Source organism: Paenibacillus sp. F024 (assembly GCF_057814255.1).
In genome coordinates this window covers 1-57,545 of record NZ_JBVASZ010000017.1, presented here as the reverse complement: position 1 = coordinate 57,545, position 57,545 = coordinate 1, and the positions used below count along the sequence as shown (strand labels likewise).

The window sequence follows — 57,545 nt, the reverse complement described above, 5'->3', positions numbered from 1 at the left end:
TACAACCTGCCGCTGTAATGCATACACAGGTCTAGAACCATATAAATCTTCTTCTCATATGATGTTTCTATAAAACATTAGGAGGTGGGAGAGATGGATAAATTTCTGACCTATGCAGGCGGGTTGATAGGCGGTTATGCGCTTATTGAAGCTCCAGTCGAAGGTATTACAGTATTATCCGGTTTAAATACCATCCTTGATGTCGTCGGTACTTTAGCCATGATCGTTTTTGCAGGCACATTGATCGTTCGCGGCGTTTGCTCGCTTATAGGTGAATAACAAAGGAGATTTACGAAGTGAAAATTCCGTCAATCCGATCCTTTGACATGGGTTCATGTCAAGGGATCTTTTTGTTGGATTTAAAATGGAAGGAATAACGGATGGGGCCGTTCGTTTGTTTATTCAGTTTCAATGGCTTGATCCGAAGCAAACGTCCAAGCTTCACCCGGAAGAAGTTTTAACGAAAGAGCGGCTGGCGGTGCTGCTGACCAAAATGGCAAAATACAATAAGCTTGCGGCCCAATGACAAGAAAGACCGAATTTGAGCTTTGAAGATTCCGAGCTCATCCCGGCAGTTCAAACCTTTATTATGGAAGGTTTGGACTGCTTTTGTTTTTGTTGCATATCTGTTAGGATCGTGTGATAATAAATGTTTGGCATATGGAACACTAGTGCTGGGATTTTATCGAATCATTACTATTATGGAGGCAAAAATCATAGTGGAGCGCTACCCTTTTGCTTATGATCATTCCCAATCCTTCATCCAGCAGGCTGGGGAATGGATTTCTGATGTGTTTTACGATATCCTGCCCGAATCCGGCTTTGAAGTGCGCGATGAACAGATTTATATGGCATTCCAATTGGAACGGGCATTTGCCGAGAAGCAAACCATTTTCGCAGAAGCGGGAGTGGGGACGGGAAAAACACTGGTTTACTTATTATATGCGATTTGTTATGCCCGTTATATGCGAAAGCCGGCTGTGATTGCCTGTGCGGACGAATCATTAATAGAACAGCTGGTCAAGCCGGAAGGGGATATTGCCAAGCTGGCGCAGCACCTGGACTTGGCTGTTGACGCCAGATTGGGAAAGTCCCCGGACCAGTATCTTTGTCTGGTCAAGCTGGATAAAGCGAGATTCAGGGATGAGGATGCGGAACATTTCGAGCAAATCTATGAAGAGCTGCCCGGGTTTGTCCATTCTCATGAAACGCTGCAATCATTTTATGCTTACGGCGATCGGAAGCAATATCCGGATCTGAATGACGATCAATGGAACAAGATCAATTGGGACGCTTTTCAGGATTGCTTCGTATGCGACAAAAGGCACCGGTGCGGGCAGACGCTCTCCCGCGAGCATTACCGCCGGTCCGCCGATCTGATCATTTGCTCGCACGATTTTTACATGGAGCATGTGTGGACGTATGAGGGCAGGAAGCGGGAAGGGCAGCTGCCGCTGCTGCCGGACCACTGTGCGGTCGTATTTGATGAAGGGCATTTACTGGAATCCGCCGCGCAGAAGGCGCTAACCTATAAATTAAAGCATGCCGTGTTTGAAGAGCTGATCACCCGGCTGCTGCAAGGGGAAATTCGGGAATCTTTGGCTGTGCTTATTGATGAGGCGATTGCGCAAAGCGAGACGATGTTTGATTTGTTCGGGCGCAAAAGCAAGGAAATTCCCGGTTCGGACCGGAAGGAGCTGCTGCTCGACGATCAGCTGCTTCAAGAGATTCACCGGTTCCGGGCGCTGCTTACGGCAATAGAAGAAGAGCTCGTGTTTGAAAGCGGTCTTCATACATTAAATGAATATCAGCTCCGCATTGTCGAGGAGCATCTGGAAATGATGCAGAAAGCATTGAGTCTGTTTCAGCGCCCGGAGTCCTTCGTATGCTGGCTGACGGAAAGCGAGAGCGGGCTGACACTGGTGATTATGCCAAGAACGGTCATGGAAGTGCTTCGAGAGCAAGTGTTTAGTACCAAAATGCCGATCGTATTTTCATCGGCTACCTTATCCGTCGACGGCTCCTTCCGATATGTGACGGATAGTCTCGGAATTGAGCAGTATTTATCCTTTTCCGTGGCTTCTCCTTACGATTACGAACACCAAATGGAAGTGATCGCGCCCTCATGGGCCGCCGGCGGGACCTTTGCAGAGAAGATGGAGGCTGCTGTCTCGCTGCTTAAACGGACGGAAGGCAGAGCTTTGCTTCTGTTCCCGACGAAAGGGGAATTGCAGCGGTTTAAACAGGAGATCACGCTGTATCCGGATTTCATCGGCACAATGCGCTTCTTGTTTGAAGGCGATCAGGAAATCAGCCATCTTATCGCTTCCTTCCAGCATGATGAACAGAGTGTTCTTTGTGCCGTCAGCTTGTGGGAAGGGCTTGATGTGCCGGGACCTTCGTTGTCTAATGTCATAATATGGTCACTGCCTTTTCCGCCTCAGGATCCGGTCTTTATGGCCAAACGACGCGCGTCGGCTTCTCCTTTTGAAGAGGTGGATTTGCCTTATATGCTTTTGCGACTACGGCAAGGGATGGGGCGTTTGATTCGTTCCCGTGAGGATCGGGGAATTGTGGCCATTCTAAGCCCGGAACTACAGGAGCAGCCCATGCTGCGAACCCATGTGGAAGCTGTGCTTCCCTCTGGAGTGAAGCTCAAGGAATCGCTTGCTTAGACGGCGTTGGTAAACTTTGTGTCATGAAATACACACGGTATCCGTGTTACAATGGTTTCCGTTCCTTCTTGGGAACGCGACATCATAAAAGGCCGAAGCTTATTCTAAGCACGGGGGAACCCATGAACTTGGGGTGAAGCCACAGCAGTGGCCGGGTGATTGCTCTTTGACCCGAATCCGACAGCTAACCTCGCAGGCCGCACAAAGGAGAGGAATGCAGTGAAAGGTTTCAAAAAATTGGTTTTGACAGGCGTTTTGGCACTTGGCCCGATCATCGGCGCAGGCGTGGTTTCCGCTGCTCCGTCGTATACGGTATCCGGTAAAGATACGATGTGGACGATCTCGCAAAAATACGGAGTCAGTCTGAAGTCGCTTATTGCCGCGAATCCTCAAGTGGCTAACCCAAATATAATATGGCCCGGAATGGCACTGAATATACCTGGTAAGGCAGCAGGTACAGGATCGGGCAACGGTTCGCAGCAGGGGACAGGCAGCACGACACAGTCTTCTTACGCCAGCCAAGTGGTAAGCCTGGTGAACCAAGAACGTGCCAAAGCCGGTTTGCAGCCGCTTGCCAGTGACAGCGCATTGACCAAGGTAGCTTTGGACAAAGCGAAGGATATGTATGAGAAAGGTTATTTTGACCACACTTCTCCGACCTACGGGTCTCCATTCGATATGATGCAATCCTACGGTATTCGGTTTTCTTATGCAGGCGAGAATATAGCCAAGGGACAAAGAACTCCACAAGAAGTCATGAACGCATGGATGAACAGCCAAGGACACCGTCAAAACATTCTGAGCCCCAACTTCAACAAAATTGGAGTGGCTTATGTCAATGGCGTGTGGGTACAGGAGTTTATTAAAAACTAATAGAAATATGAACGAAAGACCGTCACATTGGACGGTCTTTTTTGGCGTTCCTTCAGAATCTGAAAACTTAAATTTTTATTGCTGGCATCTATAGGATGTGATAGATTTTAGTGGACATGGAAATGAATGGTGGGGGGAAGGGGATAATGAAGCAGGTCAAGCATTTAAAGAGAAGGGTACTGAAGGTATCCGCCGCATTTCTGCTGATTGGAGCACTGTTCGTTTCCGGTACGTCTCCGGCAGGGGCGCAGGGTCAAGATTCGATTCCGGCTGTCGTACAGCAAACGACATCCTCAGTCGTAGCGATCATCGGCAAACCGAGCGAGAGCAAAAGGGCATGGGAGCAAAGCCGTTATAACCTGGCTCATGGAACCGGAGTCATTGTACGCAGCGAAGGATACATATTAACGAATGCGCATGTCGTAAAGGATATGAGCAATATCATCGTGGTTACCTCCGACGGCAAATCATACCCGGGGAAAACAACGCATTACGATGAGGAAAGCGATCTGGCTTTGGTCAAAATCGTTGCTTCCGGATTAACCGCCGCAAAGTTTGCCGACCCGAAAAATATCCGGGTCGGCGAATCGGTCATGGCGATCGGTACACCGTTGTCCTTTGCCCTCAGGAACTCCGTTACCTCCGGCATCGTCAGCGGAATGGAACGTTCGGTCCAATCCAAATACCAGCTGATCCAGACCGATGCGGCGATCAATCCGGGCAACAGCGGCGGAGCACTGGTAAATATGAAGGGCGAGGTTATCGGAATCAATACGTTAAAGTATGTGGAGTTCGGCGTGGATAGCTTGGGTTTTGCAATTCCGGTAGATACGGTTCAGTATGTTCTCGATCATTTTTTCAAGTACGGGAAAGTGAAGCGGCCTTATCTTGGGCTTGAACTGGGCGAAAGCTGGGAGGCGGTCGTCGGTCTGCCGTCATCGGCCGGTCTTGAAGTGACCTACGTCGATCCCGATTCACCCGCGGCGCAAGCAGGGGTGAAGCAGGGGGATGTGCTTCAATCCATCAATTCCGTCAAAACCAGCAATTTAGTGGAATATAATGAAGCGTTAAAGAAATATTTGCCTGATCAAAGCATTGTTTTGACCCTTCTATCGGGCAGCCAAACAAAGAATATCGAAGTGAAACTAGAGGAAGATCTTTCCGCAGTGACCAAGCTGGTGCAGGATGCCGGGGGCGCTTCGATTGATGCGGACCAAGGAAAAACCTGGATCGGCGACAGTCACTTTGGCTGGTCTTTGAAATATCCGGCCGGCTTAATCAAGTTTAGTCAATCCGATAACGGAAACAACGTTGTCTTTGGGGATGCCAAAGGGGAATTTGCGATCAACATTTCCATTGATGAAAAGCAAAGCAAGGATCTGTCTCCGCAGGGGCTGCTTCGCAAGCTGACCCAGCATACAGGAGATACGATATTGGAGAAACGGTATATGAATGAAAAACCTCACGCCTACGCCAAGCTCATATCCAAAGGGGATTACGGCGAATATTATGAAGCCAGAGCCTACCAGAAAGAAGACAAAATCTTCTACCTGACTTTGGTCGTAGAAAAGGAGGATAATTACCTAAACGGCATGAAACGAAACAGCTATACCGATCTTCTCGATACCTTTGTGCTTTCATTCGATGCTGCGGATACTACGCTGAAGGATATCTCGGCATATCAGGGTCAAAATACGATAACTACGGAATATGGCCTGGCCTTTGACGTCCCTTCGGATTGGAGCAAGCATGGATGGGGAAGTGGACTGCACTTCTCGAGTGAGGACGGCAAAAAAAACCTGTCGGTGAATATCACTTCCGCGGCATCGGGCGATACGCTTGAGCAATGGTCAGCACGTCAGGAGCGCCGGTTTGTTGAAAGCTACTCGGAGGGATATCGCGAGGTTCGGGGAGCGAAGGAAACGACAGCAGGGGGAACAGCTGCGATAGAAAACGTGTATGCCTATACAATGGGAGATAAATGGGAGCAGGCCCATGTCGTTTATATCATCAAAGATAAATATAAATACGAGCTGCAGGCTTCATATCCGAAAAACGAAAGCGCCGAGATGGAAGAGCTGCTGACGGAATTGCTCGAATCCGTTCAATTTTCCAAGGACACTATAAACCGCTCTCTTGGGGTGATTGAGGATATGAACGATCTGCTTGATCCGAACAAGGCCGCAACATTTGTAAGCGAAAAGTACAAATATTCTATTCAAATCCCGGAGCTATGGTTCAACGGCTATGAAAGCGAGCAGGATCATGGCTTTAACTCGTTTAGTTTCGAGGGAGGCAGTCTGACGATCGACGCCGACGATCAATCCGATTTCGCTGAAGCCGCAGCCAGGATAGAGCAGGATCACAAGAAAAATGCCGGAATCGATGCGAACTATAAATATACGGTTTCCGAGGAGACGCTTTTTGGTACGGCCGTCAAAAAATTCAGCACTCATTATAAAAGCCGGAATGTCCCGTATGTCTTAAACGAATACGTATTTGAGAAAAACGGAATCATCTATACCGTAACGATTCGCATTAATGATGCCGTCAAGACCGAGGCGCAGTGGAAACGGTTGACGGATGCGTTGAACTCCATGCAATTTTCATAAGAATGAAAACAATCCTGTGAAAAAGAGCCGATTCGGCTAGCGGGGCTGCCGCAGCGATTCGATATTATGTAGATTTACAAAGCGGATAAATAACAAAAATAGGACTTACGGCAAACCTTTGAATCCAGAGGAACTTTCCTCTGGGTTTTATTATGCAGACCAGCTTCAAACGGCCGAGCTCAGGGTAAAAGGTAAAGGGGTTCGGAACCGATTCGTTTTGAACGTCTGACATAAGTCAAGCTTGTCTGTGCATATACAATATACGGAAAGACGATTGCCATATAAGCATTTCTAAACGGTATAGATGCCATTCGAAGCTTGATAACAAATGTCCGGGAGTGTTATGATTATTTTATTTGAGACATTGAGATATAAGGATGTTGATGGAGTTGACTAAAGTAAACATAAATGGGCTTGACATCCATTATTCCGTTGTCGGCACAGGACATGAGGTGGTGATGCTGCATGGCTGGGGCACCAACCTGCAAACCTTTCATGCGATTCAGCAGCATTTATCGCCGCATTTTAAAGTGTATGCCATTGATTTCCCTGGGTTTGGCGAAAGCGACACGCCACCTGAACCGTGGGGGGTTACCGAATATACGAATCTGCTGGCTTCCTTCATTGAGTCGCTGGGGATTACAAATCCGATTCTGATCGGTCATTCCTTCGGCGGTAGGGTCTCAATTAAATATGCCGCTTCGAATCCTGTGAAGAAGATGATTTTGACCGGAAGCGCGGGAATCAAGCCAAAACGCAGCCTGAATTATTATGTGAAGGTATATTCGTTCAAAACGGCCAAAAATTTGCTCAAGCTTCCGGGCTTAAACCGATTTTCGGAGCGTATATTGAACCGGATGCGGGCCAAGTTCGGCTCCAGCGATTACAAGAATGCATCAGGAGTGATGCAGCAAACGCTGACGAAAGTCGTCAACGAGGATCTGCGGCACCATCTTCCTCATATTAAAGCATCAACCTTATTAATCTGGGGCGAGAACGATACGGCTACCCCTGTCTCGGATGGTAAATTGATGGAACAAATGATACCGGATGCCGGTCTGGTTGTGCTGAAGAACTCCGGCCATTTTTGTTATTTGGAAAAGGGCCGGGAGTTTATCGTCATCGTAGACCATTTTTTGGCAAAGGATAAGGGAGGCAGTCATGTTTGAGCTAGTTCTTGTGTTAGCTTCGCTGTTTTGGCTGGGGCATGCTGTCCTGCGCCTTCTCAACGGCGTACATATGCTTCAATTGAATTCTTACCGCAATGAGCGGTTTATGGGATGGTTTAAAGGTCATGTGAAGGACCGGCTATCCTTAAGAGAGTGGATCCCGTTATTGGCTTTTGCCGCGCTGCTGTTTCAAGCGCCGATGCTTGGTCTAATCCTTTGGACGCTCTTTTATGCGATTTTGGTATGGCTGCGGCCCAAGAAGCAGGAGAAAAAGAAGCTCGTCTACACGGCTAGGGTGAAGCGGCTGCTCGTGACGATCGGCGTTCTGGTTGTGGCAGCCTTGGCGGTTTCCCTGACGCTTGCAGCCGCTGGCGACCGCTTCGGACCGTTCATTTTATTGTTCGCCGTTGCGCTGCTGTCCGACATGGTGGTTCTGGCGGCCAATACGATCAACCTGCCTATCGAGAACCGGATCAACCGCTACTATTTGAATGACGCCGAACGGATTGTCCGGCAGATGAAGCAGCTGACAGTGATCGGGATTACCGGCTCGTACGGGAAAACAAGCGTGAAGCATTTTCTGAATACCCTGCTCAGCCAAGTGCACGAGGTGCTGGTGACGCCGGAAAGCTACAATACGCCGATGGGCGTAACCAAGACGGTACGGTCGATGCTGCGTCCTACCCACCGGTTCCTTATTACCGAGATGGGGGCGAAGCAAACCGGAGATATCCGTGAGCTGTGCGAGCTGGTCAGCCCCAAGATCGGCATTTTGACTGCCGTTGGGCCTCAGCATCTGGAAACATTCAAGACACTGGAGAACGTCCAGCGGACCAAATTCGAGCTTGGCGAAAGCCTGCCGCCGGACGGCATCTTGTTTTTGAATATGGACGACGAGAATATCGCTTCGTATCGCGGAAACATCGTGGCGAGAACGGTAAGTATCGGAATACACCGGCAGGATGTCGATTATCGTGCCCAGAATATTCAATATAGCAGCAAAGGCGCAGCATTTGACCTCATAAGGAAGGACGGCTCGACTCTCTCCTTCGAGACGAGTCTGCTTGGCGAGCATAATATTTATAACCTCCTTCTGAGCATTGCCGTTAGTTTGGAACTCGGCGTTCCCCCGGAAAAGCTGGCGCTGCTCGTAAAGCGCATTAAGCCGGTAAAACACAGGCTGGAGCTTAAGAAATTATCCGATAAAATCACGATACTCGACGACAGCTTCAATTCGAACCCGGTCGGCTCAAAGGCGGCTCTGGATGTACTGGCCCAAATGCCGGGCAAACGAATTCTGATTACGCCGGGGATGATCGAGCTCGGTGAGCAGGAATATGAGCTGAACCGCAGGTTCGGTATTCATGCGGCGGGAGCCTGCGATTATATTGTGCTGGTCGGACAGAAGCAAACGAAGCCGATTCAGGACGGCTTACGCGAAGCGGGCTACCCGGAAGATCGGCTGTATATCGCCAAGGATCTTCAGGATGCGCTCCGGCAAATGCATCTTGCAGCGGAAGAGGGCAGCATCGTGCTGCTCGAGAATGATCTGCCCGATAATTATAATGAATGATGGGGGACTCACCATGAAAATAAAAGTAGGAGTTTTGTTCGGAGGCATGTCGGTAGAGCATGAGGTGTCCATTATTTCCGCTCTGCAGGCGCTTCATGCATTGGACCAGGATAAGTATGAGCCCGTACCGATCTACATCGATAAGCAAGGAAGCTGGTATACCGGCGAAGGATTAACCGATATTGAGAATTACAAGCAGCTTCCGGAGCTGTTGAAAAGAAGCGAGCAGGTCATTTTGCATACGAACCAGGAAGGAAAGCACCTTCTTCTCAATGCCGCCTCCGGACTGTTCCGCAAAAAAATCATCGAAGAAATCCATGTCGCCTTTCCGGTGACGCACGGGACCTATGGAGAGGACGGTTCCTTGCAGGGCTGGCTAGATTTGAACAAAATCCCTTACGTAGGCTGCGATGTGCTCTCCTCCGCAGTGGGTATGGACAAAATCGTGATGAAAACGATTGTCCGCGGAGCCGGTCTGCCGGTCATCGATTTCGTGTGGTTTTACAGCAAGCGTTGGTTTGACGCCCAGCAGGAATGCGTGGAGCTGGTAGAGCAAAAGCTGGGATATCCCGTGATCGTCAAACCGGCCAACCTCGGGTCCAGTGTGGGCATACAGAAAGCCGACGGCAGAGAAGAGCTGATCGAAGCGATCGAGTCCGCGGCGTCCTATTCGCCAAGAATTATAGTGGAGAAAATGGTCACCAACCTAAAGGAAGTGAACTGTTCGGTCATCGGAGATTATGAGCATGTGGAGGCCTCCGAGTGTGAAGAAGTGCTGAAATCGGACGAAATCCTGAGCTATCAGGATAAATATATGAATCAGGCCTCCAAAGGCATGAGCGGAACGAGCCGGATCATCCCGGCGAACATCGGGGAGGAGACCACGCGGCAGGTGCAGGAGCTGGCCAAGCAAACCTTCCTGGAGCTTGGGTGCGGCGGGGTGTCGCGGATTGACTTTTTGATCGATCAAAACACGGACAACGTATATATTAATGAAATCAACACCATTCCGGGCTCGCTTTCCTTCTACCTATGGCAGCCTAAAGGCAAGGATTTCAAGCAGCTGACCGACGATCTGATCCAGCTTGCGCTCAAGCGGAGTCGGGAACGTGCGCAGCTCACCTTCTCTTACGATACCAACCTGCTGGCGCTGCAGGGCAAAGGCGGCGGCAAGCTGGGTACTAAAAAATAACGCGTTAAGGAGGTTGCATTCATGAGGGACCTTTCTCCGATACCTGTAAGCCTGGGGATCAACGGGTGGCAAAGTATACCGATTGAGGAAAATCATGAACAGCTTGTCTCCTTGCAAGCATTGTCAGAACGAATCATTCTTCGGCCATTCTATTACGAGATGAAGATTCCCACTGCACTCAACGGGGCTTATGCACGGCAGGGTGTGGCTGAGCGACTGGTCAAGCTGACGAGTACAACAAAGTCAAGCTGGGCTTCCGTATGCCGCAGCTGGTTTGGAAAAAGCAGTTCAGCGTGATTTTATCGGAGCCTACCTACGGAGTGGACATTCTATACTCCAATCAGCTGAAGAATGTGAAGGTGACTGCCATTCCTTTCTTCGATCACGATGAAGTGATTACGAATTTGCCCAACGATATGATCCGGATTGAATTGAATGAGTGGGTGCTTCCTACCAGTGGTGCCGTATTTGTGTGGGAAGAGAAGGAGTAGAGGATAAAAGCCGATGAGCGGTGAACGCTGATCGGCTTTTTGGGTTGGAGTAAACGGCGGAGGAGAGGATTTTACACCGGGCATGAGCCTCTAATCAATAAAGTTACGCACTAAGGCAGCAAAGGAACAAACGCTTTAACGATTTCCTGATGCCCCTGGTTCTCCCCGTATGCTTCTTCTCTTTCAAGATTAAACTTTTCCATAATCGGAAGGTCGCTGCAGGAGAATAAGTATGCGTCCTCGGAAGAGGTAACTGCATGCTCATGCCAAGCCCAATTCGGTACGACGAAGAAATCGCCTTTGGACCAATGGAACTGTTCGCCGTTGATTACGGTATAGCCGGATCCTTTAAATACCTGATAGATGGTTGAGTGGGTATGGCGATGGGCCTTGGACCGGAACCCCCCGGGAAGCATTTGCATCCAAGCGGCTATCGTCGGGTTTGCCGTTAAACCATTGGATGGATTGATAAATTCAATGGCATACCCGTCATAGTGGTCAGGCTCGAACTTGCTCAGTCCGTTTAATGCGGCAAAGGTTTGCGGCCATTTGAACGATCCCAAAGGCGCGATTTTGGAGCTGCGATCGGAAATCGGGCGGACCATTCCGCCTGCATACCGTGAGGCGCTGTAGTTATCCGGAACGGACGGTTGTTCGATTTTCTCCGGATAAGGCTCGAAAAAGGTGCCGCCGAGGGCATAGATCGTCGGGATATCCAGACAATCCATCCAGATCATCGGCTTGTCGCCAGGATGGGAGTGTCCGTGCCATAACGTTTGAGGTGTGGTCAGGAAGTCTCCTTCCTCCATGAAAATCCGTTCGCCCTGTACGATGGAATAAGCGCCTTCGCCTTCGATGATGAATCGGAGCGCGCTTTGCGTATGCCGATGCGAAGGAGCCGTCTCCCCGGGGAGAATAAGCTGAACAGCCGCATAAAGCGTTTGTGTCGTGGAAGCCCATCCCCATGGCCGGCGGTTGGTCAGTCCGGGATTTTGCAAATAAATCGCCCGCCGTTCGCCGCCGCGGTCCGGCGTAAAAATATCTTTGGCTTCCATCAATTTCTTGTGGAGCGTTTCCCATTTCCACAGGTAGGCTTCCGCATGAGGCGCAGGCTGCTTATGCATTAAATCGGGAATCGCATTCCATAGCGGCCCAAGGTGATATTTCTCAATTTCTTTGTTAAAGTTTTGTACGGTCTCGCTTTGAAAAAACTCATTTTTTTCTGCCATACTTTGACCCTCACTTTCGATGTGTGTCTTCGTATTGCCGCAGATTTCGTTGGATTTGATGTACATGCTTCTGTAAGTGTTCGACCAGCAGGTGATCTACGATGAAGGACATCGGCTTCGTTCCGAATCTCGGGTTCCGGCTTGGGGCTTCGACAGCCAGATCTTCAGCTGTCAGCGGACCGAGCACATCCCTTACCTTTTGCTTTGAAGCGGCAATGCCCTCCAATACTCCGTCCCTTGTACATTGATCGGCTTGAGCGACGGCGTTGAGTCTTCCTTCATGCTGCAAGCCTCGTCCCCATTCGATTCCGGGGGATGCCATGACTTGCGTCAGCTCATTCAGCCAATAAGGAGTCGCTTCTTCCACGTGACAGAGAACCTCCATGATCGACCAAGCGTCTTCGGAAGGCTTAAAGCGCAGGACTTCTTCGTCAAGGTCATTAGATATTTCAACGATTTGATCGATGGATTGGGTGATCGAATGAATTTGATCCTCCATTTTACTCATGGATTATCCCTCCTGTACCTTTTTTACACGGTTTTCGAGAGCTCCGATGCGATCGATTTCCACGCGCACCACATCACCGTCTTGGAGGAAGACTTGAGGCTCGCGCGCAACGCCTACACCCCCCGGAGTACCGGTAAGGATGATATCGCCGGGTTCAAGCGTCATGAGGTTTGACAAAAACTCCACCAAATAGGGGACGGTAAATACCAGGTTAGCGGTGTTCGAACGCTGGCGCTCTTCTCCATTGACGGTTAATACCACCTCAAGTCCCGCGGGATCGCCCAATTCATCGGCTGTGATCAGCCATGGACCCAGCGGCAGACTCCCTTCGACGGTTTTACCCTGCAGCCATTGAAGCGTTCTTCTTTGAATATCCCGATAGGTGACATCGTTGGCCACGGTATAGCCGGCGACATAATCTAAAGCTTCCGCTTGGGAGACATTTCTCGCACGTTTGCCGATCACAAAGGCAAATTCAGCTTCATAATCCAACTGTTCGGAGACCGGAAAGAACGGAATATCGTCTTGAGGACCGATAATGGTGTTGCTGAATTTGGCAAAGACAACAGGGAACGGGGGAAGCTCGCGGCCCATTTCTAAAATATGCTCGCGATAGTTGTGACCAACACAAATAATTTTTCCTGCATTCAAAACAGGAGCCTCGATTTTTACATCCGTGTATTCATGTATGACTTTTTGTTCGAAAGGACGAGGGGATGCGAGAACAAATCGAACCGCTTTTTTCGCCAAGGAAAGGCTTTCATTTCCTCCTTGAAGAAATTCAACCATATTGGATGGAATAAATGCCTCGGCAATTTGCTTGGATCGAATCGTACCGTTGGCTTGAAGCATGAGTTCATATGCGGTATTTAAATCAATGACCTTGCCGTCTTCCATACATCCGAGTCGGCTTTCTCCATGAAAACGATAATGGACTAAACGCATGATCCACCTCTTTCTCATTCACTAATTGTGAATGATATTTATTAATTGCGTACAAAGAAAATATATCAAATGTGCTTCCTTGTTGTAAAGTTAATTTCATCGCAAAAAAAATGTGTAGGCATTGAAAAAGAAAGCATTTACAAAAAAAATCTTTTTATGTATATTAACAGTGTTGGAATGAATAATATTAAACAGGATTTACTAATAGTGAACAAGCGGGAGGTGAAATGATGCAATTAGGTTATTTTAAAAAGCGGTACAAAGAAAGCGCTTACCTTCTTTTGGGAGATTCATTTCTGTCCCTTCGGTGATGAAGCAGCCTCGTATCCGTCACTGTGCGGATCATTATGTACTGCTTCATTTGGATAAGGGCATAGAAGCATCCGTTAGGCATTGAAGTTCATCTAGCTAACAAGGGGGAGAATCCATTGCGTTCCATTGATATCAATCGGATGATTGATGAATCAAAATTTAACCGCTTTCATGCTCTTGTTTTGTTTTGGTGCGGCTTTATTATTGTTTTTGACGGGTATGACCTCGTCGTATACGGTTCCGTTGTCCCAGTACTTATGAGGGAATGGCAGTTAACACCGATTCAAGCAGGCACACTGGGAAGCTATGCTTTGTTTGGAATGCTATTGGGGGCTTTATTTTTTGGTCCTTTGGCAGATAAGATCGGACGTAAAAATGTGATCATGTTCTGCATTGCGCTATTTAGCATATTTACAGGAATTATCGGATGGGCTAAGACGCCTGCAGAATTTGGGATCTATCGATTTATTGCCGGTTTAGGTCTGGGCGGGGTTATGCCCAATACGGTTGCACTCATGACGGAATATTCACCCAAAAAGCTGAAAAGCACCCTCGTTTCGATTATGTTTAGCGGGTATTCCGTCGGAGGGATGCTTTCTGCAGGTCTCGGTATATTGTTAATTTCCCGCTTCGGCTGGGAGTCCGTGTTCTTTGTCGGAGCTCTCCCATTATTGGCCCTGCCGTTGATGTATAAGACGCTGCCCGATTCGCCCAGCTTTTTAATAGCCAAAAATCAGACGGAAAAGCTTGGACAAATCCTATCGAAAATTAATCCGGAGTTTACCCCGCAGAAGGACGATAAGTATGAAATCGTCATCCCGAAAAAAACGGGAATGCCCGTTATCACGTTGTTTGAGAATCGTCGCAGCTTAAGCACGATCATGTTCTGGATATCCTTCTTCATGTGCCTGCTGATGATCTATGGATTGAATACTTGGCTGCCAAAGCTCATGGATAAAGCGGATTATCCTTTGGGTTCAAGTCTCATGTTTTTATTCATACTCAATTTCGGAGCCATTTTTGGCGCGATCTTCGGAGGGTGGGCAGCCGACCGTTGGGGTTCCAAAAAAGTATTGATGGTGTTCTATTTGATGGCAGCGATCTCACTGACATTGCTTGGCTTTAAAGCAAATATGTTTGTGCTGTTTGTTCTTGTGGCCATTGCCGGTGCGGCTACGATCGGGACACAAATTATTGCCAATGCTTATGTTTCCCAATATTATCCGGTCCATATGAGATCCACCGGTATCGGTTGGGCATTAGGCATAGGCCGATTAGGAGCCATTGTCGGTCCGATGTTGGGGGGCGTCTTATTATCGATGGATTTGCCGTTAATGCAAAATTTCATGGCCTTTGCGGCTCCCGGACTCATTGCGGCGCTTGCCATTTGGTTTGTTCAAGAAAAATATGCCGACATATATAGACCGGCAGAGCTTGAAGTGCATGCCAGTCCACAAACGAAGAATATGGATGCTATGGCGAAATAATAAGAGATAATAGCCGAAAATCAACGAATAGTTGTATTTTTCGGCTATTTTTAATCTGGATAATCAAATTATGAAGAAATTTAAGAATATCAGTATTTACAAATGATTGATCTGTTGGTAATATAAAATCGTAAACAATAAATAAATTAAATTCACTAATGGTGAACAACGGGAGGTACAAATCATGAAATTAGGTTATTTTACTCTGACTGACAACCCGATGGAGTATGGCAGCACAAGGAAAGATGCGAACCAGATGATTAAAGATTTGGCCGAGCAATGCGTATATGCGGAGGAATTGGGATTTAATTCGGTTTGGGTTCCGGAGCACCACTTTAGTGTGCTGGGCGTTCTGCCTTCGCCATCCATGTTCTTGGCCAACATCGCGGCCAGAACAAAAAAAATCAGCTTGGCCCCTGCTACGGTGCTTTTGCCGGCGAGTCACCCGATCCGTATGGCAGAAGAATATGCTTTGCTCGATCTTTTGAGCGACGGAAGAGCGATCTTCTCTGCAGGAAGAGGATACGACAAGAGGGAATATGATGTGTTCGGCGCCGATTTCAACCAAAGCCGGGATATCTTCTTTGAAGGCCTGGATATCATTAAAAAAGCGTGGACGGAGAAAGCGTTTTCTTACGAAGGGAAGTTCTACTCGTTCCCTGAAGTGGAGCTGACGCCAAGACCCGTGCAGGATCCGCATCCGCCGATCTACGTAGCGGCCTTCAGCCGTCCTTCTTTGGAAAAAGCGGCCGAGATGGGAGAAAATGTGATCTTTGCGCCGTTTGCGGCCAATATGGTATTCGGAAGCCTGGAAGGAGCGGTTTCATCCTTTAAGGAGCTCTCGGAAAAGCATGGATTTAAAGGCAAAGGAGCCCGCTGCTCGTATTTCGTCAACGTGACCGAATCGAAGGAAGAGACAGAGAAGACAAAACAGCGTATGCTGAAATACTTCACGGGTCTGGTACCTGCTTTCCCATCCGATCCGACCACGGCGCCTCCTCATATCCGTTATTTTGTGGATATTGTAGAGAAGCTGAAGAATATGAAGGTAGATGACCTGAGCGACAAGAGCATTATTGTAGGGGATCCGGAATATGTGACGGAGTGCCTGAAGAAATGTGAAGCGGCGGGTCTTGAAGAAGTTATCCTGTACTTTGATTTCGGAGGTCTGTCTCACGAAGAAACCATGAAGGCGATGGAACGCTTTGCGAAGCATGTGCTTCCTCATTTTAATCCAAGTTTAGTGAAGGCTTAAATCGAATCCTCCTCCCTCTATTTGTTGATATCATTTCCACAAGAGTGATATGATTCAGATAAATGAAGCTAGAGGGAAGGTTTAAACAAGATGACGGTAAACGATCTTAAAGGACACGGTATCCAATCCCTTGAATTGGGATTGGATATCTTAAAAAAAATTGCGGACCAGGATAAGCCGCTCACGATTACAGAAATAGCTCATTTATGCGGAATGTCCAAAAGTAAGCTGCATCGGTATCTCACCAGCTTTTGCAGATGCGGGTTCTTGGAAAAGCAGGATGATTTGCGCTACTCCCTTGGAACCGAGTTGATATTGTTAGGATTAAAAACCTCTGAAAAATTGGATGTTAAGGAAATCGCCGGACCATACTTGTCAGCGCTTAGAGAAAGATTGAATGAGACGGTCGCGCTTGCGATCTGGGGGGAGAACGGACCTTTCTTTCTCCGGTGGGAGGCGAGCAACCGAGCGGTTAATCTTGGGATTCGCGCCGGTTCTCAAGTCAGTGTAACGAGAAGCGCGCCTGGCAAATTATTTGCCGCCTATTTGCCTAAGTCACGAACGCTGGAGTTGGTTAAACGGGAGCTGCAAACCGGCGAACCGGAGCAAGCGGATTTTTACAGCAAGCTGGAAGAAATCAAGAGAAAAGGTTATGCCGTCACACAGGGAACGTTAATTCCGGGAATTTCCGCGATCAGCTGTCCTGTATTTGGCCAAAACGGCGAAATCATAGCCGCTATAACCGTCGTCGGATTAATCGATATGCTGGATGTTTCGGAGAATTCCGAAGCGATTCCGGCCATAAAGGAACAATGCTTATCCTTGTCTAATATGCTGGGTTATCAAAAAAAGTTTAGTCATGTTTAACATCCCGATTGTTCATGGACCGGAGGAGCTAAAGAGAAGGGTTGAATCATGGAATTGACATTAGATGCTCAGAAGGCAGTTCACTTGCCTGATTTGAACTTTGTTCAATTTTGTCAAGAAACCTACGGTTTGAATCGCGGCGTATATAATGCGGTAGATTCTTGGTTTTATCATAAGGGAGCTACGGATATCGCAGATCGAAGAAAACGGATTATCCATTTTCTTGATTGCACTTATCGTCCGATTGAACAAGGAAGACTGAAATTCGGCCATGGCGGCTTGACCTCATGTTTAACAAGTTACTGGGAAAATTATGCTTATAGGATGCAGGTTTAGAGGCTGGGCCTTCCATTTTCAATGAACATCCGTAAGATTCGTTTTTAGTGTTCAGGTCAATTTGTTTTTTGCTCCGGAGGAATGGATGAATGCCAGGTGCAGTCCAAAAAGAGGAGATTCACGCTAAGGAATCAACCATCAATTTTTCTTTGGTCACAATGGTTCTTTCCTTTTGCGGCTTCATTATTGTTTGTAATGTGTATACCATGATCCCCATCATCGAAGAGCTATCTCACTTCTTTCATACAAGTAAGATGATGGCAAGCTGGACAACCAGTTCGTTCACCATCTGCTATGCCGCAGGATTTCTTGTTTTCGGACCGTTATCGGACTGGGTTGGAAGATTTAAGATCATGGTTTACGGAATAGGCTCATTATCGCTAGCCACATTAGCCATCAGCTTTGCGGATAGCGTTCAAGCCCTGATTGCCTTACGAGCTCTGCAAGGATTTGCGGCCGGATCCTTTGCGCCGGTTGCGCTGTCCTTCGTATTCGATATTTTTCCGCAAGAAAAAAGAGCTGCGGCCATCGCATGGATCAGCACCGGATTTTTGACGTCGGGAATTATGGGACAGGTTTTTAGCTCTTGGATTACACAAACATTGGGCTGGAGATATGTTTTTATATTCTTTTCGATGATCTATTTTGTAAGCTTCCTGGCGGCCTGGAGAGTGCTTCCCAAGCCTTCTCCTCCTGCCACGAATGTGCGATTTCGGCTGATCGTCAAGCAAATGGTTCAGGCTCTTTTTGATCATAACTTGTTGAAAGGATATCTTATCGCTTTTTCACTGTTTTTTTGTTTCGTAGGCATGTACGCCTCGTTAGGAGGGTATTTAGCGCAAAATTATGGATTGAGAGACGACCAGATCCTGGCCGTTCGTTCGTTAGGCATCTTCGGCATGCTGCTGTCTCCTTTGTCCGGACGATTAGCCAAACGGCTGGGATTGAAGAAGAGTCTTATCTTGGGATTAATTGCGGCTGATCTGGGCCTCCTTTTGGAGGGGCTTTTATCGAACCTGGCAGCTCTTGTCCTTGCCACGATCCTTTTTGTTGCAGGCATTTCTGTCATTATTCCCGTAATTATACAGGCCATCGGGCTCATGGGCGGTGAAATTCGCAATTCCGCCGTTACGCTGTATACGTTTATTTTATTTCTTGGCGCCAGCTTCGGCCCGTATCTGATTCGAATCGACAGCTTCAAACTTGCATGTCTCATTCTGGCAGGCGTAATGGCCGGATCGGTATGGCTGTCGTTCAAGCTAAACATACCCGATTATGCAAGTTAAAAAAGTTGGATAGGGGATGACACGATGACAACGACAGAATTTGATTTCACTCAGATCTTTGCTGAAGAGCGCATGGCGTTTCTATCGACGATCCATAACGAAACGGGAGCTATACAAAAAAATGCCGTTTCATGGATACATGGCTGCAAACCGCATGTTCTTCGCGCAGCCGTTTCCACCAAATCGGACATTGTCAGCAACATCGAAGCGAACAGCAATGTCAATTTCTCCTTTTTTTATAATAAATCGATCGTATCCTTTCAAAACAAGGCTAGGATCATAACCAAAAAGATGCCGGGCGTTCCGTTTCCTTTAACGCTTATTGAACTATCCACTGATGAACTTCACGATATTATGTTTTACGGAGCAGAAATCTCTCAAGAACCGGTATATAAGAAAACCTATAACCTGGAGGCGGCAAAAAAATTAGACAATCAGGTATATGCTTCGATGGCATTAAGTGAAGAAGAGCTTAATGCAGTAAACGAACCAAGAAACTGAAAGCGTTCACGGGCGCCGAAATGGTGAGGTGGAAGGGTATGATGAATACATTACCGGCTGAATTCGCAGCGGGACTACCGTGGATTGTCATTGACGACAGCAAGGAGAAGGAGCATGCAGCTATGGTCTGTCTGGCTGAGCTTGCCGAGCCGGAAGTGATTAATCAAATGATTAAGCACGCCGGAGGAATCGTTTCGGTAGCCATGACTCCGGATATGGCGCTGCGGGCCGAATTACAGAGGCAACATAGCGGGTTCGGTCATGACACGAACTATCGTCACTATACGATTTCTATTGATGCGGATGAAACAACGACGGGGATTTCCGCGTTTGAGCGATCTTTTTCGATAAAGAAATTGGCTTCTACTGGAACTTCCCGCGGCTTTAAGAAGCCGGGACATATTTTTCCTGTGGTTAGCCATCCAGATCGTCTGTTCGGGACTACATCCGTGGTGGAGGCGGCTCTTGAATTAGCGGCGTTGTCCGGCAAGCCCGGGATGGCCGTTATTTGTGATTTGCTTGATTTTCGGGGAGAATTGGCGGACGGAGCCCATGCCCAAAGACTGGCAAAGCAGCTGCGGATTCCATGCATTTATGTTTCCGGCATCCTCACCTGGAGAATCATCAAAGAAGGATTGTTGACTTCCCGAAAAACGACAGGCGTACCTGTAAACGGACAGCTTGTAAATTTGTTCAGCTATACCCTTCATCATTCCGAATATCATCTCGGGTACCCGGTCAATCTTCGGGAAAAAGTGAGACAAGAACTGGATGCTTCACAGCGGCAATTGGAAGCCTCCTATCCGAAATTCAATCCGGTTACTATAGATATGTATCAGACCGAGGACACCTGGATGAGAGCGTTAAACCGGATATCCAATGGTTACTCCGCGATCATGTTCGATTCGGGAGCGGAAAAGATGCCGCCGCTTATGACGAATCTGGTTTACCAAATGATCGTATCGGACGTCAAACGGGATCTTTCTTCATTCAACGATCAGATCCAGCCTGCCGCTAATGAATAGAGCGGCGCAGACCCAAAAGCCCTGTACTCTTTGTGTAAGAGTGCAGGGCTTTCTTAGTCCGACTGGTCCGGCTGCTTAAATCATCTCATAACCGATAAACGCTTCGCGAACGCGGCTCCAAAACGGGAATGGGCGGAATCTGGCAAACTTTACTTTTTTGCCTGCCGCTACCATGCTGCGAATCGACAGGATGTCGTTGCGCTGCATGTACACGTGATCAAGAGAAAGCAAAATGTTCTGATTCGCCCGCGGATAAATATCGCAATGGTGATGCTTCGGGAGGAGAATCGGAGAACCCAGTGTACGATATACACGGTTGTTGATGGATGCGATCTCCGCAATTTGGATGGCGTCCAGTGAGGGATGAACAATGGCGCCGCCCAAGCTTTTGTTGTATGCCGTGCTTCCGGAAGGCGTCGATATACAGATGCCGTCGCCGCGGAACGTCTCGAGCAGCTCATCATTGATGTGCAGCTGTGCGACGAGCGTGGCATCGACGCCCTTCAGCGTGAATTCATTGAGCGCCAGTTGGGTTTCAATACCGTGCGGCGTCGTAATTTGGATCTCAACGAGCGGATATTTGACTACCCTGAGGTCATTCTGCCTGCAGCTTTCACCCATCAGCTGCGCAAGCAGCTCCACTTCATCCGGCTTCCAATCGGCGAAGAATCCGAGCCGTCCGGTATGAATTCCGACAAAGGAAATGTGATCCAGCTGATCCTTGTAGCGGTGAAAGGCTTGCAGCAGTGTTCCGTCTCCTCCGATGGACAGAACAATGTCGGGAGCTGTCTCTTCATGAACGAGGCCGTACTGCTGAATCAGTTCATGAAACGATTGCATCAATTGGATCGATATTTCATCGCCGCGGTGAACCACATTGTATTTCAAACGGTTGTCCTCCTATATCTGTGCGCTTCGTCATTCTCAAGTGCCTGAAGCGGTACAATACGCTTCAATCAAACCGGCCATGCTTTCCGGCATTTGTTTAAACCGGGCGGCCACCCGGTATGCATCGCTACCGAAAGGAGCGACACGTATGACTTCGGCATGGAGAGTGAATTTCTGAGCAAGTCCGGGAAACACAAAAGACAGCTCTAAATCCAATGGGGAAAACACACGGGTTGAAGTCATGAATGACACGCCGCCCGCAGACAGATCCAGGATTTGCCCGGTGAAAAATGCATTTCCTTGATGTGCTGTCTGGCCCCGCACGCCTAAGATCCGACAGGTTAGCGGCGTACGCACCTGCGGTACGGTTCGCTTATAATGGCGCCGCTCGGCTTGTAAGAGCAGCTGCGGAGCGGTAAGCGTCAACGTACAGAGGCATCGTTTGGTTTCCAAATGGAGTAAGTCGATAAGGGCATAATACAGAATACCCTGCTTCAAGAATGAAAATTCAATAAAATAAACGTGATGCAGCTTCTCCAAGGGATGGATCGACATCGTTTCTAGAGTGACGGTGATCTGCCCGCCGTCCGCTTTCTCGAGTGTGAAGCTGTCTTCATAGCAAAAGGGCATGCCTTCCTTGGTTTCGCCGACAATGATAAGGCGGCAGCAAGCAGGGGTAACGACCGTCCCGCATGCCAAAGCTTGGTTCCAATGCATATGCGACACCTACCGGAAAATGGTTTCCGACACCCCTTTGTATCTGTGTATCTACATCATAATCAATAATGAACAATAACACAATGCCAAGGCCGAAGCTGATCGCGGTGTGAGTGTGAGTCCGCTAACGATTATGTTATGATATGGAATGAAAGCTGTGAAAGGAGCCGCCCGATGATTCATACGTTTGCCGTCACTCAGAAATCTACAATCGAGCAAGACTTGGAGCTGGAAAGATTGTACAGCCCTGAAATCCGCTGGTACTGGGTTGATTTCGATTGTCCTTCGGAAGAGGAAGCTGCGTTATTGGATACTTTTTTCCACTTTCACCCGCTTGCGATCGAGGATTGCATGCAATTCCTGCAAAGACCCAAACTCGATCACTATGAGGATCATCATTTTTTTGTCCTGCATACGATTAATCCTGTGACTTTGGATTCGGACGAGGTAGACCTGTTTCTGGGGCGAAACTATATCGTTACGTATCATTCCAAGCCTCAATCCGAACTGAAGGAATTCCGCAATAAATTGCTGTCGGATCCTAAATATTTGGAGAATGGGCCGGTATACGCTACCCATATGATTATAGATAAAATCGTAGACCAATATTTTCCTAGTGTATATCATATCGAAGACAGCCTGAACGAACTGGAAGACAGCTCGCGGGGGGTATGGTCTGAAAAATTAATGGACAGGGTGTTTGAAATCCGATCGGATTTGCTGAAGCTGAGAAAAACGATTTTTCCGATGCGCGATTTGCTCTATCGGATCATTTATTCGGAAAGAATCGAGGGCGTGAAGCCGCACGCCGCCTATTTCCAAGATATTCACGATCATCTGCTGAAGCTGTCCGATATGGTGGAAGCCAACCGTGATCTGACATCGGATATCAGGGACAGCGTAATTTCCATCAACTCCTACCGGATGAACATCATTATGAAAACGTTGACCGTTATTACCACCATTTTCATGCCGCTTACGTTTATTGCCGGAATTTACGGGATGAACTTTCACAATATGCCCGAACTGGATTGGAGCTATGGATATTTTGCCATACTATTCATTATGTTCTCGATCGGCTTCGGCATGTTTTGGTGGTTTAAAGTCAAGGGGTGGTTCAAATGAACAGGGGGCCTGCGCAGGCGTTCTACCAAAACGTCTGCGCAGGCCCCCTTTGGCTTTAAAACTTGGTAACCAGCGGCACCTCGAAGCGGCGGGCGAAGTTTGCGCTGACCGGAAGCACGCGGATGCTGAAATGCGGACCGTGATGCAAATGCGAAGGAATCATCGTCCGGTAGACCATAACGCCGTCACTAAGCAGCCGAACCGGTTCCATAGGCACAACGACCTGGTGCCAGCCGTCTTGCTTCTCTTCGTAATGGATGAGCTCTACAGCGGTATCCTGATACCAGACGGGACCGAATCGGACCGTGGCCGTTACTTCCTTGAGCAAAGCCGCGGATGCTGCGCCCGAAGAGGTGTTCACGGTCCGCGAGGGAGAGTCGTTCACCTCAAGGACTCGGACATGATGCCAATTCCGGTGAATGAACTTCTTGTAATCGGCCACCTTGGTCGCTTCCATATAGTCTTTGTCCACAAAAAGCTGCGTTCTCTTCAGTGAAGGAATATAAGTCTCTTTGACGTAATCCATCACCATACGGTCCGTATTGTACACAGGAGCCAGTGTACGGATGGAACGCTTCATCCGGGCAATCCACTGCTCAGGCAGGGGGGATTGATGGTAATAAAGCGGCACAATCTCCTGCTCCAGCAGCCGATAGATGGATTCCGTGTTATCCCGGTCTTGACTCGCAGGATCGGCGTGATCATTACCGCCGATGCTCCATCCGTTATGGCCGTCATATCCTTCCTCCCACCAGCCATCCGGCACACTGAAATTGATGACTCCGTTCATCGCCGCCTTCTGGCCGCTGGTACCGCTTGCTTCATACGGCCGGCGCGGATTATTGAGCCAGACGTCTACGCCTTGAACCAGGCTTCGCGCAAGGTTCATATCGTAGTTTTCAAGTAAAATAATCTTGCCGAGGAACGCTTCCATCTGGGATATCCTGCAGATTTCACGAATCATTTCTTGGCCGGGATGGTCGGCCGGATGCGCTTTACCCGCGAACAGGAATTGTACAGGCCGGTCCGGATGATTCACAAGCCGGTGCAGCCGGTCCAAATCCGTAAAGATCAGGGTAGCCCTTTTGTAGGTGGCAAAGCGTCTTGCGAATCCGATCGTCAGTGCTTCGGGAGACAAGCAGCCAAGAACCTTCTCTATGTTCTCAGTCGGTATCCTGTTTCTGTGCAGCTGCTCGCAAAGGTTGGAGCGCACGTGTTCAAACAACCGTTTTTTCAATCCCAGATGAACCGACCACAGCGACTCATCCGGGATTTCATCTATCGGGTTCCATACCTCCCTGTTCGATTGGCAGGACGTCCATTGCCCAGGAAGATAACGGCTGTAGAGTTCTTTAAGCTCGGGAGCGAGCCAGGTATGGAGATGAACGCCGTTGGTTACATGCCCGATCGGCACTTCGTGCACATCTATGTTTCCGTGAAAGGCACGAAACATATCGCGCGATACATGGCCGTGCAGCTTGCTGACGCCGTTGCGCAGAGCCGCGGTGTTCATAGCCAGATGGGTCATGTTGAATAATTGCTTTTGTACATCCCATCCGAGTTCCGTCAGAGCCGTCTTGGCGTCCGAATAGTCCGAAAACAAACGGCTGAAGTAATATTCCAGCATCGCCGAGGCAAACGCGTCATGTCCGGCTGGAACGGGAGTATGCGTCGTAAAGACGGTGCTGGCGCGAACGACCTCGAGCGCAACATGGAACGGCAGCCCGCTATCCAGCCCTTCTCTTAGTCTCTCAAACGACATAAAGGCGGCATGCCCTTCGTTGATATGATAAATAACCGCAGGGATCGCCAGAGCCCTCAAGGCCTTTACGCCGCCAATGCCCAGCAGAATTTCCTGTGCGATCCGAACATCCTGGTTGCCGCCGTACAATTGCGAGGTCAGTTCCCGGTCCCAGGAGCTGTTGTCCTCCAAATCCGAATCAAGCAAAAACACAGGCACCCGGCCTATCTGGACCTGCCATACTTTCAGACGTACGATGCGGTCAGCCACGGGCACAGTGATATAGAGCTCTTCTTGCGCGTGTTCGCCGGAAGGATTGGACGGCGCCGGCGCCAAGGCGGGTACGATCGGCAGCTTGTCAAAATCGGAGACCGTACTTTCGGCAAGCTGCCGGCCTTGGGAATCGAATTTTTGAGTGAAATACCCCTTTTTATATAAAAGTCCGACCCCTACAAGCGGAATGCCGAGATCGCTGGCCGATTTGCAGTGATCGCCTGCCAGTATGCCGAGTCCGCCTGAATAAATCGGAAGGGACTCGTGAATGCCGAATTCGGCTGATAAATAAGCGATGGCCTTGTGTTTATGCTCAGGGAATTGCTCCTCAAACCATGTCCTGGTCTGGAAGTAATCGTCATATTGCTTCATCACCGTCTCGTACTGCTTCAGAAAATCATCATTTTGTGCTGTGGATTCGAGCACGGATTTTTCGAGCTCCAGCAGCAAGCGCACGGGATTGTGTCCGGACTGTTCCCAAAGCTTTGGCTCGATGGCAGAGAACAGCGCTTTGGCATTGTCATTCCAGCTGAACCATAAATTGAAGGCCAGCTCCGTTAACCGATTGATGGCGGGAGGCAGCTCAAGCCTTCTCGAATGAAACTTGGTATGCATGGTTTCACCTCTACCCAAAATTTTTGCAATTGCATAGGATCAAGCCTTCCCGGCTCGGGCTTTTCATGTCATTTCCGATGATTAAATGCCCTTCATGCTTCTTTTTCCGATCAAGAAACAGACGGACAGCAGAAGGAGGATGCCCAGTACCGAGGTGAACGTCAAGGCCGCGGCAGGCACCGTGTGCTGCAGCAGCGTAGTTAGCGGGCGAGTAACATCCGGTATCGGGATATAAGCACTGATGTTGGCCTGGTCTGGACCCAACGGCTTCCAGAGAATGATGACAAGCGAGGCGGCCAGCAGGCCGTGGATAAACCGGGCAACGATAAAAGGTATGTAACGAAGGTCGGTATGATGCAGGATACTGACAATTTGTGCGTGAACGGAAAGACCTGCCCAAGATAAAACCCATGCCGCGATGGCGGTTTGAAACATCAGCGGTATGCTTTCTGCGGAACCGGCGGATTTGGCTCCCAGAGTCACTTCGAAAAAACCGTTGGCTACTGCTTGAGAAAGGGATAGAGGCATACCGAATAATTGAAGTATGGAGTCGATTCCGGCATAAAAGAAGATCATGATATGAGAGGAAGTCATCACCTCCATGACCACAGAGAAAAAGACGACCAGGCCGCCGACGACAAAAATAAGCTTTAAACCGGAATAGACCGCTTGCTCCAGCATAACGCCAAGAGAACGTCCGTCCCTGAGCCTGGCTTGATGCATGGCTTCAAAAGCCCGGCGCAAAATATGATGTTGGGATTTCTCATGAGCAGTGACCGTACTCCATGCGCCCGTCTGTTTTTTATTCTCCGGCGAAGACTTGCCGTGATATCGCATCAGCAGGCCGACCAAGATGGCGGAGCCGTAATGCGCGGCGGCCAGAACGGGGGCCAGAGCCGGATTGTGAAAGAAGCCGACGGATACGGCGCCAATGAGGAAGATCGGGTCGGACGACGTCGTGAAGGCCACCAGCCGTTCGCCTTCCTCCCGGTTAATCAGCTGCTGTTCCCACAGCTGGGAAGTCAGACGGGCTCCGATCGGATAACCTGAGGCAAAGCCCATGGCCAACACAAAGCCGCCGATACCCGGCACACGAAACAACGGCCGCATTAACGGATCCAGAAGGGTACCGAAAAAATGAACCATGCCGACACCCAGCATGATTTCGGAAATGACGAAGAAAGGGAACAGCGCCGGAAACAGCACATCCCACCAGATGGATACCCCCTTTAACGAGGCCTGAAAGGATTCGGTCGGAAAAGCCAGCATCATGCAGGCAAGCGCAGCGGCAAGCAGCGCCGCCGCGATCATTAGAGAGCATTGTGGACGCATCGGCACCCACCTCCTGTTCAGTAAAAAGCTTGTCATTCTGATATATGTAGGGGTTGGTGGAGACATGCCCGCCGGCCAAATGGAATTTTCAGAAATGTTCAAGAAAGCGGATATAGTTGCTGAATTATACGGCATCCTATGGTACAATAGTACCAATATGAGAATAGGAGTGATCCTTATGTCGGGTGTAATTGCTGGATTTCTCGTATGTGCTTTTGTTTTCGTCATAAGGGAATCGCTGATGTCTTCCGGTGAAGAGGATGCATAGCATGTACCCATTTCAATATGTATAGGGTTTTGGCCAATATAGAGATGCTAAGGCTTATGCATTAGCATCTCTTTTTGCTGCATTGATTTGAATTACCGTGATTTTGGCGCATCCGTGAAGGATTAAGCAGTCATGGATGGATAGGGAGGACTCTGTAAATGTCTGAGTTTTACGAAGCGATGGGCGGGGCGGAAGGAATCCGGAAGCTGGTGGAGGCGTTCTACCCGAAGGTACAGGAGCATCCATTGTTAGCCCCTTTGTTTCCGGAAGATATTACTCCGGTGCTGGAAAAGCAGTATATGTTTTTGACGCAGTTTTTCGGGGGACCGCCTTTATTTTCAGCGGAGCATGGTCATCCGATGATGCGGGCAAGGCACATGCCCTTTCCCATTACGCCCGAACGGGCCGAGGCTTGGCTTAGCTGTATGAAAAAAGCGCTTCTGGAAACCGGATGGGAACCGGATTTGCAGATGGCCGTGCTCGAGAGGCTGAAGGGTCCCGCTTATCATTTTATCAATAGTTCAAGTTAATTGAAGGAAGGGTATTTTTCCATGATTGAACCGTTATTTCAAGTGAAAGTGGCCTGTCCCCACTGTGAATCGAATTTTCAAAGCTCTCGCGTTCGTCCGAGCTTTAAGAAGGTGGCAAGCACGGACACGGATTTCGGCGTACGTTATAAGGACATCAACCCGAATTTTTATGTGGTTCGAATATGTCCTCAATGCGGCTTCGCGAGCACAGAGAACTCGAAAAACCGGCTGACGCTTGTTCAGAAAAAGGCGTTTAAGGAGAAGGTGGCGGATCAATGGAGCTACAAGGATTATGGCGGTGACCGAACATGGAACGAAGCCCTGTACAGCTTCAAGCTTGCCCTTCTTTGCGCTCAAACCGTGAGCGAGGAGGGGAGAGTTACCGCAGGGCTGCTGCACCACATCGCGTGGCTGTATCGTGAGAAGGGCGATGAGGAGCAGGAGAAGCGTTTCCTTCAATATGCGTTGGAGGAATATACCCGTGCATTCGAGACGGAAGCGGGAGAGATGAATAACGCCAGATTAATGTATTTGATGGGGGAACTGAATCGGCGTTTGAAGCATTACAAGGAAGCTGTAAAATGGTTTGGCCGCGTCATTAATGACAAGAGCATCATGGATGCGGCTATGATTCGCGCCTGCCGTGAGCAGTGGGTGCTTACCCGGGAGGATATGCGGGCGGAGCAAGTGGAGTTTGACGACGAAGAAATTCAAGGAACATAACAGAGAACGATAATATAAAAGCTTCAAGCTTGCCGGATGCCTGACTTATCGCTCGGAAGCTTAAGCTTTTTGTTTTATGGTGCTGATAGGGTGATAAAAGGTATAGCAGTTTTTGCCGGATTGCTTGGAGTGGTAGAGCGCTTCATCGGCCTCCTCAATCATTGTGCGCAGGTCGGCGCTGGGCCTTCTGGAGACAGTTATGCCAATCGAAATCGTCGTTTTGATATGCTCCTTGCCATGGAAACGGCGTTCTTCCACTGCTTTGCACAATCGGGCGGCGTAGCGGGCTAACTGCTGCTCATCCGTCGTGTGGCTTACAATGATAAATTCCTCACCTCCGTATCTTGCGACATAATCCTGCTCCTGAATGATCGTTCTCAGCAGCTGTCCTACTTCCCTCAGCAGCTCGTCCCCCAAAAGGTGTCCGTAGGTATCGTTACACTGTTTGAAATTATCGATATCGATCATCAGGATGGAGATCCGTCTTCCGCGTACAGTGCGCTTTGCGATGTCCATAAACCCGCGCAAATTGGGCAAGCGCGTGAGATGATCCTGTCTCACCTCCAATTCCAAACGCCGCTGCAGCATCCAATTTTTGTTTTCGTCGTTGAACATGTATACCAGTACGGTAACGGCAAATACGGATACGGCAAACATAAACAAGTGGGCAGCCCAAAAGCCCCCCCAAAGAGGATCATGATGCTGCAGGTTGATGAGGAGATGACCGGCGGTAAGCAGGCCGCAGATGCTCCAGCCGTCGGCAAAACGAATGGGACTGTAACCGGTATCATACTCCTGGCGGTGATAAAGCGGGCTGATGACAGCAGGCAGCAGCAGCTGCAGCGCTTGCAGCATCCAATCGGTTTCTTCGTAAACAAACATATAGGCTGTCGGAAGCAGGGTGGATAAAAGGGAAGTGCCAAAACCGAAACGAAGCCCTGCCATAATAATGGGGGCATATCTCAGATCGCCAAGAAGAGAATTCTCGGGGAACGGCAGCAGCATCATGACGATGCTGGCTGCTCCCGTAAGCAGGGGGACGACCCAAGCTTCAAACCGTTCGATAATCAGCATATTGCGCAGCTTCAGAGCGATGTAGCTAAGTGCAATTAACGTACATGCGTTGATGAGCGGTATGGAATACATTTCTTATCTCCCCGTCATAAAAGCGGGAATGCCGGATTAGCCGTTTCGGCGAAGCGGGCGGTCCGCTAGCAGGTAATCTTGGTCGGCATCGACCAGAGTCAATTTGTTTCGGCAGCACGGGAAGACAAGCAGTTTTTTTACCCCAGCGCGCAGATCTGAGAGGTCTTTGGGCTTGAGTTTCAGCAGCACATTGGCGGCTTGGCAGAAGGGGCAGCTTTGTACGTATATGTCTTGTCCGATCCGATCATATGGCCAGGTATGGGCAAAAGGAATCATTCGTTACTCCGAGGCCGAATCGCCGTTACCCGGTGTATCGTTCTTGGCGGCGGATTCGTCCGTTTTTTGCTTGGCCAGCTCGGCCAGCTTTTGCATCAAAATGTGCTGGGGCATATGCATTAAATGTTCCAGCGGAACGTTCAGTTCCTTGGCCAGTCTCTGGGCAGTCTCCGGAGAAATGGGAAGTGGTCTCATACAGCGGCACCCTCCAGTCTAATGATCTTCAGACTCCATTTAATCATATTAGAGGCCTACAATTCAACCGAAAAATAGAGTGCAAAATAGGGCGTCCGTACATTTGGGCTTGAGCCTGAATTATGGTTTAATGAAATGGTATACATATGAAACGAAAGGTGCGGTGTTACCCCATGCGGAGTCCATTGCCACAAACGTGGGACTTGAATCGTTTTTTTGAGGGAGGAAGCCATTCTCAGGCTTTTGCGCAGTTTTTGGAAGGGCTTGGCGAGGATATTGCATCTCTGGAGAAGGCGCTCGGCGAGCTTGCCGCTGACTATGTATCGCGTTCGGCGGAATCCCTGCTGCCTGTGATCGGACTGCTGCAAACGGCGCTGCTTAAAATTCGTGAGGCGGATTCATTCACGGCCTGTTTGGCGGCGGAAAATCAGGACGACAAGCAGGCGGTTATTCTGGGGGGGAAGGTCAGAACCATCGGCGCAGCGTATGCTTCTGCCAGTACACGGTTTGACGACCTGTTGACCAAGCTCGGGAGCGATACGTGGAAAGCGCTGCTGCAGCGCCCGGAGCTTCAGGATATTGCCTACCCGCTTGAGGAACGCAGAGCTTTGGCGGCGGAGAAGCTTCCGCCGGAGCAGGAAGCGTTGGTCAACGATTTGGCCGTCGACGGATATCACGGCTGGGGCGAGCTGTACAATACGACCGTCAGCAAGCTTCGGGTTCCGTTTGAGGAGAACGGTACGGTAACGGAGCTTTCTGCAGGTCAAGCCGCCAATAAGATGCACAGCCCGGACCGGTCCATCAGGGAGAGGCTGTTTCATAGCTGGGAGAAGACGTGGGCGGAGCATGACGATTACTGCGCCGACGCGCTTAACCATCTGGGGGGCTTCCGGATCAAACTGTATGAGCGCCGCGGATGGGACTCGATCCATAAAGAGCCTCTGGCTATAAACCGGATGTCCAAAGATACGCTCGATACGATGTGGGGGGTCATCGAGGGCGGCAAAGACGTTTTTGTCCGCTACCTGGAACGGAAAGCGAAGCTGTTTGGTTTACAGAAGCTGAGCTGGCACGATGTCGACGCGCCGGTCGGTCAGGGAAGCATCCATTATAGCTATGACGAAGGAGCAAAGCTGATTGTCGAGCAGTTCCGCCGCTTTAGCCCGAAGATGGCCGACTTTGCCGTCCAGGCGTTCGAGAACGGATGGATTGAAGCGGAGGACCGCCCGGGCAAAAGGCCCGGAGGATTTTGCACCTCTTTCCCGCTGAGTGAGCAGACGCGCATTTTTATGACTTACGCGGGCACGGCCTCTAACGTGTCGACGCTGGCCCATGAGCTGGGTCACGGCTATCATCAGCATGTCATGAACGATTTGCCTGCGTTGGCCCAAGAGTACGCCATGAATGTGGCCGAGACGGCGTCTACCTTTGCGGAGATGGTCGTATCCGACGCAGCGGTAAAAGCGGCCCAGACGGAAGAAGCTCGGCTGACCTTGCTTGAAGACAAGATTCAGCGATCCGTCGCATTTTATATGAACATTCATGCGCGCTTTCTTTTCGAAACCGCGTTCTATGAAGAACGGCGCAAGGGGCTGGTCAGCACGGAACGCCTGAACGAGCTGATGCTCTCTGCGCAAAAAACGGCATTCAGGGAAGCGCTGGACCAGTATCACCCGCACTTCTGGGCTTCGAAGCTGCATTTCTACATTACGGAAGTGCCGTTCTACAATTTCCCTTACACGTTCGGTTATATGTTCAGCACCGGCTTGTATGCGGAAGCGCTCCGCCGCGGAGCCGCTTTTGAGGATCAATATGTTGCGCTGCTCCGTGATACCGGACGCATGACGGTCGAAGAGCTGGCGCATAAGCACCTTGGCGTGGATCTGCGCAAGCCTGACTTCTGGCAGCAGGCCATGGATCTCTCCATCGCCGATGTGGAGGAATTTTTGCGGTTGACCGAATAGGGAAGCCTGTACACAAAGAAGCAGAATCAGAGGGTTGACGGTTCTGCTTCTTTGGCGTTGGAGCATTGCTTTTAAAATAATATATAATTCATAAAAAATATATATTGTTACGAAAATAAATATATGATATATTAAGTTTTGTGATAATATATGATTTGAATAATTATATATGATGTATGAGAGATGTTAAAACGCAATGAGGAGAGTACAATGGCCCAAACCTACAGAACAAAAAAGGAAAAAGTGTATTTAAGTTTACAGAATGAAATCATCAAAGGAGTCATCCGTCCTGGAACAAGATTAATTATTTCAAATTTGGCTAAACAATTTAACGTAAGCGAGATCCCTGTAAGAGAAGCGATCCAAGCCCTTGCACATGAAGGGTATGTGTCCATAACACCGCACTCGGGTGCGACCGTAAGCAGCATGTCGGAAGACGATATTCGCCAGATTTTTGAAATTAGAATCAACCTGGAAAGCCTGGCATCACGGCTGGCAGTGGATCATTTGTCGAATTCACATATTAAAACACTAGATCAAATGATAGAAGATTCAAAGGAATTTTTGCATAATCAAAATTTACAAGGGTACGGGGAGTTTAATCGCGCCTTTCATGATTTTATATATCAGCATGCGAATAATCAGCGTCTATTTACAATGATCAGTGAATTATGGGATTTCTCTACACGATATCCGTCTTTTTTCAGCAGCTTGCAGGATATTGAAAACTCCATTCGGGAACACAAAGAAATTGTCGATGCGCTCAACGAAAAAAATGCGGACTTAGTAGAGAAATTAATGAGGGACCATACCATCGATGTCTATCATAAAATCATCCGTTTGGTTCAACAAGAAAATAACGAGTAAAAGGTTTAAGCTTCATTAAACCTTTTACTCAGGTAAAAGACAGCCGACACAAGAAAATGAAACCGCTTTATTTTAAGCGGTTTTCGACATACATACATCACAATAATCCTGGCTTGCTGAATTTCTTAGGTGTAATAACTGAAGGGGGTGAAATGCAGACGAAGGGTATTTTTTTATGCGAAATATGGATAATAAAGGGAATTTATATGCTTTTTACCTGTGGATAAACCGTGATTACACTAATGGAGGTACGAAAATGAAAATTACAGGCGTGTCAACCTATATTCTGCGGACCAAGATGGATAAGCCTTTTACTTCGGCCAGGGGTTGGTGGTATAAGACCAAAAACGCCATGCTGGTCAAAGTCACCACGGACGAAGGCATCGAAGGATGGGGTGAAGCCTATGGTCCCGCCGAGATTACCAAATCGGTTGTCGATACATTGTTGGCGCCGACCGTGATGGGGGGCAATCCATTCGATACCGATATATTATGGGAGAAAATGTATCAGCGGGTAGAGGATTACGATCCGCAGGGATTTGGTGTTGCCGGAATCAGCGCAATCGATATTGCACTCTGGGATATTATAGGCAAAGCGCTGAATCGTCCGGTATATGAGCTTTTGGGCGGAGCACACCGTAAAAGCTTCCGGGCCTATGCTACAGGATTATACTTCATGTCGGAGGAAGGCGACTTTACAACCCCATCGATTGAAGAAGCGCTAGCTTATCAAGAGCAAGGCTTTACCGGCGTCAAAATGAAAATTGCCCTTCCTCCGAGGGAAGAGATCAAACGTGTCGAACGGGTACGTCAGGCACTTAGTGAAGAAGTTGAACTCATGGTCGATGCCAATCACGGCTATAATCTCACGAATGCTCTTTTTCTTGGAAAAGAGTTTGAGCAAATGGGTCTGGCCTGGTTTGAAGAGCCGGTTTCCCCGCACGACTTAAGTGCCTATAGCGATCTTCGAAGCAAGCTTTGCATTCCGTTGGCGGGAGGAGAAAATGCATTTACCCGTTATGCATTTAAAGAAATTATCGAAAAACGCGCCATGGATATTATTCAGCCTGACGTTTGCTGCGCCGGAGGCATAACGGAGACCAAGAAAATAGCTCACATTGCCGAGGCGTTCGGGATTAGCGTGATCCCGCATGTATGGGGTTCGGCCGTAGGCTTGCATGCGGCGCTGCATGTGATGGCAGCCCTGCCTCCAGCTCCTCATACGTGGCGTCCTGTACCCATGTGGATGGAATATGAGCAAACCGAAAATCCGTTTAGAGATCACCTGGTCCATGAACCCGTAGTACATCATAAAGGGTATGTCAGCGTTCCTGAAGGCCCTGGGCTCGGTTTTACAATCAATGAAGACATCATTAACCGTTACCGGATTTCGTAGGAGGCCGCATATGATCATCAAGGCTCAAGTCTTAAGAGATTTTTATGCAAGCCTTCTTAAGGCTGTCGGAACCCCGTCGGAAGAAGCCGAAATTACTTCAGATGCGCTTATTGATGCCGATCTTCATGGCCTTGAAACCCATGGTGCGTTAAGAATTCCTCCCTACATCCGAATAGCTCGTGAAGGTGTGCTGGAGGCTTCCGGAAAGCCGGCGCTGGAGTGGCAAAAAGGAGCGGTTTCACTGGTTAACGGTAATAACGGATGGGGGCAGACAGCCGCTTACATGGCGGTAAATGAGGTGATTGCCCATGCCAAAACGCATTTTGTCGGTGCGGCAGGAATCAAAAATACGAACCATATCGGAACGTGCTCATACTACGCAAGAATGCTGGCACGTGCGGGGCTCATCGGTTTTGTAACGACCAATTCACCGCCCAATATGCCTCCATGGGGTGGAAGCGAGCCTATTTTAGGCACGAATCCTATCAGTTTCGGCGCGCCAGCCCCGGATGGTAAGGTCATCGTTGTCGATATGGCTACATCGGTTGTGGCCAAGGGAAAAATATTGCTTGCTGCTGAACGGGGGGAAACGATACCGGAAGGATGGGCGCTTGATAAAAACGGCAAGCCGACGACAAGCCCTAAAGAAGCTTTAGAGGGCTCTCAACTTCCGGTTGGCGGACCAAAAGGCTACGGACTCGCATTATTTGCCGAAATTTTTTCGGGCGTCCTTACCGGAGCAAACGTAGGAACGAATCTTCACAGCATGTTTGATAAAACACTAAGTCCGTCCGGTGTAGGAGCCTTTATGTTCGCCATTGATATTTCACCCTTCGGAATAGAGCAAGTGAACAAAAAAATGGAACAATTGATCGGAATGGTGCTTGGCGCAGAGCTTGCCGAAGGATACCAAAGGATTTACTTGCCTGGGGAAAGATCAAGCCAGACGGCGGAGGAACGCAAAGTTAAAGGCATCCCGATGAGCCCTTCCATTCTTGAAAAAATAAATAAAGTGGCATTGGAGCTTGGCGTAAATCCATTAAAGGTAGATGAGGGAGGAGAGTAATGTGTTTCAAGCATTACAGCTGCATGAAAAGGATAATGTTGCCGTTGCCGTAATCGATTGCCAAGGGGGCTTAAGCTTAACCGTCCAGGCTGCCTCAAATCAGCCGTCTTTTACGATTATAACGATAGGGAATGTTCCGTTTGGCCATAAAATCGCACTGCAGGAAATCAATGAAGGCGACATCATTACCAAGTACGGCCGACCGATCGGAAGGGCAACAGCCCCTATTCAGACCGGAGGTCTGGTGGGTGTCCATAATATCGAAGGTCTTCGCGGACGCGGAGATCTAATAGCTGCAGGAGGCGAGAGGTAATGGAGTTTGTAGGCTTTATTCGCCCGGGTGATGAGGCGGGGATTCGCAATTATGTTCTTGTGATTCCATCCAGCCGTCTTGTGGATATTGCGGCAGCCCGGATCACCCAATACGTGTCCGGCACGAAGACCATCATGACGGGAGGAGAAAACGGCCGGCACAAAAAAGATCGCGAGAGACTTAGCCGTCTTTATACCGGATTAGCTAAAAATGCAAACGTTTTTGCGACCATTGTGCTTGGTGCACGGAAAAATTTCGGCTATGCGGAATTGGAGCCGTATACCCTTGCACACGAAATTGCCAAAAGCGGTAAGCCGGTTGAAGTGCTGACGGTAGAAGAATCAGGAGGCCTTGAGCGTCTTGTCGAGGATGGGATTGACTTGGCCCGCCGATTCGTACATAGCGCATCGATGGTGAAACGGGAGCCCGTACCCATCGGAAAACTGGCGATTGGCGTGAAATGCGGTTTGTCGGATGCAACAAGCGGTATAAGCGGCAACCCCTCTTTTGGCAAAGCTGCAGATCTTCTTATCGCCTCCGGCGGTACGGCTATATTTTCGGAAACGGTGGAAATCATTGGAGCCGAGCTGGATGTTGCCGAACGGTGCGTGAACGAACGCGATGCCAAACGACTGCTTGAAATGGTCCGTGAGGTGGAGGAAGCGGCAAGAGCTACAGGGGAAGATATCCGTACGATTAATCCTTTGCCGTCCAACATTGAAGCCGGTCTTAGCACCATCGAAGAAAAGTCGTTGGGAGCCATTCAAAAAACGGGAACGATGCCCATCCAGGAGGTCCTGGAATATGCGGCGCGTCCGACAAAGAAGGGCCTGCATTTTATGGACGGCTGGATGTCTTCCTTCTCGCTTCCTATGAGCCTTGCCGCAGCAGGCTGCCAACTCACCATTTATCAGCTGGGGGGTGAAGACCTTCCATCCCATGATCCGCCTATGCTGGCTACGAATACGGGTGTCGTGGCTCCGCTCATGATGATCACAGGCAATCCGCGTACGGCAAGTAAAGCACGGCGAAGTATCGATTTCTCGTCCGGCGCGATTATCACGGGCGAATCGACGATTGAAGCGTCGGGAGAAGCCTTGTTTCACAAAATCCAAAGCATCGCCTCCGGAGAATTCACTAAGGGCGAGACCATCCGCTATTCAGATCCTTTAGAGCCTTACTTCTTGGGGCCGGTATTTTGATGCGATTGGACCCATTTGATCAGATCATCAATATAAAATCATAAGGAGGAATTTATCCATGCGGTTTAACAAGAGAAATGTATTGTCTCTGCTTTGCGTCGTTTTTATGGTTGTGCTGGCAGCCTGCGGTCAGAATCCCCAGGGTACAGGCGGCCAGAGTGCTGCTGCTCCAAATGAAAAAGGAAAAAGCAATGGTCAGGCGAACAATAATTTCCCTCAAAAGGACATTACCATCGTTGTGCCGTGGAACGCCGGGGGCGCCAATGATTTGATGGCCCGGAAGCTTCAAGTGATTTTAAAGGATGAAATGGGAATCAGCGTAGTGGTCAAAAACGCTCCCGGCGGGAATGGCGTTGTCGGAATTACCGAGGTATCGACTTCCAAGCCTGACGGCTACACCTTAGGAGTAAATACGAGCTCTACCTTGAGCGTTATTGCGCTTGGGCAAGCTTCTTTAAAATCGGATAAATTAACGAATATTGCCTTAATGTCGGAGGATCCTCTTATATTAGTTTCCAAAGCGGACGCCCCTTGGAACAATATGAAGGAATTGGTTGAGCATATGAAGTCGAAGCCAAACCAAGTCAAAGTCGCGACACCGGGGACAAACAACGTAAACCACGCCGTCGCAGCCATGTTGGGGAGCAGCACCAATGTACAATTCCAGCACGTTCCTTTTGACGGAGGAGCACTGGTAATTACACAACTCTTGGGCGGGCATGTCGACGTAGCTGTACTTAAACCGAGTGAAAGCATGTCACAAATTAAAGAAGGCAATTTGAAAGCGATTGCAATTAATGCTGAAAAACGTGTTGCCAGTTTGCCTGATGTTCCGACCTTTAAAGAGAGCGGATACGATGTATTTACTTCCGGTGCCGTAAAACAAATCAGCTTTATTGTCGGACCTGCCGGTATAGATCCTGCGGTACGCGAACGTTTAACTGAAATATTTAATAAAGCCATACAATCTGATGCCTACCAGAAGTTCGCACAGGACGGGGGATTTATCACCCCTAAGAAAACAGGCAGCGAGCTGGATCAAGAAGTAAATACGCTTATCAAAGCGTTGTCGGACGCCTTTGCCAAAATATTCAAACCATAACGAATGATAGAGTTCAAGTAGGGTTGGCCCAAATTCGTATAAAAGGAGATCCTTCCAATGACATCTCAACAAAATCCTGTCATCGAACAAGTGACGGCCATGGTTTTTTCTTGTAAGTTTGATGATGTGGCTCTTCGATTTGGAGTAGGCAATATGGTGAAAAGAGATCTGGTCCTGGTGAAAATCACCTGCAGCGATGGAACGGTCGGATATGGCGAGGCTCATCATGCGCTAAGTCCTACGTCGATTGCGGAAATCATTCGAAGCAGTCTGGCCCCGATTTTGATAGGCGAATCGCCGTTTAATACAGAGGGAATCTGGGAAAAGATTTATCGCCACCAGGTTGCTACTCACGGAGCCGGAACGGCTGTAGCCATCGCGATGAGCGGGATCGATATAGCGCTGTGGGACATCAAAGGAAAAATACTGCAGCAGCCGGTTTATCGTCTGCTAGGCGGAGAAAGGCGTAAGATTAGAGCTTATGCGGGCGGACTCAGTTTAGGCTATCAGCCTCTTGAATCTCTGGAAAAAGAGGTGCAGAAATATGTGGAACAAGGGTATACCGCGATTAAGCTTCGTGTAGGCCAAAATCCGAAGAAAGATGCGGAGCGTGTCTCTCATATACGCAAAACATTTGGCCCCCGGCTGGATATAGCGGTTGACGCTGCCACGCGATATCACATATTGGATGTGCCGGAGGTTGTAAAATATTGCGAGGAAAATCAAGTGTATTGGCTCGAAGAGCCTTTTACTCCCGATAATATCCAAGCGTACCGTGAATTAAGAAAGAGTACCCGAATTCCAGTAGCTGCAGGCGAAAACCACTATACCAAATATCAATTCCGGGAGCTGTTACAGGCCGGGTCCATCGATATTTTGCAGGCGGACTGCACAAAAGCCGGCGGCATTACGGAAGTGAAGAAGATCTCGGACATGGCGGCGGCGTGGCATTTGCCGATGGCCCCGCATACAAGCCAAAGTATGTTAAGTACGGCAGCGAATGTTCATTTGATGTGCGCTATTCCCAATGCTTTAATTTATGAAGCGGATTTGGCGTTCTTGAACCCTTTTCGGGATGAAATGATCAAGTCACCGCTGGTGGTCAAGGATGGCTATATCGAGCCTAATGATCGGCCGGGACTCGGGCTTGAGCTGGACGAGGAGGCATTAAGCCGATATCCGGGCATTCCGGGCGCTTGTTATGTGTATAATCTCTAAGCAGACCGCAAGCAGGAGTATCTTTCAAGAGGATGTGATGGTGTGAAAGCGCAAAATGCAGGCGTTTGGGGAGGACTTGCCCTTTTGATTTATGCAGGTGTAATGTTTGCAGAATCTCTTTCCCTTCGTTATTACAATGCGTATGGTCCAGGACCCGGGTTCTTTCCGATATGGTTAAACGGAGGGTTAATCCTTCTAGGGCTAGGATATATTTGGCTTTCTTTGCGAAAAGAGATCATCTTGTTTAAAGACATTTTCCCGAAAGGGAAGGATTTGAAGAACGTTTTGTCTGTGCCGGTTTCGATTCTCATATTCATGTTCATTGTGAATACAACGGGCTTTGTTGTCGGGTGTACCGTTTTATTATTTTTGGTGTTAGTTCGCCTATACAAATGGAATTTAGCTTTGGGCATTTCCTTAACCACCTCCATCGTGTTGTTTGTTGTGTTTGTTACCATTATGGAAGTTCCATTACCCGTTAATATTTTTGGTTGGTAAGGGGGGAGCGTATTGGACTCATTCGTGCAATTAATGAACGGTTTTGGGACGGCGCTTACCTGGTGGAATCTGGTCTATTGCTTGATAGGCGTTACCGTAGGAATGTTAGTGGGCGTCCTGCCCGGACTTGGCCCAACAACGGCAACCGCTTTGCTCATTCCTCTCACCTTTGGTATGGATCCCGTACCAGCCATTATTATGTTATCGGGTATTTATTATGGTTCGATGTACGGAGGTACGGTCACTTCTGTCTTAATCAACACACCGGGTGAAGCCGCTTCTGTCATTACCTGTCTTGACGGATATCCTCTGGCCAAACAAGGGAGAGCAGGCGTGGCTCTAGGTGTGGCAGGCATAGGTTCATTTATCGGAGGTACCATTTCTATTTTAGGGCTTGTTTTTATAGGGCCCCCATTGGCTCAATTTGCGTTAAGATTCGGCCCCCCGGAATTTTTTGCTCTTATGGTGTTGGGATTAATTACCGTCGTAGGCTTAATGGGAAAATCTTTAATCAAGGGGGTCATTGCGGCTTTTGTCGGATTGAGCCTTTCCTTAATCGGCATCGATCCGGTGTCCGGCTCGGATCGGTTTACCTTTGGGGAGCCCTATCTTCTCAATGGCTTGGATCTGGTATGTGTGGCGATGGGATTGTTTGGTCTTTCCGAAATCTTATTCGGCATGGAAAGGCTTTCCCAAAACGAAAAACCCCATAAAGTGAAAGGCATTCTGCCACGAAAGGACGAATGGAGTCCTACGCTGAAATCCATCGGCAGGGGGACGGGAATCGGATTTCTGATCGGTTTGATTCCGGGAACCAATTCGGTTATTCCGGCCATTCTGTCCTATTCTATAGAGAAGAAGGTGGCCAAAGACCCTTCCCGGTTTGGCAAAGGCGCTATCGAAGGGGTAGCGGGTCCTGAAACAGCCAATAATTCTTATAGTGGCGCAGCCCTTATTCCATTATTCACCCTAGGCATTCCAAGTTCTCCAACGATCGCCATTATATTAGGGGCTTTTATCATGCATGGACTTACACCGGGCCCGGCTTTATTTCATGAGAAACCGGATTTTGTTTGGGCTATTATTGCAAGTATGTTTATTGGCAACCTATTGCTATTGGTCATGAATTTACCCATGGCGGGATTTTGGGCAAAAATCGCAATGGTTCCTGAGAAATTGCTGTATCCTATTATTTTGGCGATTTCGATTTTGGGCTCGTATACCGTTACCAACAGCCTTTGGGGTGTCGGGGTCATGTTTGTTTTTGGACTCGTCGGATATGTGCTGAAAAAACTGGACGTCCCTATGGCACCCATTATCTTAACCTTTGTTTTAGGCAGGCTAATGGAAACCTCCTTATTACAATCTCTAAGGATTTTTAACGGAAATATGCTTGAAATTTTTTTGCGGCCGATCTCAGGTACTTTATTTGGTATTGCGCTTTTGCTTTTAATTGTCTCTATCGTAAGCTCTGTAAAGAAAAAAAGAACGGTTTTGGCCAGTGACGTCGAAATGTAAAGGAAAGAATGAGGCTGTCTACCTTCAGGTAGACAGGCCCGTTTCGTATGGGCCGTTTTAAGGTCATAAGCGAAGCCATCCGCTTGTCTCCACCCAAAAGCGAATCTGGATGAAGCAATGGTGTATTGTCAGGAAGAAAGAACATCACTATAGTAGTATTATCCAGTGGAGAAAAAGGGGAGAGAAGCATGCTGTCGATCAACTCGATTCATCACGTTAGCTTGTGCGTTACGGATTTGGAGCGGGCCAAAGCATTCTATAAGGAGGTTCTCGGGCTTCAGGAGATGGAGCGCCCCCCGTTTGATTTTGCCGGAGCTTGGTTTAGCGTTGGCGGGGGAGGCCAGCAGCTCCATTTGATTGTTCATCCGGGAGAAACGGTCAGGAAGGGCGGCATCGATACGCGTGACGGACATCTGGCTTTGAGAGTGAAGAGCTATAAGGAAGCGCTGGCATGGCTGGATTCCTGCGGTATCGAATACGACGCCAGACCGCGTCCTAAAGCCGGTTTTCCGCAAATCTTTATATTGGACCCGGATCGCAACATCATCGAGCTGAACAGCGATATCTGTGATCTCGATTGACCATGGACGACAGGAACCGAGGTTCCTGTTTTTTTATGTTAAATAATTGTAAAATTCTGTTGAATAAATGGTTAATATGTCCTATAATGGGTCTACAGACTTATAAATACATAATATACCAATAATTGAAAATGTAAGGAGGTCTGTGATATTGGAGCATTTGCCTTTGGCCAGACAGCTGGATTTGGTTTTCCGCGAGTTGAAGGAGGAGCTTGCGCAGTTAACTTCAGGAACAGTATTCGTTCAAATCCGAAATAACATGATCGGAAAATTCGGGATCCGGCATTTTCCTTTGGAAACGAAGGGAACGGAACTGAAGAAAAACGAACGCGGACTGTCAGAAACCCATCAGCATTCTTTTCGCCAAACCGCGTTAGAATCGTTAAAGCTAAAGTGCTGGACGCATGGGGAAATTCAATTTGAATTTGCTATGCGCCAAAATTTGTTGTGCACGAGCGTCATCTTCGAGTCGAATTATAATATGGCCAGCTTGTTCAACAGTTCAAAGCGGTAAAAGAGGATTCATGCTTTCATTTTTTTATTTTATCATTCGTTATAATGAACAGGTTTCCGGAGCATCCGGAGGCCTGTTCTTTCTATTCTTGAATGGTATCCGTTATAATGTAAAAATAAATGGATAATCAAGAAGACGACCCCGTCTGGAGCCGCCCTTGGTAAGTATTTGGGTAACACATTATCTTGTGAATTTGCCTGCCAGCTGCTGCTCGGCAATTTGAACCAGACGACGTGTGATGTGGCCACCAATTGCCCCAGTGTCACGGGTTGCCATAAATCCATAATAACCGTCTTGAGGAATTTGAATGCCCAGCTCTTGAGCAACTTCATACTTCATTTGGTCCAAGGCTTGGGAAGCTTGAGGAACTACTAAAGCGTTGCTGCTGCGGGATTGTCCTGCGCCCATCGATCTCACCTCCGTTCACTAGGTAGTATGTTCCAAGGCTAAAATAATACCCGTTAGAGAAATTGGTAAATGTAACCACATGGGGGTTGATGGTGTAGATGAGTTTTCATTTAGATTACAGCGGCTGGTCGTTCGATGCCGATTTGCAAATTATTCAAGCGGACGTACGGATGGAGATCGATGGGGAAATAGTGATCGAGGAGCCGTTATGTGTGGATGTCGGCTTGCCGGCGCTTCTGTTAAGTATGGTTGAGGATGTCGTGCCCAATCGCTGGACCGATGCGGAGCACTGGCACCAGGTTCCGTTTTTTGTCTGCGGCTGCGGAGATCCGGAGTGCCGGGCGTATTCCTTCATCGTCCGTCATCTTTCTTCCAATGAATTGGAGCTGACGGAGGTAGAGGAGCGGCAGGATACGTCTCCTCGCAAGCTGGCCGGCTATTCGGTTGACAAAAGGGAATATGTAAGCCAGGTTCGAGCCATTGGCTTGGAATTTCTTCGCTTTATTGAAGGGCTGGATGGCTACCGCCCATACTATAAAGATACGGTGGAGACGGTAAAGAGACTGCTTCAGCGGATGGAGCAGGCGAACCGGGAAGGCTCTGAAGCTTAATCATTAAAACGTGAAGGTAAGGCATTTTTGGTAAAAGGCCCTCCGTCACCTCGCTTCAGGGGTGGAACGGAGGGCCTTTATTTTTGTCAGCCGCTGGATGGGGGCTGAATTCCTCAGCTTACGCTCCAAAATCGAAGTTCGGATACACATAAGGATTTTTCGAAGGCTCCGCCTTAGCTACCTTCTCCACCTTCAGTACCATAATCTCCATGTCATTAAATTTCGTTTTAGCGATCGTCCCCGTCACTGTAACCCAGCTGTCGTCTGCAAGCGCAGGTGCACGGTCATACTCCGCCAAGACCCCGAACGGAGCCGCATCGGCCGAACAGCATTGGATCGAGAATCGCCCGACGACGAATTGATTGTTCTTCATCTCTTCCTGCCGGTAGACAAACCCGGTCATTTCCAGCTTTTTGCCGATAAACCGGTCGAGATACAGATCCACTGACGTTAAGGTTTCAATGAAAAATTCTTCCTTGACCTGAATCAGATCGTCTTGATACAGCTTCTTCGCATAGTTGGCATAGTGCTCCGTAAACTTGTCGGACGGGAACATCTCACTTTCTGACGGCGCTGGCTCGGAGCTCGTGATGTTGGGGTCAGGACTTTCGGGACTTTCGAGCTTCGCTGCACCGGAGTCCGCTTCACCGCTTCCGTTCCCGGAGGTGCCGTCCAATGCAAGCCCGTCTTTTTTGACAGAGCTTGAGCTGCTCAGGTTCATTCCTTTCTTGGCAGCTAAGCTGCTGCCAAGCGTTGTATCCGGGAGGATAAAACCGATCAGCAGAGGGAAGAAAAACAGTCCGTAAATGATCGAGTTTTTTAACAGCGAGCGGGATGGAAGATGGTCGTGGCCGCAATCACAGGAGGCTGTGGCGGGGCTGCGAAAGCTTTTTGCTCCCCGGTACAATTGATAGGCGGCTACGGCGTAGAACGCGACCGCAGACCATTTGACATAATCGACCATGCGCGGCGCAATATACAGCAAAATCAGGTCCGTTTTGACGAGATAGGCAATATAGACGGCAAAGCCTAATAAAATGACCGCTTTTAACAGATGATGCAGACCAAGCATTCGAGAACTCACGGCGCACACTCCTTATTTCCGGTTTACGATTACATGAAAAAGATATGTTCAAATATTAGCGATGCAGCCAGTACGACAACCACGATCAGTAATGAGAGCAGGGCTACGAATCTGGCTTTGAAGGCGGACAACAGCATCAGTGTTCCTTTCACGTCGAGCATCGGTCCGAAGACAAGGAACGTGAGAAGCGAGCCGGTCTGGAATGTCGTTGTAAAGGAAGAAGCTACAAAGGCATCGGACGTTGAACAGAGGGACAGGAAATAGCCGAGCGCCATCATAAACAGATGGGAGCTAACGGCTCCTTCTCCGATCGTGACCAGGCTTTCTCTGGACATGAAGGTCTGGATGACTGCCGCAAGAAACGCGCCGAAGATCAAATATTTGCCCATGTCAAAAAACTCGTCGGATGCATGCCCCAGAACGGCAAACATGCGCCCGGCTTTGCTTTGGCCATGCCCGTGGTGATGCTCATGGCTGCGTTCATGGTCGTGACTGTGTTTATGTCCGATCTCATGAATGTTTATGTGCTCATGGGAAGGGTCATGCCTGTGATCGTGGCTGTGGGCTGACAGGACGTTGGAAATCCCGCGAATCGGATTGCTTTTGACAAAACGGTAAATGATCAGCCCGATGGCCGAGGCTGCAATAAAGGCAAGCGCCATCCGCGAATAAGCGATTTCCGGACGGCTGCGAAACGCCATGAAGGTGGAAGCGTACACGACCGGATTGATGATCGGACCTGCGAGAATGAATACGACCGCGATATAGACAGGCATGCCTTTGAGGATCAGACGGCGGATGACCGGAATCATGCCGCATTCGCACAGCGGGAAGATGATGCCCGCCACGCAGGCGAAGATAACCCCCAGCACCGGATTTTTCGGAGTTAAACGGCGGATGGTTTGCTCTGAGACGAACATTTGCAGCAGGGCCGCAACGAAAACTCCGAGCAGAACGAAGGGCAGCGCCTCGAGAATGATGCTGATGAACAGTATTTTGAAATTTTGTATGCTCTCGGCTGTAAGAAAAGAAAGGTCGGGAGGTTGTTTTTGCGTATAAATAAGAAACAGCATCATAATGCACAGCAAGGCAAGGATGTTGGTTACCCATTGGTAAATAATCGTTTGCACCGGTCATGTCTCCTTGTTTTTCGTAATTATTATTATATCGTATGCCTGGGAAGATGTGTATAGGACAAGAATTTGGGTCATACGGTTGACAGAGCCATGCCGGTTCGGTAAAATGACGTCAAATAAGCGATGATGGGAACAAGTAGGCGGGGGCAAGCTCTTCAGAGAGCCGGTGGAAGGTGCAAACCGGTGTGCGGCGGCCGTTCGAATGGATCCTTGAGCTGATGGTTGAACGTGCGCCGGATAACGCTGATAGGATCAAGGTTATGCTACGTCCGGTACACTTGTATGCCCTTCCGGTTTCTCCCCGTTACAGGAGTTCAAAGGCTCGCATTGGGCTTCCGTTCGTATAATGGAAGGCTGCCGAGCGAATTAGGGTGGCACCACGGTCTTTCGTCCCTTGCGGCGGAAGGCCTTTTTTGCGTGGGAATAAGAAATGTGTTGATTTGCAGAGGGAGGCAAGCGAAACATGTCCAAGCTAAGAGTGCTTTCAGGAATGCAGCCGAGCGGCCAGTTGACGCTGGGGAATTATATCGGCGCGCTTCAAAACTATGTCAAGCTTCAGTATTCGCATGAATGTTATTTTATGGTGGTCGATTTGCACGCCGTGACGGTTCCGCAGGATCCGGCCGCGCTTAAGGAGCAGACGGAGGCGGTTGCTGCGCTTTATTTGGCAGCGGGCATCGATCCTACACAGGCGACGGTATTTCTTCAATCGACGGTTGCCGCCCATGCCGAGCTTGGTTGGCTGATGACGACGCTCACGTATATGGGCGAATTGGAGCGGATGACGCAATTCAAAGACAAATCTGCGGGCAAGGAATCCGTGGGTGCGGGCTTGTTCACCTACCCGTCGCTGATGGCTGCCGATATTTTGCTGTATAACGCAGACCTGGTGCCGGTAGGGGACGATCAAAAGCAGCACTTGGAGCTTACCCGTGATTTGGCTCAGCGGTTTAACGGCCGTTACGGCGAAACCTTCACCATACCAAAGCCTTACATTCCAGAGGTGGGGGCGCGGATCATGTCGCTTGACGATGCCTCCAAGAAGATGAGCAAGAGCAACCCGAACGCAGGCAGCTATATTGCCATGCTGGACGCGCCGGATGTCATCCGCAAAAAAATCAGCCGCGCGGTTACCGACTCGGGGCGTGAGGTAAAGTTCGACCCGCAAAATAAGCCGGAAGTCAGCAACCTGATCAGCATTTATTCGCAGTGCGCCGGCAAATCGATCGGTGAAATCGAAGCAAAGTACGATGGACAAGGCTACGGACCCTTCAAAAAAGATTTGGCCGAAGCCGTTGTCGCCGTGCTTGAGCCGATTCAGCAGCGGTACGCCGAAATCCGAAGCTCCGGCGAGCTGCCTGAGATCCTGCGGCAAGGCAAAGAGAAGGCGGAGGCGCAGGCGGACCGGATCCTTCGCCAGGTCAAAGAAAAAATGGGATATGTGGTGCTGTAGCTTGATAAGGAGTCTGTCCGCGGCGAAGGTCTGCTTCGCCGCCGGCAGGCTCCTATTCTTTTGATTTTCTTTGCTTGGCCTTTACTACAAATCCCGAGCCGATAAACACCAATGAAATGATCCCAAAGAGGATGGCCATCCAAGGCCTTCCCGCTGACATAAAATAGCTGATGGCTGCCAGCAGCGCCGTTCCGACGACGGCAAAAAACAAGCCGAGTCCTTTACTCATATCGCATCACACCTGCCCTTCGGAACAACATTTGAAACTTAAAAGTTTTTTTCAAAAGATGCGTATAGTTCTAAGCCTGTAACACATAATAAGCTTGCAAGCTTGCAAATACATCAAAGATCATTCACTTGAAAGGAGCGCTGAACATGGGTGCAGGACAATCCCGCAGCAGCAACGCTTTGGTAGTGCCACAAGCTTCTCAGGCATTGGATCAATTAAAGTATGAGGTAGCACAAGAGCTGGGCATCCAAATTCCTCAAGATGGTTACTACGGTTATATGGCAACCCGCGATACAGGCGCAATCGGTGGTCACATCACTCGTCGTCTGGTGCAAATCGCCGAGCAAGCCATTGCCGGAGGCCAAGCTCGCTAATAGTGAGAGGCTTCATCAATCAATAGCAGCTCAAGGAGAAATCCTTGAGCTTTTTTATTTTCAAGAAGAGACAGCCGCCCCCTTTTTTACACAAACAAGCCCTGCACAAGAAAAATAGCGGATCCAAAAGAGTTATTTCAACGCTTCCGCTTTACATCCTTGCCGAAGCGCCGACTTAAGCATCCAAATCCGCTAACCGCCAAAAACAGCTTAATACAAGTCTACACGCAGCTTTTTCTCCAGTCGTGATTCGCTGAGCCATCCGACATAGGAATCCAGCGTTTTGAACTCTTTGTCCATCATCAGGACGGCGACGAAGGGGTACTGCTTGCGATGCCGGTATCTTACATCCGCCCAACGAACCTCATATCCCCACCGGTGCTCCTTGACTTCGGCACAGGCGAAAGAGGTAAAATACAAGAACGCCGCAATATTCGGGTGACTTTTGGAGGCGTCGACGGCGGGGTGGGCATCACATGCAATGCGGTCGATCCATTTGATCGTGCCGCTCTTGTACTCCCCCAAGGTGAACCGGCCTTCCGATCCGCGCTTTACAACATGCCAATGGTACAAATGAACCGTAGGAATCAAAGTGTATCGATCACCGGGCTTGTAAGACGAATCTTGTCTGTACAATCGTGACTCCAAGTAGTGGTGAACCCATGATCTCCAAATATAATAGATGGCAATAAATACATACAATAAAGGAAAGAGCACCTCGGGCCTTGCAAGATGAAGAGCCCATAAGAATATCGCCAGTACGTGGGACAAGAAAATAAAAGGGTCGAAAATATGAATAATGTTCCATGACACCCACCGCTCCGAGAACGGTCTTAGCGCTTGCGTACCGTAGGTATTGAACAAATCCGTGAATACGTGAAAGACCACGGCAATGAATACCCACATCGTTACATGAGCCATAGGCAATCCGTCAAAAAACAGCCACAGAAGACCGGAAATGAGTGCTGTCCAAATAAAAAGCGAAGGAATCGAATGGGACAATCCCCGGTGATTTTTAATATATACAGCATTTCCTTTGAGCCGCAGAAGCGTATCCAAATCAGGCGCCTGCGAGCCTGCTACCGTTCCGATTAATACTGCCGTTGCAGCGGTCGGGTTGGCGGCAACGACGGGGTCGACATAGGCGAGGCCTGCCAGTCCAAGTCCAATTACTAGATGGGTACCGGTATCCATGACTTACCTCCTGAAAACCTTTTTTCATCAGTCTATTGCAGCCCACCAATATTAGTGTATCATTTTCTTCAACAAAATAAAGCAAAGCAGGTGAAAAAAATGTGTATCGTTTTTGTCGAATACCGGATTGAAGAGGTCTACAGGAATGTATATCTTGCGTGGTCGGAAGGAATCAAACGGCAGCATCCTCAGTTGGAGCTTTATGAAGGAACCGGCCAGCCTAATCTTTTTGTGGAGATATGGAAAGGGCTTAGCGAGGAAGAATATCATTCCATGAAGCAGGCAAGAACCGAAACGGAAGCTGCACCGGATGATTCGAATCTCTGGAGGCCTCTTGAAGCTTGGGTTTCGGGAGGAAGAGCAAAATTGCATATATGGCATTTTAAAAAAGTAAAATAGTCCATTGTTTGCAGTAAAGAAATCCATGGTTTCTTTTTCATGAACACGGTAACCTTACTATAGCTATCATAAACAGCGCCGGAGGATACCGATGGAGAGAAGAAGTATTTTCTTGGATCACATCAAAACAAATCGCTGGCCTTATGTCATAGGCTTTGCATTATTGTCCATATCATCCATACTTCAGCTGCTGATTCCATGGCTGCTCGGCCGCTTTACCGACAGCTTGCAAATCGGCGGCTTAAGCTACGAGCAGGCCGTTCACTTTGCGGTATGGATGGCTGCGATAGGTCTTGGAATCGCATTTTTTCGTTCGGTGTCCCGCATTTACTTGTTTCGACTGTCCCGTCAGCTGGAGATGCGTGTGCGTGGAGAGTTATTCGCCCATTGGGAGAAATTATCGGCCCAATATTTCAACAATCGCCGGATTGGGGACCTGATGTCCCACGCCATCAGTGATGTGGGCGTCACCCGAGAGGTAACGATGCAGGGGTATTTCAACATCATGGAGGCCCTCTTCCTGATCGTCGTCTCCATGACGGCGATGGTGAGCTTCGTCAACCCATGGCTGACCCTGCTTACGATGTTCCCGCTCCCGCTGCTCAGCTTGCTCGCGTACCGATTTAATAAACGGATCATGCAGCAATCGGCCGATATGCAGGCGGCCATCTCCGATTTAACCAGCCGAGTGCAGGAATTCACGGCCGGGATTCGTGTCATTAAAGCATTTGTGCAGGAAAAGGCGGAGCGGAAGCTCTTCGCCATTGACAACCGGCATGCGGTGGATATGAACCGGAGGTTCGTCCGTTCCAATTCACTGTTCGGGGCGCTCAGCGCCGGCATCGTGGGCTTCAGTTTTCTTGTCTCCGTTGTCGTCGGCGGGATCATGGTACTGAAGGATATCATCACGCTTGGTGAATTTGTAGCTTTCAATACTTATTTGTCGCTGCTTATGGGACCTATTGAGAATTTGGGCAAGGTGGTCAATTTGCTGCAGCGCGGCAAAGCGTCCGAGCTTCGCCTGCTCGAAATCTTTAATACTCAGCCGGATGTGGTGGATGATGTGATGGCCAACCCGGAGATTGATTGTATTCACGGGGACATTGAGATCCGCAATTTGACCTTCTCCTATCCCGAAGCCAAACGGCCTACTTTGAAAGATATCTCTTTGAAGATACCCAAAGGCTCCAGCCTTGCGATCGTAGGAAGGGTGGGCAGTGGCAAGAGCACGCTGGTCCATTTGCTTGTGAGGCTGTATAATCCGCCCAAGGGCACAATCTTTATCGACGGACATGAGCTTCATGAAATGCCGTTAAAAACGCTGCGCGGCCAGATCGGAATCGTCCCGCAGGATCCGTTTCTGTTTTCCTCCACGATCCGGGACAATATAGGCTTCGACCCGAAGCCATACAGTGACGAGCAGGTGGAGGAAGCGGCGAGGACCGCTCAAGTGTACGATAATATTCTTGAGTTTCCTCATCAATTCGATACCCCTCTAGGTGAACGGGGCATTTCGCTGTCCGGAGGCCAGCGTCAGCGTGTCAGCATCGCCAGGGCGGTCATCAAGAAGCCGTCGGTGCTCATCTTTGACGACAGCTTGTCTGCGGTTGACACGATTACAGAGGATCTGATTCTTGAAGGGCTGCAGTCCGTTATGAACAAACGGACAACCATCATTATTGGACATCGGATCTCCTCGGTACAGCATGCGGATCAGATTATCGTGATGGATGAAGGCTGGATTGTGGAGCGGGGCAATCATGAGCAGCTCGCGGCGCTCAACGGGATCTATGCGGATATGTATCATAAGCAGCTTTTGGATCAGGAGGCCGAACATCAGGATGATCAAGCTCAGGGGCTTAGAGGATCGCGGCTGCTGCAGGGAGGTGCGGGTGCGTGAATATCCATGCGGAGAAAGACGTCAAAGCGTTTAAAGACGGACAGCTGCTGGTTCGTCTGCTTTCTTACGCCAAACCGTATTGGCGAATGGTGCTGCTCTGTATTTTCTTATCCTTCATTATCGTGGTTGCCGATCTTGCCCGCCCTTATATTATTAAAGTGGCGATCGACGGTCACATTAACGGCTTACATAAACCGATGCTGTCGGCAGAAGCGGACCAAGCAGCCCGCCTGGAAGCCTATGGCAGCGTGACGGAATGGGACGGCAAAGCGTATGTACGTCTGCCCAAGGAAGCGGAGGCTGCCGTCGCTTCTATGCCGCCGGGTACGGAGCAAGCCCAGATCGTCCGCATCGGGGGTAAGGATTGGCTTGCTGCCGGATGGCTCCCTGGGGAGCAGGAGCAAGAGGCGGTCATAGAGGAGGGCGGCAAGCCTGCGATTCGTGCGGAAGGCAACGTTTGGAGAGCCGAACCATTGGATGCCGCAGCGATGGAAACGTTCCGCGGCCAGGATTATACGGGTTTTCTTCTCTTGGGGGCCGTATTTTTGGTGGCGGTCGTCGGTGCCGCGCTGTTGAGTTATCTGCAAAGCAACCTGCTTCAGTATACCGGTCAAACGATTATTTTTAATATCCGCGAGCAGCTGTTTCATCACTTAAGCCGGATGTCGATGTCTTACTTCGACCGGAATCCGGTAGGACGGCTGGTGGTGCGTGTGACCCAGGATACCGAGTCGCTCAACCAATTGTACTCACAGGTCGTCGTCAACCTGATCAAGGATGTCATCGTGCTAGCTGGGATCATCATTGTCATGCTTCAGCTCAGTGTGGAATTAGCGCTGCTGTCCTTCACGGTACTGCCGTTTCTCGCTGTGCTTACCTTTTGGTATCGTTCTGTCGTCAGGGATGCGCAGAGGCGTACACGGGTTATTTTGTCCCGGTTGAATTCGTTCCTGGCGGAAAATTTGTCCGGCATCCGGATCACGCAGCTGTTCATTCGCGAGGAACGGCAGGGGGAGCAGTTCGACCATCATAATACGGCGCATTATCAAGCGGGTATGCGGGGAACGGTGATTAACTCGATTTTCCAGCCGGCCATCGGCTTACTCGGGAATCTGGCTATTGCGCTGCTGCTTTGGTATGGCGGTGCGGGTGTAATCGACGGAGGGATTACCTTCGGGATTGTATATGCTTTTACCCATTATGTAAGGCAGTTCTTCCAGCCGCTCATGAGCCTTGCGGAAAAATATAATCAAATCCAGACAGCCATGGTAGGGGCGGAACGAATTTTCGATATGCTGGATGAGAAACCGTCGATTGTGGACAGCGAGAGGCCTAAGCGGCTTACGCAGGAGGTTCGCGGAGAAATTTCGTTTGAGAATGTATGGTTCGCTTACAATGAAGGCGATTGGGTACTGAAGGATGTCAGCTTTACGATTGAACCGGGGCAGACGATCGCGTTCGTTGGCGCCACCGGCGCGGGCAAGAGCTCGATTATCCAGCTGATTAACCGGTTCTATGATATACAGAAGGGCAGCATCAAGCTTGACGGCATCGATATCCGTGAAATCCCCTTGGACGATCTTCGGAGGGCGATCAGCATCGTGCAGCAGGATGTATTTCTGTTTACGGGTGATATTGCCTCGAACATTCGCTTAAACAAAAAAGACATCACCGATGAGCAGGTAGTCGAGGCCGCCCGCATGGTGCATATGGACGATTACATCCGCACTCTTCCTTCAGGCTATAAGACCATGCTGGGAGAGCGCGGAATCAACCTGTCGCTTGGTCAGCGCCAGCTGCTGTCCTTCGCCCGCGCCATCGCGTTCCGTCCGCAGATTCTTATCCTTGATGAGGCCACCTCCAATATCGATACGGAAACGGAGCTGATCGTTCAGGATGCGCTGCACAACATCACGGCCGGCCGAACCACGTTGATCGTAGCCCACAGATTGTCCACGATTCAGCACGCCGATCAGATTATCGTCATGCATAAAGGCAAGGTCCGCGAGACCGGCAGTCATTACCAGCTGCTGGCACAGCGCGGTTACTACTACCGTCTGTACGAGCTGCAGTACAAGGAGCAAAGGCCGATGCCAAGGGCAAGATAGCGCTGTCTTGGAATGGAGCTCTGCGACGATTAGGATTACGGAGTTCATAAACGAATGAAAAAATAAGATGCAACGGCAAGTATATTCTATATACCCGATGCATCTTATTTTTTCTGAATCACAAAATTCTTTTGCAGTCACCATTGCCGAATTCTTCAGTTTTTGCGATCTCCCCCTTCCTGGTAATGTAATTTCACATCCTCCTCTACACTCAGCCTACATTGTAGATCCCAAAAAACATTGAGTAGGTATAAATGTTATTGACTAGTATGGCAAGCGGAGGTATACTGAAAACATAAGGTACCTTAGTAGACAAGTGAACAAGGTTACTATGGTGTATTTGTTTGGTTTTTATTTAGGAACTAAATAAGAAAGACTTAAAATCTAGTTCTAATCATAAACGGGGTGACAGAGATGATTGATATCAGTATTGAAGAATTAAAGCAAAAAGCCATAGAGCTTAGAACAACAGCTCTAACTATGATTTACGAAGCACAATCCGGGCATCCAGGAGGCTCACTTTCCGCGGCAGATATCATTGCAGCCCTTTACTTTAGGGAAATGAACATTGATCCAAGTAATCCTCATTGGGAAGACCGTGACAGATTTGTTCTATCCAAAGGACATGTTTGTCCTATCCTATATTCAGCATTAACGCTAAGAGGCTTTGTTCCATATGAAAACGTTTACAAATTAAGGAAATATGGCTCTCCATTTCAAGGACATCCTTGCATGAATAAATGTCCTGGCATTGATATTTCTACTGGATCTCTAGGACAAGGACTTTCTTGCGCCGTTGGAATGGCCATTGGAGGAAAAAGAGATGTAAAAGATTACAGAGTTTTTGCAATGGTAGGAGATGGGGAATGCCAAGAAGGACAAATTTGGGAAGCTGCTCAAAGTGCGGTTAAGTATCAATTGGATAATTTGATTGTATTTGTTGATGATAATAGATTGCAAATTGATGGTACTTGCGATGAAATTATGCCTAATCTTGATTTAGAAAAGAAATTTGAGGCCTTTGGCTTTGAAACTAAAAGAATTAATGGGCATTCAATGGAAGAAATCGTTGAAGCATTAGATTATAGTAGAAATGCAAAAAATGGAAAACCCAAATGTATTGTATGTGACACGGTAAAGGGTAAGGGTGTTTCTTTTATGGAGGATGTAGTGAATTGGCATGGAATTGCGCCTAATGAACAACAATTCAAACAGGCGTTGGAAGAAATAGCGGGAGGGTTGTAATAATGGAAACAGAAGCAACAACAATCGTTAAAAAAGCCACAAGAGATGCCTTTGGTGATGAAATCGTAAAATTAGGAAAAGAGAATAAGAATATCTATGTTGTTGATATTGATATTGGAAAGTCCGTTAAAACAGTAGAATTCTCTAAGCAATTGCCTAATCAGCATATCAATGTCGGTATAGCTGAGCAAAACGGTGCCGGCTTGGCAGCGGGGCTTTCTACCACCGGAAAAATACCCTTTGTATGCACTTATGCTGTATTTGGTTCCTTAAGAATGGCTGAGCAGATTAGACAAGAGATTTGTTATCCAAACCTCAATGTTAAAATTGCTTGTTCTCATGGGGGATTAACTCCGGCAAATGATGGCGCGAGTCATCAAAGTATAGAAGATATGGGAGTTCTAAGAACTTTTCCAAATATGACGGTCATTATGGGTGCTGATTATCATTCTACCAGAAAATTAATTGCACAAGCCTCAGAGCTTTATGGCCCTGTTTATCTTCGTTTTACAAGAGATGCGGTTCCTGTAATATATGATGAGAAGGATGAATTTACAATCGGTAAAGCAAAGAAGATAAAGGCCGGAACGGATATCGCTATTATTGCTAATGGCGATACGGTTTGTCTAGCTTTAGAAGCTGCGAATCAGTTGGAAAAAGAAGGAATTTCAGTAAAGCTGTTGGATATGCACACCATTAAACCTTTAGATAGAGAAGCGGTAGTTGAATGCCTAAATATTGGAAAAATAATTACCGTAGAAGATCATAATATTATTAATGGACTTGGGAGCGCAGTGTGTGAAGTAGTTGCTGAAGAAGGAAAGGGTAAAGTTAAAAGAATAGGGGTTCAAGATCAGTTTGGGCAATCTGCTCCTTATGAAAAACTGCTGGAGCTTAATGGGATTACGGTTAGCGATATTGTAAGATCGGCTAAGGAAATGCTTAGTTAATAAGATACCGTAGGTGAGGACCTAGCAGCATCTACATTGGAATCCAATCACTTGAGATAAGGAACGGAAAGCCTCCGTAAAGCTGCGGAGGCTTTCCGCGTACTCCTTCAGCCAAAACGAGAAATGAATTTGCCGTTTAAAAAAGAAAAGTATATAATAAGGCGACAAATAATAGTCACTGCTAGAGTGAATCATTATTTATTGAGAGAAGTGGTTAATATTAATTTTAATCGGGTATCCAGTAAAAAATTATACTTGCAAATATATAATCAGATTCTTGCGGAGATCCAGTCGGGTTCTTTTAATGTAGGGGATAAACTGCCTACGGAAAGAGAGCTCTGCGAACAATTTGGTGTGAGCCGTGCCCCCATTAGGCAGGCTCTTAGTGCACTAGAATTGAATGGTATTATATACTCCCGTCAGGGAGAAGGAGTATATATTAAAAACACCCAGATAACCCCTGAGAATTCTCAATCAGCGATTTTTCTGGAATCCATATCTCCTGAAGATATTATTGAAGCGAGAATGAGTATAGAGCCTCTTATTATTCAATTTGCTGCTCTAAGAGCAACGGACGAGGATATTGAGGATCTTCGGTCCACCATAAAAAAGATGGAGGAAGAAACCGAAGCAGGTATTTACGTGCCGGAAACAGATGAGCAATTACACACGGAGATAGCGAAAGCTTCTCATAACGATTTGTTTATTAAAATTATGTCGGCTATTAGCACTGCGATGAAGCAACAAGAAATGTGGCAATTTATTCGGGATAGAACGGTAACTCGACCGGATTATAGAGAAGTTAATTTTAAAGAGCATCAATTGCTTGTTAAAGCTATTGAGGAGCATAATGAAAAAGAAGCAGTGGAAATAATGACTTATCATATGCAAAACCTATATGATAGATACTGGAAATCTTAGATTATTTTGCATTGTTTTTTGTGCAGAATATAAGTACCCGTATTTTAAACCGTAACTCCGGCATGAAAATGGGCTCGCACCGGGTTAGCGGTTTTTCTGTTTCTACCGGCCGGGCAAGAACCTCAAACAAATAGCGATGGTTCCAAGCAAGCTCACGGTTCGGAGCCGCTATCAGCAACGTATTATCAGTATCCGGACGGAATTACTAAAATCCTCAGATGGAGTAAGGCTTTATTCATTCATTAGCTTAATAATTGTATTGACAATCCTTTCTAGGATAAGTATATTAGTTTTATAAGGTACCTTAGTAGACAAGTGATCAAGGATTTAAGCTTACAACATAGCAAATAATGATATGAATGGTAGAGAATGCATACTAGTTTTTAACGGTAATGTATGGATAAGGGATGTGAGCCGCAATTAAGATTTTATTGACCTGAAATGAAAGGGATTACATAAGATTCATTCCATTAACATATGGAAAAGTATGAATCCTTTACTTGAGCAGCCCTTGGATTTTTGTACTGAAAAGAGCATATGTTTATACTTCGTTATTCATCCATTGGAAGCGGTTACATTTATGGAAAAAGATCAGGGAAGCCTAGGATTTTGTTGAAAATTTAGTCTGGAGAAACCTCAAGCGGTATCTCCAGCTATTGTGCTAACTTATAAGAAGGAGAGTTGATATGGAGAAACTGTCCGCTGGATTTAATAAGCTTCTGAATTTCGCGATGGCGGCCGCCTTGCTGGTGATGGGAGTGCTTGTTTTTGGAAACGTTGTTTTGCGGTATGCTTTTAACTCGGGGATTACGTGGTCCGAGGAATTATCCCGCTACTTCTTCATTTGGCTCACTTTTCTTGGCGCCGTTGGGGCGCTAAGAGATCATCAGCACCTGGGTATGGATGTTTTCGTCAAACGAATGCCCTATAAATTAAAAAAGGCTGCATTTATTGTAAGAAGCATTATTGTCATTTTTCTTCTTTATTTAGTGCTTGAGGGAACGTACAAATTGGTCATGCTGAATTTAGATGCCCCTTCTCCCGCATTGGGAATTGACCTGGCCTGGGTTTATTCGATCGGGATTTTCGCTAGTGCGGTCATGATCCTGTTTGTGCTAAGTCATATTTA

Annotated in this window: 58 protein-coding genes, 1 riboswitch and 1 other annotated feature (1 of these 60 running past the window's edge); of the genes, 43 read left to right on the top strand and 15 right to left on the bottom strand. The window is 48.4% G+C overall.

Features of this window, described 5'->3' with window-relative positions; genetic code table 11:
- From ACZYR9_RS17590 to ACZYR9_RS17540, 11 genes are all read left to right on the top strand, one after another.
- On the top strand, positions 1-18 hold the 3' portion of the coding sequence (locus ACZYR9_RS17590; RefSeq protein ID WP_488979798.1) for a TatD family hydrolase. The gene continues 777 nt to the left of window position 1, outside the view; the window shows 18 of its 795 coding nt (coding positions 778-795); its start codon lies beyond the left edge, outside the window; the stop codon is at positions 16-18.
- 75 nt (positions 19-93) lie between these two features.
- Positions 94-279: a hypothetical protein gene (locus ACZYR9_RS17585; protein WP_488979797.1), complete on the top strand. Its 186-nt coding sequence runs from the start codon at positions 94-96 to the stop codon at positions 277-279.
- Between the two features lie 85 nt (positions 280-364).
- Positions 365-526 carry a hypothetical protein gene (locus tag ACZYR9_RS17580; RefSeq protein ID WP_488979796.1) on the top strand — a complete coding sequence of 54 codons (162 nt, stop codon included), beginning with the start codon at positions 365-367 and terminating at the stop codon, positions 524-526.
- Positions 527-719: 193 nt separating this feature from the next.
- The gene (locus ACZYR9_RS17575) at positions 720-2,675 is read left to right on the top strand and encodes an ATP-dependent DNA helicase (RefSeq protein WP_488979795.1); all 1,956 of its coding nucleotides are present in this window, start codon (positions 720-722) and stop codon (positions 2,673-2,675) included.
- 80 nt (positions 2,676-2,755) lie between these two features.
- Positions 2,756-2,889, top strand: a riboswitch (cyclic di-AMP (ydaO/yuaA leader).
- Between the two features lie 5 nt (positions 2,890-2,894).
- Positions 2,895-3,548: a CAP domain-containing protein gene (locus ACZYR9_RS17570; protein ID WP_488979794.1), complete on the top strand. Its 654-nt coding sequence runs from the start codon at positions 2,895-2,897 to the stop codon at positions 3,546-3,548.
- A 146-nt stretch (positions 3,549-3,694) separates the two neighbouring features.
- Positions 3,695-6,160, top strand: coding sequence for a S1C family serine protease (locus ACZYR9_RS17565; protein ID WP_488979793.1), 2,466 nt, complete (start codon positions 3,695-3,697; stop codon positions 6,158-6,160).
- A 389-nt stretch (positions 6,161-6,549) separates the two neighbouring features.
- Positions 6,550-7,329 carry an alpha/beta fold hydrolase gene (locus tag ACZYR9_RS17560; protein WP_488979792.1) on the top strand — a complete coding sequence of 260 codons (780 nt, stop codon included), beginning with the start codon at positions 6,550-6,552 and terminating at the stop codon, positions 7,327-7,329.
- Positions 7,322-8,902: a UDP-N-acetylmuramoyl-tripeptide--D-alanyl-D-alanine ligase gene (locus tag ACZYR9_RS17555; protein WP_488979791.1), complete on the top strand. Its 1,581-nt coding sequence runs from the start codon at positions 7,322-7,324 to the stop codon at positions 8,900-8,902. The genes ACZYR9_RS17560 and ACZYR9_RS17555 overlap by 8 nt, the downstream gene beginning before the upstream one ends.
- Before the next feature lie 13 nt (positions 8,903-8,915).
- A complete protein-coding gene (locus ACZYR9_RS17550) occupies positions 8,916-10,094 on the top strand; it encodes a D-alanine--D-alanine ligase family protein (protein ID WP_488979790.1) in 1,179 nt (392 codons plus the stop codon).
- 21 nt (positions 10,095-10,115) lie between these two features.
- Positions 10,116-10,391, top strand: a complete 276-nt coding sequence (locus ACZYR9_RS17545) for a hypothetical protein (RefSeq protein WP_488979789.1) — start codon at positions 10,116-10,118, stop codon at positions 10,389-10,391.
- The gene (locus tag ACZYR9_RS17540) at positions 10,355-10,585 is read left to right on the top strand and encodes a hypothetical protein (protein ID WP_488979788.1); all 231 of its coding nucleotides are present in this window, start codon (positions 10,355-10,357) and stop codon (positions 10,583-10,585) included. The genes ACZYR9_RS17545 and ACZYR9_RS17540 overlap by 37 nt, the downstream gene beginning before the upstream one ends.
- 110 nt (positions 10,586-10,695) lie before the next feature.
- Here the strand turns inward: ACZYR9_RS17540 and ACZYR9_RS17535 are convergent, their stop codons facing one another.
- The 3 genes from ACZYR9_RS17535 to ACZYR9_RS17525 are packed head-to-tail and all read right to left on the bottom strand — an operon-like array spanning position 10,696 to position 13,267.
- Positions 10,696-11,814, bottom strand: a complete 1,119-nt coding sequence (locus tag ACZYR9_RS17535) for a cupin domain-containing protein (protein ID WP_488979787.1) — start codon at positions 11,812-11,814, stop codon at positions 10,696-10,698.
- A gap of 10 nt (positions 11,815-11,824) precedes the next feature.
- The gene (locus ACZYR9_RS17530; protein WP_488979786.1) at positions 11,825-12,322 is read right to left on the bottom strand and encodes a DinB family protein; all 498 of its coding nucleotides are present in this window, start codon (positions 12,320-12,322) and stop codon (positions 11,825-11,827) included.
- Positions 12,323-12,325: 3 nt separating this feature from the next.
- Positions 12,326-13,267, bottom strand: coding sequence for a fumarylacetoacetate hydrolase family protein (locus ACZYR9_RS17525; protein ID WP_488979785.1), 942 nt, complete (start codon positions 13,265-13,267; stop codon positions 12,326-12,328).
- A 428-nt stretch (positions 13,268-13,695) separates the two neighbouring features.
- On the opposite strand from ACZYR9_RS17525, the gene ACZYR9_RS17520 reads away from it, so the two are divergent.
- From ACZYR9_RS17520 to ACZYR9_RS17490, 7 genes are all read left to right on the top strand, one after another.
- A complete protein-coding gene (locus ACZYR9_RS17520; protein ID WP_488979784.1) occupies positions 13,696-15,066 on the top strand; it encodes an MFS transporter in 1,371 nt (456 codons plus the stop codon).
- 184 nt (positions 15,067-15,250) lie between these two features.
- Positions 15,251-16,321, top strand: coding sequence for an LLM class flavin-dependent oxidoreductase (locus ACZYR9_RS17515; protein WP_488979783.1), 1,071 nt, complete (start codon positions 15,251-15,253; stop codon positions 16,319-16,321).
- A gap of 90 nt (positions 16,322-16,411) precedes the next feature.
- Entirely contained in the window at positions 16,412-17,188 is a 777-nt protein-coding gene (locus ACZYR9_RS17510; protein ID WP_488979782.1) for an IclR family transcriptional regulator, read from the top strand.
- 48 nt (positions 17,189-17,236) lie between these two features.
- Entirely contained in the window at positions 17,237-17,524 is a 288-nt protein-coding gene (locus ACZYR9_RS17505; RefSeq protein WP_488979781.1) for a hypothetical protein, read from the top strand.
- 89 nt (positions 17,525-17,613) lie between these two features.
- Positions 17,614-18,810, top strand: coding sequence for an MFS transporter (locus ACZYR9_RS17500; RefSeq protein ID WP_488979780.1), 1,197 nt, complete (start codon positions 17,614-17,616; stop codon positions 18,808-18,810).
- Between the two features lie 24 nt (positions 18,811-18,834).
- Positions 18,835-19,311, top strand: coding sequence for a PNPOx family protein (locus ACZYR9_RS17495; protein WP_488979779.1), 477 nt, complete (start codon positions 18,835-18,837; stop codon positions 19,309-19,311).
- 38 nt (positions 19,312-19,349) lie between these two features.
- Positions 19,350-20,336 carry a 3,4-dihydroxy-2-butanone-4-phosphate synthase gene (locus tag ACZYR9_RS17490; RefSeq protein WP_488979778.1) on the top strand — a complete coding sequence of 329 codons (987 nt, stop codon included), beginning with the start codon at positions 19,350-19,352 and terminating at the stop codon, positions 20,334-20,336.
- A gap of 75 nt (positions 20,337-20,411) precedes the next feature.
- Here ACZYR9_RS17490 and ACZYR9_RS17485 read toward each other — a convergent pair whose 3' ends face one another.
- Together ACZYR9_RS17485 and ACZYR9_RS17480 are read right to left on the bottom strand one after the other, a co-directional pair.
- Positions 20,412-21,224, bottom strand: coding sequence for an NAD kinase (locus tag ACZYR9_RS17485; RefSeq protein ID WP_488979777.1), 813 nt, complete (start codon positions 21,222-21,224; stop codon positions 20,412-20,414).
- Positions 21,225-21,260: 36 nt separating this feature from the next.
- Positions 21,261-21,941, bottom strand: a complete 681-nt coding sequence (locus ACZYR9_RS17480) for a PilZ domain-containing protein (RefSeq protein WP_488979776.1) — start codon at positions 21,939-21,941, stop codon at positions 21,261-21,263.
- A gap of 174 nt (positions 21,942-22,115) precedes the next feature.
- Here ACZYR9_RS17480 and corA point away from each other — a divergent pair, with 174 nt between their 5' ends.
- Positions 22,116-23,066, top strand: coding sequence for a magnesium/cobalt transporter CorA (gene corA / locus ACZYR9_RS17475; RefSeq protein ID WP_488979775.1), 951 nt, complete (start codon positions 22,116-22,118; stop codon positions 23,064-23,066).
- A gap of 55 nt (positions 23,067-23,121) precedes the next feature.
- Here the strand turns inward: corA and glgP are convergent, their stop codons facing one another.
- Together glgP and ylbJ are read right to left on the bottom strand one after the other, a co-directional pair.
- Positions 23,122-25,695 (bottom strand): alpha-glucan family phosphorylase, encoded by a 2,574-nt coding sequence (glgP, locus tag ACZYR9_RS17470; RefSeq protein WP_488979774.1) that lies wholly within the window; start codon positions 25,693-25,695, stop codon positions 23,122-23,124.
- An 81-nt stretch (positions 25,696-25,776) separates the two neighbouring features.
- On the bottom strand, positions 25,777-27,027 hold the full coding sequence (gene ylbJ / locus ACZYR9_RS17465) for a sporulation integral membrane protein YlbJ (protein ID WP_488979773.1): 1,251 nt from the start codon (positions 27,025-27,027) through the stop codon (positions 25,777-25,779).
- Between the two features lie 426 nt (positions 27,028-27,453).
- Between ylbJ and ACZYR9_RS17460 the strand changes: the two genes are divergently transcribed.
- Together ACZYR9_RS17460 and ACZYR9_RS17455 are read left to right on the top strand one after the other, a co-directional pair.
- Positions 27,454-27,825, top strand: coding sequence for a globin domain-containing protein (locus ACZYR9_RS17460; protein ID WP_488979772.1), 372 nt, complete (start codon positions 27,454-27,456; stop codon positions 27,823-27,825).
- A 21-nt stretch (positions 27,826-27,846) separates the two neighbouring features.
- Positions 27,847-28,548 (top strand): DUF2225 domain-containing protein, encoded by a 702-nt coding sequence (locus ACZYR9_RS17455; protein WP_488979771.1) that lies wholly within the window; start codon positions 27,847-27,849, stop codon positions 28,546-28,548.
- A 60-nt stretch (positions 28,549-28,608) separates the two neighbouring features.
- Here ACZYR9_RS17455 and ACZYR9_RS17450 read toward each other — a convergent pair whose 3' ends face one another.
- Genes ACZYR9_RS17450 through ACZYR9_RS17440 form a run of 3 tightly spaced genes read right to left on the bottom strand, consistent with a single transcriptional unit; the run spans position 28,609 to position 30,165 of the window.
- Positions 28,609-29,694, bottom strand: coding sequence for a GGDEF domain-containing protein (locus ACZYR9_RS17450; RefSeq protein ID WP_488979770.1), 1,086 nt, complete (start codon positions 29,692-29,694; stop codon positions 28,609-28,611).
- A gap of 36 nt (positions 29,695-29,730) precedes the next feature.
- Positions 29,731-29,970 (bottom strand): hypothetical protein, encoded by a 240-nt coding sequence (locus tag ACZYR9_RS17445; protein ID WP_488979769.1) that lies wholly within the window; start codon positions 29,968-29,970, stop codon positions 29,731-29,733.
- Between the two features lie 3 nt (positions 29,971-29,973).
- Positions 29,974-30,165, bottom strand: a complete 192-nt coding sequence (locus tag ACZYR9_RS17440) for a YycC family protein (RefSeq protein WP_488979768.1) — start codon at positions 30,163-30,165, stop codon at positions 29,974-29,976.
- Positions 30,166-30,338: 173 nt separating this feature from the next.
- Between ACZYR9_RS17440 and ACZYR9_RS17435 the strand changes: the two genes are divergently transcribed.
- From ACZYR9_RS17435 to ACZYR9_RS17380, 12 genes are all read left to right on the top strand, one after another.
- The gene (locus ACZYR9_RS17435) at positions 30,339-32,129 is read left to right on the top strand and encodes a M3 family oligoendopeptidase (protein WP_488979767.1); all 1,791 of its coding nucleotides are present in this window, start codon (positions 30,339-30,341) and stop codon (positions 32,127-32,129) included.
- A 210-nt stretch (positions 32,130-32,339) separates the two neighbouring features.
- The gene (locus tag ACZYR9_RS17430) at positions 32,340-32,996 is read left to right on the top strand and encodes a GntR family transcriptional regulator (RefSeq protein WP_488979766.1); all 657 of its coding nucleotides are present in this window, start codon (positions 32,340-32,342) and stop codon (positions 32,994-32,996) included.
- Between the two features lie 256 nt (positions 32,997-33,252).
- Positions 33,253-34,392 (top strand): mandelate racemase/muconate lactonizing enzyme family protein, encoded by a 1,140-nt coding sequence (locus ACZYR9_RS17425; RefSeq protein WP_488979765.1) that lies wholly within the window; start codon positions 33,253-33,255, stop codon positions 34,390-34,392.
- A 10-nt stretch (positions 34,393-34,402) separates the two neighbouring features.
- Complete coding sequence (locus tag ACZYR9_RS17420; RefSeq protein ID WP_488979764.1) at positions 34,403-35,458, top strand: Ldh family oxidoreductase; 1,056 nt, start codon at positions 34,403-34,405, stop codon at positions 35,456-35,458.
- A 1-nt stretch (position 35,459) separates the two neighbouring features.
- A complete protein-coding gene (locus tag ACZYR9_RS17415; RefSeq protein WP_488979763.1) occupies positions 35,460-35,771 on the top strand; it encodes a UxaA family hydrolase in 312 nt (103 codons plus the stop codon).
- Positions 35,771-36,973: a UxaA family hydrolase gene (locus tag ACZYR9_RS17410; protein WP_488979762.1), complete on the top strand. Its 1,203-nt coding sequence runs from the start codon at positions 35,771-35,773 to the stop codon at positions 36,971-36,973. The genes ACZYR9_RS17415 and ACZYR9_RS17410 overlap by 1 nt, the downstream gene beginning before the upstream one ends.
- A gap of 58 nt (positions 36,974-37,031) precedes the next feature.
- Positions 37,032-38,075, top strand: a complete 1,044-nt coding sequence (locus ACZYR9_RS17405) for a tripartite tricarboxylate transporter substrate binding protein (protein ID WP_488979761.1) — start codon at positions 37,032-37,034, stop codon at positions 38,073-38,075.
- A 57-nt stretch (positions 38,076-38,132) separates the two neighbouring features.
- On the top strand, positions 38,133-39,293 hold the full coding sequence (locus ACZYR9_RS17400; RefSeq protein WP_488979760.1) for a mandelate racemase/muconate lactonizing enzyme family protein: 1,161 nt from the start codon (positions 38,133-38,135) through the stop codon (positions 39,291-39,293).
- A 42-nt stretch (positions 39,294-39,335) separates the two neighbouring features.
- Positions 39,336-39,791, top strand: coding sequence for a tripartite tricarboxylate transporter TctB family protein (locus ACZYR9_RS17395; RefSeq protein WP_488979759.1), 456 nt, complete (start codon positions 39,336-39,338; stop codon positions 39,789-39,791).
- A gap of 12 nt (positions 39,792-39,803) precedes the next feature.
- Positions 39,804-41,309 carry a tripartite tricarboxylate transporter permease gene (locus ACZYR9_RS17390; RefSeq protein WP_488979758.1) on the top strand — a complete coding sequence of 502 codons (1,506 nt, stop codon included), beginning with the start codon at positions 39,804-39,806 and terminating at the stop codon, positions 41,307-41,309.
- Positions 41,310-41,497: 188 nt separating this feature from the next.
- A complete protein-coding gene (locus ACZYR9_RS17385; protein ID WP_488979757.1) occupies positions 41,498-41,890 on the top strand; it encodes a VOC family protein in 393 nt (130 codons plus the stop codon).
- A gap of 145 nt (positions 41,891-42,035) precedes the next feature.
- Positions 42,036-42,404, top strand: a complete 369-nt coding sequence (locus tag ACZYR9_RS17380) for an O-methyltransferase (protein ID WP_488979756.1) — start codon at positions 42,036-42,038, stop codon at positions 42,402-42,404.
- 180 nt (positions 42,405-42,584) lie between these two features.
- Here the strand turns inward: ACZYR9_RS17380 and ACZYR9_RS17375 are convergent, their stop codons facing one another.
- A complete protein-coding gene (locus ACZYR9_RS17375) occupies positions 42,585-42,812 on the bottom strand; it encodes an alpha/beta-type small acid-soluble spore protein (protein WP_488979755.1) in 228 nt (75 codons plus the stop codon).
- A 98-nt stretch (positions 42,813-42,910) separates the two neighbouring features.
- Here ACZYR9_RS17375 and ACZYR9_RS17370 point away from each other — a divergent pair, with 98 nt between their 5' ends.
- Positions 42,911-43,423, top strand: coding sequence for a hypothetical protein (locus ACZYR9_RS17370; RefSeq protein WP_488979754.1), 513 nt, complete (start codon positions 42,911-42,913; stop codon positions 43,421-43,423).
- A gap of 118 nt (positions 43,424-43,541) precedes the next feature.
- On the opposite strand, the gene ACZYR9_RS17365 is transcribed toward ACZYR9_RS17370, so the two are convergent.
- A complete protein-coding gene (locus ACZYR9_RS17365) occupies positions 43,542-44,507 on the bottom strand; it encodes a TIGR03943 family putative permease subunit (RefSeq protein ID WP_488979753.1) in 966 nt (321 codons plus the stop codon).
- Positions 44,508-44,536: 29 nt separating this feature from the next.
- Positions 44,537-45,637, bottom strand: coding sequence for a permease (locus ACZYR9_RS17360; protein ID WP_488979752.1), 1,101 nt, complete (start codon positions 45,635-45,637; stop codon positions 44,537-44,539).
- Between the two features lie 120 nt (positions 45,638-45,757).
- Positions 45,758-46,041 (top strand) — a binding site (T-box leader).
- A gap of 65 nt (positions 46,042-46,106) precedes the next feature.
- On the opposite strand from ACZYR9_RS17360, the gene trpS reads away from it, so the two are divergent.
- Entirely contained in the window at positions 46,107-47,096 is a 990-nt protein-coding gene (gene trpS, locus ACZYR9_RS17355) for a tryptophan--tRNA ligase (protein WP_488979751.1), read from the top strand.
- Positions 47,097-47,148: 52 nt separating this feature from the next.
- Here trpS and ACZYR9_RS17350 read toward each other — a convergent pair whose 3' ends face one another.
- Complete coding sequence (locus ACZYR9_RS17350) at positions 47,149-47,325, bottom strand: DUF5325 family protein (protein WP_488979750.1); 177 nt, start codon at positions 47,323-47,325, stop codon at positions 47,149-47,151.
- A gap of 146 nt (positions 47,326-47,471) precedes the next feature.
- On the opposite strand from ACZYR9_RS17350, the gene ACZYR9_RS17345 reads away from it, so the two are divergent.
- Positions 47,472-47,699, top strand: a complete 228-nt coding sequence (locus ACZYR9_RS17345) for an alpha/beta-type small acid-soluble spore protein (protein ID WP_054817650.1) — start codon at positions 47,472-47,474, stop codon at positions 47,697-47,699.
- A 210-nt stretch (positions 47,700-47,909) separates the two neighbouring features.
- On the opposite strand, the gene ACZYR9_RS17340 is transcribed toward ACZYR9_RS17345, so the two are convergent.
- A complete protein-coding gene (locus ACZYR9_RS17340) occupies positions 47,910-48,893 on the bottom strand; it encodes a metal-dependent hydrolase (RefSeq protein WP_488979749.1) in 984 nt (327 codons plus the stop codon).
- Here ACZYR9_RS17340 and ACZYR9_RS17335 point away from each other — a divergent pair.
- The 7 genes from ACZYR9_RS17335 to ACZYR9_RS17305 all read left to right on the top strand — a co-directional run.
- Positions 48,876-49,292, top strand: a complete 417-nt coding sequence (locus ACZYR9_RS17335; protein ID WP_488979748.1) for a hypothetical protein — start codon at positions 48,876-48,878, stop codon at positions 49,290-49,292. The genes ACZYR9_RS17340 and ACZYR9_RS17335 overlap by 18 nt on opposite strands.
- 91 nt (positions 49,293-49,383) lie before the next feature.
- Positions 49,384-51,192, top strand: a complete 1,809-nt coding sequence (locus tag ACZYR9_RS17330) for an ABC transporter ATP-binding protein (protein WP_488979747.1) — start codon at positions 49,384-49,386, stop codon at positions 51,190-51,192.
- Positions 51,189-53,300, top strand: a complete 2,112-nt coding sequence (locus tag ACZYR9_RS17325) for an ABC transporter ATP-binding protein (protein WP_488979746.1) — start codon at positions 51,189-51,191, stop codon at positions 53,298-53,300. Before ACZYR9_RS17330 ends, ACZYR9_RS17325 begins: the two co-directional genes overlap by 4 nt.
- 396 nt (positions 53,301-53,696) lie before the next feature.
- Complete coding sequence (locus ACZYR9_RS17320) at positions 53,697-54,545, top strand: transketolase (RefSeq protein WP_488979843.1); 849 nt, start codon at positions 53,697-53,699, stop codon at positions 54,543-54,545.
- Positions 54,546-54,547: 2 nt separating this feature from the next.
- Positions 54,548-55,495: a transketolase family protein gene (locus ACZYR9_RS17315; RefSeq protein WP_488979745.1), complete on the top strand. Its 948-nt coding sequence runs from the start codon at positions 54,548-54,550 to the stop codon at positions 55,493-55,495.
- A 210-nt stretch (positions 55,496-55,705) separates the two neighbouring features.
- On the top strand, positions 55,706-56,416 hold the full coding sequence (locus tag ACZYR9_RS17310; RefSeq protein WP_488979842.1) for a FadR/GntR family transcriptional regulator: 711 nt from the start codon (positions 55,706-55,708) through the stop codon (positions 56,414-56,416).
- A gap of 686 nt (positions 56,417-57,102) precedes the next feature.
- The coding region (locus tag ACZYR9_RS17305) for a TRAP transporter small permease (RefSeq protein ID WP_488979744.1) at positions 57,103-57,545 on the top strand (443 nt) is incomplete at its 3' end.

Coding starts and splice junctions, on each gene's coding strand:
- ACZYR9_RS17585 (WP_488979797.1), top strand. CDS start 94: ATGGATAAATTTCTGACCTATGCAGGCGGGTTGATAGGCGGTTATGCG.
- ACZYR9_RS17580 (WP_488979796.1), top strand. CDS start 365: ATGGAAGGAATAACGGATGGGGCCGTTCGTTTGTTTATTCAGTTTCAA.
- ACZYR9_RS17565 (WP_488979793.1), top strand. CDS start 3,695: ATGAAGCAGGTCAAGCATTTAAAGAGAAGGGTACTGAAGGTATCCGCC.
- ACZYR9_RS17555 (WP_488979791.1), top strand. CDS start 7,322: ATGTTTGAGCTAGTTCTTGTGTTAGCTTCGCTGTTTTGGCTGGGGCAT.
- ACZYR9_RS17550 (WP_488979790.1), top strand. CDS start 8,916: ATGAAAATAAAAGTAGGAGTTTTGTTCGGAGGCATGTCGGTAGAGCAT.
- ACZYR9_RS17545 (WP_488979789.1), top strand. CDS start 10,116: ATGAGGGACCTTTCTCCGATACCTGTAAGCCTGGGGATCAACGGGTGG.
- ACZYR9_RS17540 (WP_488979788.1), top strand. CDS start 10,355: ATGCCGCAGCTGGTTTGGAAAAAGCAGTTCAGCGTGATTTTATCGGAG.
- ACZYR9_RS17535 (WP_488979787.1), bottom strand. CDS start 11,814: ATGGCAGAAAAAAATGAGTTTTTTCAAAGCGAGACCGTACAAAACTTT.
- ACZYR9_RS17530 (WP_488979786.1), bottom strand. CDS start 12,322: ATGAGTAAAATGGAGGATCAAATTCATTCGATCACCCAATCCATCGAT.
- ACZYR9_RS17525 (WP_488979785.1), bottom strand. CDS start 13,267: ATGCGTTTAGTCCATTATCGTTTTCATGGAGAAAGCCGACTCGGATGT.
- ACZYR9_RS17515 (WP_488979783.1), top strand. CDS start 15,251: ATGAAATTAGGTTATTTTACTCTGACTGACAACCCGATGGAGTATGGC.
- ACZYR9_RS17510 (WP_488979782.1), top strand. CDS start 16,412: ATGACGGTAAACGATCTTAAAGGACACGGTATCCAATCCCTTGAATTG.
- ACZYR9_RS17505 (WP_488979781.1), top strand. CDS start 17,237: ATGGAATTGACATTAGATGCTCAGAAGGCAGTTCACTTGCCTGATTTG.
- ACZYR9_RS17500 (WP_488979780.1), top strand. CDS start 17,614: ATGCCAGGTGCAGTCCAAAAAGAGGAGATTCACGCTAAGGAATCAACC.
- ACZYR9_RS17495 (WP_488979779.1), top strand. CDS start 18,835: ATGACAACGACAGAATTTGATTTCACTCAGATCTTTGCTGAAGAGCGC.
- ACZYR9_RS17490 (WP_488979778.1), top strand. CDS start 19,350: ATGATGAATACATTACCGGCTGAATTCGCAGCGGGACTACCGTGGATT.
- ACZYR9_RS17480 (WP_488979776.1), bottom strand. CDS start 21,941: ATGCATTGGAACCAAGCTTTGGCATGCGGGACGGTCGTTACCCCTGCT.
- corA (WP_488979775.1), top strand. CDS start 22,116: ATGATTCATACGTTTGCCGTCACTCAGAAATCTACAATCGAGCAAGAC.
- glgP (WP_488979774.1), bottom strand. CDS start 25,695: ATGCATACCAAGTTTCATTCGAGAAGGCTTGAGCTGCCTCCCGCCATC.
- ylbJ (WP_488979773.1), bottom strand. CDS start 27,027: ATGCGTCCACAATGCTCTCTAATGATCGCGGCGGCGCTGCTTGCCGCT.
- ACZYR9_RS17460 (WP_488979772.1), top strand. CDS start 27,454: ATGTCTGAGTTTTACGAAGCGATGGGCGGGGCGGAAGGAATCCGGAAG.
- ACZYR9_RS17455 (WP_488979771.1), top strand. CDS start 27,847: ATGATTGAACCGTTATTTCAAGTGAAAGTGGCCTGTCCCCACTGTGAA.
- ACZYR9_RS17450 (WP_488979770.1), bottom strand. CDS start 29,694: ATGTATTCCATACCGCTCATCAACGCATGTACGTTAATTGCACTTAGC.
- ACZYR9_RS17445 (WP_488979769.1), bottom strand. CDS start 29,970: ATGATTCCTTTTGCCCATACCTGGCCATATGATCGGATCGGACAAGAC.
- ACZYR9_RS17440 (WP_488979768.1), bottom strand. CDS start 30,165: ATGAGACCACTTCCCATTTCTCCGGAGACTGCCCAGAGACTGGCCAAG.
- ACZYR9_RS17435 (WP_488979767.1), top strand. CDS start 30,339: ATGCGGAGTCCATTGCCACAAACGTGGGACTTGAATCGTTTTTTTGAG.
- ACZYR9_RS17430 (WP_488979766.1), top strand. CDS start 32,340: ATGGCCCAAACCTACAGAACAAAAAAGGAAAAAGTGTATTTAAGTTTA.
- ACZYR9_RS17425 (WP_488979765.1), top strand. CDS start 33,253: ATGAAAATTACAGGCGTGTCAACCTATATTCTGCGGACCAAGATGGAT.
- ACZYR9_RS17420 (WP_488979764.1), top strand. CDS start 34,403: ATGATCATCAAGGCTCAAGTCTTAAGAGATTTTTATGCAAGCCTTCTT.
- ACZYR9_RS17410 (WP_488979762.1), top strand. CDS start 35,771: ATGGAGTTTGTAGGCTTTATTCGCCCGGGTGATGAGGCGGGGATTCGC.
- ACZYR9_RS17405 (WP_488979761.1), top strand. CDS start 37,032: ATGCGGTTTAACAAGAGAAATGTATTGTCTCTGCTTTGCGTCGTTTTT.
- ACZYR9_RS17400 (WP_488979760.1), top strand. CDS start 38,133: ATGACATCTCAACAAAATCCTGTCATCGAACAAGTGACGGCCATGGTT.
- ACZYR9_RS17385 (WP_488979757.1), top strand. CDS start 41,498: ATGCTGTCGATCAACTCGATTCATCACGTTAGCTTGTGCGTTACGGAT.
- ACZYR9_RS17375 (WP_488979755.1), bottom strand. CDS start 42,812: ATGGGCGCAGGACAATCCCGCAGCAGCAACGCTTTAGTAGTTCCTCAA.
- ACZYR9_RS17370 (WP_488979754.1), top strand. CDS start 42,911: ATGAGTTTTCATTTAGATTACAGCGGCTGGTCGTTCGATGCCGATTTG.
- trpS (WP_488979751.1), top strand. CDS start 46,107: ATGTCCAAGCTAAGAGTGCTTTCAGGAATGCAGCCGAGCGGCCAGTTG.
- ACZYR9_RS17350 (WP_488979750.1), bottom strand. CDS start 47,325: ATGAGTAAAGGACTCGGCTTGTTTTTTGCCGTCGTCGGAACGGCGCTG.
- ACZYR9_RS17345 (WP_054817650.1), top strand. CDS start 47,472: ATGGGTGCAGGACAATCCCGCAGCAGCAACGCTTTGGTAGTGCCACAA.
- ACZYR9_RS17335 (WP_488979748.1), top strand. CDS start 48,876: ATGGGTACCGGTATCCATGACTTACCTCCTGAAAACCTTTTTTCATCA.
- ACZYR9_RS17340 (WP_488979749.1), bottom strand. CDS start 48,893: ATGGATACCGGTACCCATCTAGTAATTGGACTTGGACTGGCAGGCCTC.
- ACZYR9_RS17330 (WP_488979747.1), top strand. CDS start 49,384: ATGGAGAGAAGAAGTATTTTCTTGGATCACATCAAAACAAATCGCTGG.
- ACZYR9_RS17315 (WP_488979745.1), top strand. CDS start 54,548: ATGGAAACAGAAGCAACAACAATCGTTAAAAAAGCCACAAGAGATGCC.